The sequence below is a fragment of the Phascolarctobacterium succinatutens YIT 12067 genome, from assembly GCF_000188175.1.
Lineage (GTDB): Bacteria > Bacillota > Negativicutes > Acidaminococcales > Acidaminococcaceae > Phascolarctobacterium_A > Phascolarctobacterium_A succinatutens.
Window position 1 is genome coordinate 1 of sequence record NZ_GL830930.1, and the last position, 57,671, is coordinate 57,671.

Here is a 57,671-nt window from a genome sequence, read left to right on the forward strand (position 1 = left end):
CCCTCTGTGTCTAAAATAAGTTTACCACTTCATATGGATATACCGTTGGGATTACAAGCTGACTACGTATACCCCAGACGCATAATGTAATATTATTTCAGAGATGATATAATGAAGAGAGCCTCTCCTCGGGGAGAGGTGCCGAGCTTGTCGAGGCGGAGAGGGGTGACATCATGCAAGCTCTTCTCTTCTCCTATAGCTAATTCACCTTGCCTCCCCTCAAAGGGGAGGTGGCTGCGAGCATAGCGAGCAGACGGAAGGGTGTTATATGTATTTATGAAAGAAGGTCTTTGAAAATGTCTTTGCAAGAACGTTTGACTGAACGCTTTTTACGTTACGCTGCCGTACCATCCCAAAGTAAGGAGGGCTGTGATGTTGTCCCAAGTACTCCCGGCCAATGGGATATGGCTAAGCTGCTGAAGGAGGATTTGGCTGAGCTTGGTCTGGTGGACCTGGAAATCAGTGAATTCTGCGTGCTGACCGGCCGTCTGCCGGCTAACCTGCCTGCAGGTCACGCTCCCGTGCCGAATGTAGGCTGGGTTGCGCATATGGATACCGTTGACGTAAACCTTTCTCCCGAGGTACATCCGCAGATTGTGAAAAACTATCAGGGCGGCGATGTACTGCTGAACGCTGAAAAGCAAATCTACATTAAGGTAAGCGAGCATCCTGAGCTTAACAAATATATCGGCAGCGACCTTATCACCACCGACGGTACCTCCGTACTGGGCGCAGATAACAAGGCTGCTGTTGCCAACCTGATGGTAGCACTGGAAACCATCATTAAGGAAAACCGTCCGCACGGCGAAATTTATGTAGCCTTTGTTCCGGATGAAGAGGTTGGCCTCTGCGGTTCCAAGAAGATGGATTTCAGCAAGTTCCCGGTTGAATTTGCTTATACCATTGACTGCTGCGAGCTGGGCGAGGTTGTATACCAAACCTTTAATGCAGGCAGCGCACACATCAAAATCAAGGGCGTAACCGCACATCCGATGTCCGCTAAGAACACTTTGGTCAACCCGGCGCTGGTTGCTGTAGATATCATCAACTGCTTCGACAGAATGCAGACTCCGGAGCACACCGAGGGCACCGAAGGCTTTATCTGGGTGCAGGCTATTAAATCCAACGCTGCGGAAGCAACTTTGGATATCAAAATCCGCGACCATAATAAAAAGATGTATGAAGCACGCAAGGAGTTCATCCGTCATTCTGTGGAATATGTACAGGCCAAGAATCCGAAGGCCGGCATTGAGCTGAACATCACCGACGTATACGGCAACATTGCCGATGCGCTGAACGATGACAACAGAAAATGCGTTGAGTACATTTTCGAGGCTATGAAGGAGTTGGATATCGAGCCGAAGGATATCGCTATGCGCGGCGGCACCGACGGTTCCTTTATTTCCACCAAGGGCATCCCGACGCCGAACTATTTCACCGGCGCGCTCAACTTCCACTCCAACTGCGAGTTTATGCCGATGGCTGCAGTGGAAAAATCCTGCCTGATGACTTTGAAGCTGGTTGAGCTGATTACCAAATAAAAAATGCTTGACAAATGCGTCGCTTTCCTGTAAAATCTTACTTGTTTCCGACGCAAATGCGCGCGAAGCCTTTTGGGGGCGTAGCTCAGCTGGGAGAGCACCTGCCTTGCAAGCAGGGGGTCAGGAGTTCGATTCTCCTCGTCTCCACCAATCGTTAATTAGCGGTCTTACTTTGGTAGGACCGCTTTTTTGTGCGCAAAAAAAGACGCCCATGTGTATGAGCGTCTGAGTAAATTGTTTAATGGCTCAGCAGCCTTCGTTTTCTTCCCATTCCTCGCTGTTTTCGTTGATGTACCATTTGCTGTTGATATAGATCTTTTCTTCGATAGTACGCGGTCCCCAGATAACGCTGCCTTCAGGGCCATAGTCCTCGCCGTCGTCGGGGCAGGTATCGTCATAGGTGATAAGGGGAACGTAAGCATCGGCGCTGTCTGCTTCTATATTATTCATATTATTATTGTATTGCTGTTCTTCCTCCTGCGGATGCAGCATCCTATTGTATTTGTACAAAAGCTTTGCGGCATAGACAACGGCGGAAAGCAATACTCCCTCCTTCGGCAGTCCACAGAGAACTAAAATAAAAGCCAGAACGGCTAAAACTACGCTGTGGAAGAAGCTTTCTTGTTCATCCAGCTCTTTTATCTTATGTAAAAGGTAAATAATCAGCAGTGTTATGGGCAGCAGCACAAGAAAATAGCCTAATGATGTATGCGTAAAAATTAAAATAACGAGCGTTAAAAGGAGTATTAAAGCTATAAGGGCAATTACCTTTTTTATGTTACTGCAAAAGCTGTCGATAAAATTCATGGCACGCACCTCACTTTTATCTGTATTATAGCATGCCGGTGAATTTTCTACAAAAAATCTAAAAAAACTGCAGAAATCGCTTGAATATGCCCTTTAAATGTGATATAGTATACACTATATTAAGGATTTCCCCAGAAAAAAGTATAGTATTTTAAAAGGAGCAAATTATTATGGAGAAAGAAAAAGCATTCCTGCTGTGGTTTGACCAGCTGGAGAGAAAAGACGTAGCAATCGCCGGTGGTAAGTCTTCTTCCTTGGGCGAGCTGACCTCTCATGTTGACGTACCTGTACCGTATGGCTTCGCAACTACTGCCTGCGCTTACAGATACTTCTTTGAAAAGACCGGTCTGTACGAAAAGATCAAAGCTTTAATTGCCGGTCTGGACGTAGACAACAGCGCTCAGCTGCGCGAGGTTTGCGCTAAGGTCCGCCAGGCAATTATGGACGAAGAAATGCCGCAGGATCTGCAGGACATGATTGCCCAAGCTTACAAAGAGCTGGGTGAAAAGGTTGGCCAGGCTGATCCGTTCGTTGCTGTTCGCAGCAGCGCTACCGCAGAGGATTTGCCGGATGCAAGCTTTGCAGGCCAGCAGGACACCTACCTGAACGTAAAGGGTGCAGAAACCATCGTTGCTAAGGTTAAGGAATGCTATGCTTCCTGCTTTACCGACCGTGCGGTTTACTACCGTGAAAAACAAGGCTTTGATCATCTGGATGTAGCACTGAGCGCTGCAGTACAGATGATGGTATTCTCCAAGGCTGCAGGCGTTATGTTCACTGTTAACGTTGCTACCGGCGACGACAAGAACATCCTCATCGAAGGCGCATGGGGCTTGGGCGAATATGTTGTTCAAGGCACCGTAACTCCGGATAACTATACTGTAAATAAAGCTACCTGCGAGATTGTTGAAAAGAACGTTAACGCGCAGGACATTAAGCTGATCCGTAAAGCTGACGGCGACTGCGAAGAAGTTGTTGTTCCGCTGGATGAGCAAAACGAGCAGAAGCTGACTGATGAGCAAATAAAACAATTGGCTGAATGCGCTAAGAAAATTGAAGCACACTATGGCTGCTACATGGACATGGAATGGGGCGTTGACGAGCGCGATAACAAGGTTTACATCCTGCAAGCCCGTCCTGAAACCGTATGGAGCCGTCGTAACAAAGAAAATGGTGCACCGAAAGAGGAGAAGAAAGTGACTACTGATCGCAAAGTTATCGTTAAAGGCTTGCCTGCCAGCCCTGGTAATGTAGCAGGCCGCGTACATGTAATTTTGGATCCGTCCCATATCGACGAGTTCAAGGAAGGCGAAATCCTCGTAACCGAAATGACCGCTCCTGACTGGGTACCGGCTATGAAGAAAGCGAAAGCAATCGTAACCGATAGCGGCGGAATGACCTGCCATGCTTCTATCGTATCCCGCGAGCTGGGCATTCCCTGTATCGTAGGTACCAAGAGCCGTGGCGAAGCTGCTACCACCACCATTCCCGATGGTATTGACGTAACCATTGATGCTACTCATGGTGTTGTTTATGAAGGCATCATCGAAGAGCCGAAGGCTGAACAGCCGGCACAACAAGTAGTTGCTGCTGCTGAATATTTCCCACCGACCGGCACCAAGATTTATATGAACCTGGGCGATCCTGAGCTGGCTGAAAAATATGCTACTCTGCCTTGCGACGGCATCGGTCTGATGCGCGAAGAGTTCATCTGGACTACTTATATCCATGAACATCCGCTGTATCTGATCAAAATCGGTCAACCGGAAAAGGTTGTAGACCAACTGGCTGAAGGCATCCGCCAAGTTTGCCAGGCTATGGCTCCGAGACCGGTAACCATGCGCTTCTCCGACTTCAAGTCCAGCGAATACCGCGACCTGAAGGGCGGCGACGAATTCGAGCCGAACGAGCCTTCCGCTCTGCTGGGCTGGCGCGGTGCTTCCCGTTACTATGATCCTAAATATATCGAAGCATTCAAGCTCGAATGCATGGCTGTTCGCAAAGTTCGCGAAGAGTTCGGCCTGAAGAACCTGAACGTTATGATTCCGTTCTGCCGTAACGTAGAGGAATGCGAAAAGGTTACCAAGATTATGGCTGACTACGGTCTGTCCCGTGGTAAGGACTTCAAGGTTTGGCTGATGGCTGAAATTCCGTCCAACATCATTCTGGCTGACCAGTTCAACAAATTTGTCGATGGCTATTCCATCGGTTCCAACGACCTGACCATGCTGGTTCTGGGCTGCGACCGTGATAACGATACTGTTTCCCATATCTATGACGAACGTAACCTGGCTGTACGCCGTGCAATTCGTCACCTGATCGAGGTTGCTCATAAGGATGGCAAGACCGTTTCTATCTGCGGTCAGGCTCCGAGCGTATATCCTGAGTTCTGCGAGTTCCTCATTAAGAGCGGTATCGACAGCATGTCCGTTAATCCGGATACTGTTAAGTTCACCAAGAAGCTGGCTGCTCAAATCGAGCAACGCATCATGATGGATGCTCTGACCGGCAAAGGCCGTCAAGAGGTTGAGGACCTGAACTGGTAATTAGCAAGCAAGACTTTCAGCTCTGTAGTCAAGCGCATTGGCTTTATCTGGAAGCAGAAAAAGTAAATATGCAGTAAAGAGTTTTAGGACTCCTGTATTGTAGTAATGCAATGCAGGGGTCCTATTTGCTTTTTTCTGGAAAAATTTAAGGAGGTATTCATGTTTTCCGTTATTTTTGTTCTTGGATTGCTTTATCATACCTATACCGATCTGAAATCTATGCTGCTTTATGACAAGACAACATTAATTTTAGCGGCGGTTGGCTTAGTACGCGCGTGGTATGAGAGGCAGCTTTTTGATGCTGCTTACGGCGCTGGAATTATTTTGGCAATAATGTTGGTGCTGTATTTTGCCAGCCGCGGCGGTATGGGCGAGGGCGATGTTAAGTTGGCGCCGGCGTTGGGTATCTGGCTCGGTTTAGAGCAGGGAGTATTGTGTTTGCTGCTTGCCTTTATCAGCGGTGGCATTGTGGGAGCATTACTGTTGCTGTGCAGGCGTGGGAAGCTGAAACAGGCGATTCCCTTCGGACCGTTTTTGTGTGCGGCGGCAGTCACTGCATATTTTTGGGGTAGAGAAATCATTACATGGTATTGGAGGATGTTCTTATGATGAAGTATGGTAAAAGTATTAGTGTTGAGGAGCTGTTTGAGCCTGTACTGTGCGCTTTGCGCTGCCGATGGCGCCTTAAGCAGGCGCTTTTGCTGCTGTCGCTGCAAACGGGGCAGGTGGCATATTGGCAGAATGGTGAGCATAGCTGGCAGGAGCAGCTAGATGAAGAGTGCCTGACAAATAAGCAAAGACTTGCCGATACTTTACGTGAAATGCTTTTGAAGCGTGAGGTGGAAGAAGGTGCGATGGTTTTATTGCTGCCTGCAGCAGCAATGATGCATTCTGAACAGATGGTGTTGCCTTCAATGCGGCGGCGTGAACTGCAGGCTGTCTTAAAATGGGAGATACAGCAGATTGTTCCTTGGCCTGAAGAGGACTATACTTATAGCTTTGAGGCAACAGAATTTAGTGAAGCAGGAGAACAGCAATATCAGGTAACTTTTACGGCCTTACAGGATACGTCACGCGCTGAGCTGGAGCATCTGTGCAGCAGCTTGCTTTTAAAGCTGCAGGGCATTTTGTTAAGCGACATGACGTTTGATGAAGCTGCAGAGAAGTGGTTTACCGGTAAGCAGCTGCCGACTGTATATAGACAGAAGCAAAAGTATTTGCATGGTGCAGCGGCCGCTTTTGGACGCTGGCTGCCTAAGGTCAGCGGCGCTGCCTTGGCTTTGGCACTGTTAGCTTATGGCGGGGCCTGGGGAGGCTGTTATCTGGCGCAACGCGATTTGCGGGAGGTGGAGCAGCGATTAGCGCAGTATGCGGAGTGGGAGCAGCGTATGCAGGAAAGCAAGGCTGTGGAACATAGATGTCAGCGTTTGGAAAAGCTGTTGGCTACAGCGTCTAAACCTTCGAAGGAGGCCGTTGGTGAGTTGGAACGCATCTGCCGCCAGATGATTCCCGGCTGTTGGCTGACTCTGCTGGAATACAACGGCAGCAAAAAGCCTTTAGTGCTGCAGGGTCAGGCGGTGGATAATTTGGCTTTAGAAAGCTTTGTGGAGCAACTGCAAAAATGTGGAAATTACAGCAGAGTAGAGCTTCTGCAATCGCAGCAGCAGGGTAACGTTCTTGTTTATAAACTGCAGCTGCAGATGAAGGAGGGCAAGCAATGAAAGCAGGAGAAAAAACAATTAATCTGCTTGCCTGCATAGCCTTCGTGTTGGTTGTAGGCTTGGGAATGCAGGCATGGGAGCTTTTGACTGAACGGCAACTGACGGTAGAGCAGATACAGAAGTTGCAGAGAAAACTGACACAGCAGATTCGCTTTGCTGATGAACACAGTGATTATAAAACATATAAAATCAAGCTATTGGATAAGCAAAAAAAATTAGAGCAGCAGGTAGAGCATAATCTGAATTTAAACAACCTCTTGCAGCGCCTGCAAAAGCAGGCACAAGCGCAAAGTATTCTGCTAAACAGCATGCAGATGGAGGGAAATCCTGTGCCTTTGCAGCAGGGCCTGCAGCTACAGACAGTGAAAATAAGTGTTGTCGGCAATTTTTATTCCCTGCTGCGTTGGCTACGGCAGGCAGAACGCGACGGCTGCAAGTTTAAAGAGCTGCGCTTGCAAAGCGACATGCAGGCAAAAGAAGTGCTGAAAATGGATATCTCACTGGAATTGCATACCATAAACTGATTCACCCAATTAGCCTACGCTAATTTTATCTTGACAAAACCCTCATCTTATAAGATAATGTCATAGTAAAGTTAGAGTAGGCTAATTAAATTTTAAAGATAGCATTGGCTAATATTGTAAAGGAAGTTGCGTATGAAAAAATATATCTTACTCGTATTTGTCGTAATCATAGCCCTGGCAGGCTACTTCCTGCTGGCAAGAGGCCAGCACAAGCTCGCAGCCAACGCCGCCGTCAGCGTAACCGACAGCACCGGCGCCAAGGTACACATCCCCGCGGAGCCCAAAAGAATCGTCTTTCTCAATGCCTACAATCTGGAAATCTTCGCCTCCATCGGTGGCAAGGCCGTCGGCAGACCTACCAGCACTTCATATCCCAACGACATCAAGGAAAGCATTAAGGACATCCCTGAAGTAGGCATGATCCACGCGCCGAATCTGGAAAAAATCATGAGCTTGAAGCCTGATCTGGTTGTAGGCACCAACGTACCCTTCCACGTAATGCTGCGCAAGCCTCTGGAAATGGCCGGCGTGCCGCTTTACCTGAACATGATAAACTCCTATGAGGATGTGCTGAAAAGCATAGACGATTTTGGCTGCTTTGCCGGCAGAGAAAAGGAAGCTGCCGTCAAGCGTGCGCAGATAGAAAAGGAATATGCTGCGCTGACGCAGGACGTACAGAAGGGCAGGGGTCCGAAGGTGCTGATTATCTTCGGCTCGCCGGACAGCTTCAACATGTCCACCAAAAAGAGCTTTGGCGGTGATCTGGCAGAGCGTCTGGGTGCCGTAAATATTGCGGACAAGGCCGAAAACGTGAAGGACAGCAGCTACATTCCGCTGAGCATGGAATTCGTAGCCAAGGAAAATCCCGACATCGTGATGCTGATTACCATGGGCGGCAGCAAGCCAAGGCAGGCCGCTGTCAAGGGTGATTATGACCTGGTGCAGGGTGTGAGCACTTTCCTGGCGCAGGCAGGCATCACCGTGACGCATAAAATGTGCGCGCACAGCCTGAAGGCCATCACCGAACCGGCGGCAGATGTAGAAGCCTACGCCGAGGAGGGCGAATGGCTGCAGGAAATACTTGAGCTGCGCGACAAGTTGCTTTTCGCGGATGACGTGGCGCTCACGCAGGCAGATGCAAGCAACATGAAGGTGCTCATCAGCGCGCCGTTTATGAACGGTGTGGTGGCAACACACCTGCCGTTTATGGGCGAAAAGGGTGCTGATTTTCTGCTGGAACAAATCCAGGGTTATTATCAAAAGTAAAGTTTAAAGCAAAAGGAGGACATAATCATGAAACAAATTCCTGTAATTTTTTGGACCGGTACCGGTAACACACAAATGATGGCTGACGCTGTTGCAGAAGCAATTAACGCTGCCGGTGCGGAGGCTGTTGTAAAAAATATCAGCGAAATCACTGCTGACGAGGCTGCAGGCTATGACGCTCTGGCACTGGGCTGCCCGGCAATGGGCGCAGAGGTGCTGGAGGAATGCGAATTCGAGCCGTTTTTCACCGAGCTGGAAGGCAAGCTGGCAGGCAAAAAGGTAGCGATCTTCGGCTCCTATGGCTGGGGCGGAAGCTACATGCAGGACTGGGAAGCACGCGTTAAGGATGCTGGCGCAACACTTGTAGCTGACGGCGTGTTGGCGCTGGGTGCTCCCGACGACGAAGCAATGGCTAAGCTGACGGAAGCAGGCAAGCTGCTTGCCGAATAAGGCTGAAGCAACACAAAAAACTGCCTTTCGATTTTCAGAAGGGCAGTTTTTTAGTGAAGCGCTTGCGTTATAGCAGTTGGCAAATAACTCGCTTTATGATATTATTTAAGAACACATCCTATTGACTTTATACCTGCTATATAGTGTAGACTGTATCATCATAAAAGAAAGTATATAACGCCGCGGCAGCGTTTTGGCAAAAGCTGCTGCCCGCGCTTTAGAATATATATGAATAGAGGATAGGAAGCTTTATGTTCAAAACATTTCTCAGCTATTATAAACCGTATAAGGGTATTCTGCTCTTTCTCGTGATAGGCTCGCTGCTGCGTGCGCTGCTCGAGCTGTTCTTTCCCTATGTAGTGAAGCTGATGCTGGAACAGCAGCTGCCGCTTAAGAATCTGCCGCTGCTCCTTGAATGGTCGGCAGCACTGCTTGCCATGTATCTGTTAAACTTCGGCATGCATTTCAGCATCATCTACTGGGCGCAGTCCATGAGCTATTCCATGGAACGCGATATGCGCCGCGATTTATTCAGCCATCTGCAGAAGCTGTCCTTCGGCTTTTACGATAAAAACAAAAGCGGTCAGCTGCTTTCGCGCCTCACCAGCGATTTGAGCGAAATTAACGGCTTCGCAGGCAATGCGCCGATTGATCTTATCGTCTGTGGGCTGACGATGCTTGGCACGATGGTTATTCTGATTTACATGAATCCTATGCTGGGCAGCCTTATTGCCTTCCTGCTTCTGGTGAAGGCGGTGCATACCGTTTTCGTCAACCTGCGCATGAAAAAGGCCTTCTTCGCTAATCGTGTAGCGATGGGCGAGGTAACAGCCAAGGCTGCGGAAAGCATTAACGGCGTGCGTCTGATCAAGGCCTTTGCGGGCGAGCGCAGCGATATGACGCAGTTCATGGAAAAGGCGGATGCCTATCTGAAAGTATGCAAAAAATCCTTCAAAATAACATCTTATTTCGTCGGCAGTATGATTTTCTTCAGCAACTTTATCAATGTGGCGATATTAGTAGTGGGCGGCCTGCTGATAAATCAGGGGCTGATGAGCTTCGGCGAGCTGGTGGCCTTCTTCCTCTACGTGGGCCTGTTTATGAAACCGCTGATGCAGCTTTTAGGCTTCATTCAGGTATATCAGCGCGGTATGGCAGGCTTCAAGCGTTTTTATGAGCTGCTGCAGGAAAAGCCCGAGATTACTGATGCACCGGATGCTAAAATTTGCCCGCCCTGCAAGGGGAACATCACCTTTGATAACGTCAGCTTTGCCTATGCGGACGGCAGACCTGTTATCCGCAATCTTTCCCTGAATTTGGCAGCAGGTGAAACCGTGGCCTTTGTGGGCGCTACGGGAGCAGGCAAAACAACCATCGCCAGCCTTTTGCTGCGCTTTTACGAGCCGCAGAGCGGCAGAATTTTGCTGGATGGCTGCGATATCCGTGAATTTACGCAGGAGTCGCTGCGCAGGCAAATCGGCCTGGTGCAGCAGGATGTCTTTCTCTTCGGCGACAGCGTGCGCTACAACATAGCCTACGCCAAACCGGATGCGACAGTGGACGAGGTGCAGGCGGCAGCGAAGGCAGCGGCGGCGGATGAGTTTATCCGAAAGCTGCCTGCGGGCTACGATACCGAGGTGGGGGAGCGTGGCGTGAAGCTGAGCGGCGGCCAGAAGCAGCGTTTGGCGATTGCACGTGTCTTTCTCAAAAACCCTCCGGTAGTAGTGCTGGATGAGGCTACAAGTGCGCTCGACAATATTACGGAGCAGCAGATACAAAAGGAGCTCGACGAGCTGGCGGTAGGACGTACCACGCTGATTATTGCGCACCGTCTTTCCACCATCCGTCATGCGGACAAGATTGTGGTGCTTGACGAAGGCGCTGTTGCGGAATGCGGCAGCCATGAGGAGCTGCTGGCGCGCAAGGGGCATTATTATGATTTGTATCAGAAGGATTAAAGCAGAGGCTTGCGGATGCAGGCGTACTGCAGAAGATAATAAAATAGCGCACGCTGTTGCTAAAGCGTGCGCTGAGAATACAGAAAACCCATGTCTTGCCGATTTCGGCGGGACATGGGTTTTTGAGCTTTGGTTTAATTTTTTTCGTATTGAGTTTAGTCAGCTTTCAGCGCTTCAACCTGTTCAATTGGGAGAGAAGTAGCTTTGGCAATATCCTGCACAGTAAGTCCCATGCTTAACAGACGTTTAGCAGTAGCAATGTTGGCATTGATTTCGCCTTTGGCAATGCCTATGTCTTTGCCTTCAGCAATACCTTCACGCCGTTCGTCTAACAAACGAGCTTCCATAAGCATATATTCTCGCCTCACTTTCGTATCGAGTTTCAAATAGCTGATTTCATTATCAATCTGCTTGGTGAAATCAGTAGTTACAATGTGATTGTTTACATAATCATAAAAGCTTTTGAGATCCTTAGAGATTTCGCCATGCGTACCCTTAGTGTTCAAAATCATGGTGGTTGCTTTATCCGGAAGCTCCGGCTCCAAATCCTCCAGGCAGCGCTTTTTAAAAGTATAGACATAATTACCATTTTCAAAGAAATCAAAAATGCAGATGAAAATGATAAAGGTCGGCGGCAATAGGTCATAAGGCTGGCCTGCCTGCAGCAAATCAAAATCAAGCAGCGCCTGATAATAGCGCGAGCGTTTGGGCAGAACGAAGGCTTTGCTTTGGGGATTCTTTTTGTTTTTTACCTGCATTTCCAGATTATAGTGTGTGTTTTTATCGTCCGCTACGATGATATCAAGGCGGATGCCGCGACTGGTGTACTCAGGCTCAAGCGTCTTTTCTGCCTCAATGTAGTTAATGTCAGAAATTTCTATCTGCAGCAGTTCCTCCAGCAGATGCTTGCAGATGCGTTTGCGTGACATAACCTTTTTGAAGATGAAGTCGCTTTGAATCGTCATGTTTGCAAATTTTGTTGCCAGGTCTTGCATGGTTTTTCTCCTTTCATTTTAACACAGATAAAGTAAAAAATACATAAGCAGCGCAAAAACAAAAAAAGAGCAGTACCCTGACGATAAAAAAATCGTCAGTTTGTACTACTCTTAGAATGTACCAGATAAATGGCCTTGCTTAAGCTTCTGCAGAAAATGCATCTGCAGGATATACTGCTTATTTAATTGTCCGCAGGTAAATGAACTTGATGCGTAAGATTACTTGCGGTTTTGAAGAACTTAGTTTAAGTTTACTTGAAATACAGGGGAATGTCAAGGGAGAACAAGACTTGTGCCTGCTGAAATTTTCAGCAAGGCAGTTTTTTTATAAACACTATAATCTCAGCTCTATTCTGCTTTAACCTTAAACACAATTGCATACAGCACCGGCAGTACCACCAGCGTCAGCAGCGTTGCACCTGTCAGGCCGCAGGCAATAGCTACAGCCATTGCATTCCAGAACTGGCTGGCGAACATCGGAATCAATCCCAGTACCGTGGTGAAAGCCGCCAGCATAATCGGACGGAAACGCACAATCGCCGATTCCGTAATCGCCTTGGCAGGCTCCATCCCGGCATCAAGATGCTGCTGAATCTGGTCAACCAGCACCATACTGTTACGGATAATTGTACCGGTGAGCGCCAGAATACCCAGCTCCGCCATAAAGCCCAAAGCGGAATTGAACAGCAGCAGGCCGAAGATAACGCCGATTATACCCATCGGCGCCGTCAGCATAATAACCAGCAGCTTGCGGATATCCTGCATCTGCAGCATAATCAGAACGACAATCAGCAGCAGCATCAGCGGTATCGGCTTCATCAGATAATTCAAGGTATCGTTGCTGTCCTCCAGCGAACCGCCGACCTCGATGCTCATGCCGGCAGGCAGCTCCTTGCGCAGAGGCTCCAGCTCCTTATACACCTGCTTGGTAACATCGTTGCCGGTAACGCCGTCAACAATACCGCCGTTGACGGTAATTGTAGGACGCAGGTTGCGGCGCCAGATGATATTGTCCTCGCTGGTGTAATCAAGATGCGCGATTTGAGACAGAGGCACAGCACCCTGGCTCGTAGGAATGGAAATAGTTTCCAGCTGCGAAATATCTGCGCGCTGGTCAGGCTGCAGGCGGAAAACGATACCAATCTGCTGGTCGCCCTCCAGATAGGTTGCTACGGTATAACCGGATACCTGAGCCTGCAGAGCGTTGGCCACAGTCTGACGTGTGAGTCCCATTTGCAGCAGCTTGTCATTGTCGACCTTCAGCTTAACGGCGTTGGTCTGCTCCAGCCAGTCAAGACGTGTCATGTTGACGTAGGGATTAGCGGCCATCACCTTGCGCACCTTCTGCGCATATTCCTTAACCTGCGCATCGCTGTTGCCGCTGACGCGGATCATAACAGGATAGGGAGCAGGCGGACCGAGCGGAATCGAGCGGGAGTAAACTATAGCCTCCGGCAAATGCTCGGCAGCAAGCTCGCTGATGCGCTTCTCCAGTTTTTTGCGGTCTTCAACGCTTTTGGCAACAACTACGAGCTGTGCATAGTTATCACGCGGCTGTACCGGGTCGATTACCAGCACAAAGCGCGGTGCGCTTTCGCCTACGTAGGTGGAAACGTGGTCTAATTCCTTATCATCCTTAATCAGATTCGTCAGCTTGCGTGCCGCGGCATCAGTTGTTTTAATCGAGCTGCCCTCAGGCATATTAAGCTCTACCAACAGCTCCGGACGTACGGAGGCGGGGAAAAATTCCTGGCTGACGAAGCGCAGCATGAACATGGAAAGGCCCAGCATCGCCAAGGTAATGCCGATAACCGTGATGCGGTGTCCCAAGGCCCAGTGCAGCAGCTTGCGGAAGGCGCGGTAGAAGCTGTTGTCATAAGATTCCTGCTTGATAACTGTAGGACGTATCCATTCATAGCCCAATACCGGTGCCAAGGTTGCGGAAACAAGCCAGGACAGCATCAGTGTTACGGTCATAACCGGGAAAAGGCTGTAGGCAAATTCCGAAGCGCTGGCCTTGGAGAAGGCAATCGGCATGAAGCCCAGGCAGGTAATGGTGGTGCCTGTCAGCAGCGGCCAGGCGCAGGTTTTGAAGGCATAGGAGGCTGCTTCCTTACGAGGCATGCCTTCGGACATTTTTACTTCCATCAGCTCAACGACGACGATGGCGTCATCGACCAGCATACCAAGGGAAACAACCAGTGCGCCTAGGGATACCTTATGCAAATCAATGCCCAAAGCGAACATTGCGCAGAAGGAGCCTAACAAAATCAGCGGGATGCAGCAGGAAATTACGTAACCGCTGCGGCGTCCGAGCGTCATCAGGCTGACTACCAGCACGATGATAATTGCCTCGTAAAGGCTTTCGGAGAATTCGCTGATGGATTTTTTTACTACCTCAGGCTGATTGGCAACCTGATTAAGCTCCAATCCGAGCGGCAGCTCCTTTTGGATGCGGGCGATTTCCTTGGCCAGATTTTCACCGAGCTTGATGTTATCGCCGCCGTCCTCCATAGAAAGAGCAATGCCGACTGCGGGCTTGCCGTTATAGTACATCATTGTTTCCGGCGGGTCTGCATAACCGCGGGTGATGGTTGCGATATCGCCCAAGCGGAAGACACGGCCGTTGGCATTGATGGGGATGGCAGCAATATTTTCCACGCTGTCGGGGCTGCCGGTAATGCGCAGGTAGGAGTTGGCTGTGTCGGCCTCAATCATACCGCTGGCATTGACCGAGGTCTGTGCTTTGATAGTGTTGGCAATACTGTTGATATCCAGTCCCAGCTGTGCCAGCTTGGCAGTTTGCATCTGCACGAAGATTTTCTCCGGCTGTACGCCTACCAGCTCAACCTTTTTGACATCAGGCACGCTGAAGAAGTCGAGCTTAATTTTTTCGGCGTACTTACGCATATCCTCATAGGTGAAGCCGTCACCGGTAATTGCGTAGATATTGCCGTAAACATCATCAAAACGGTCGTTATAAAAGGGGCCTACGGTACCCGAAGGCAAGTCCTTTTTGCCGTCGTTTACGATGTTGCGCAGCTCCAGCCAGCGCTGACGTACCGTGTTGCCGGCAACTTCATCCTTGAGCGCTACCGTAATAACGCAGACGCCAGGACGCGAATAGCTGGTGATTTTCTTAACCTGCGGCAGACTTTGAATCTGCTTTTCCAAAGTATTTGTCAGATGCATTTCTACATCCTTGGCGCTGGCACCGGGCCAGGCTGCGGATACTACCATCTGCTTGACGGCAAAGCTGGGGTCCTCGCTGCGTCCGAGCGATTTAAAGGAAAACATACCCATAATCAGCACAAGCACAGCGAAGAAGTAAACTAACTGGCGATGGTTAATAGCCCATTCTGCCCAGTTGGCATGATGCTTTTCGTTGTTTGACATCAGATATCACCGCCTTTGGTCAGACGTACCTGTTGGTTATCGACAAGCTTGCTGAGGCCGGCGGTTATCAGAATATCACCCTTGTTTAAGCCGCCTGACAGACGCACGTTGTTGCCTACGTAGCCGGCAACCTTAACGTCCTGCAGCACAGCGCGGTTATTGCGCACCAGCCAGACCTGAGTCTTGCCGTTTACCTGATACAGTGCGGTAGCAGGAATAACAATCTCGTCCTCGGACGCCGCAGCGTCCTTAAAGCTGACCTTGGCAGTCATGCCGAGCTTGGCTGCTGCAGGCAGCTGCGGCACAGCAACGCGCACCTTATAGGTACGTGTAATGCTGTCGGCAATAGGCGAAATTTCGCGGACAGTGCCCTTCGCCGTAACATCTGGAAGCGCCCAGAAGCTGATTTCCGCCTGCTGGCCGACGCTCAGCTTGACGTTTTCCGGCACGTTAATCTGGATTTCACGTTCACCGCTGCGCACGATGGTGACCATCGGCGTACCGGCTGCCGTTACCTGGCCTGCTTCACCGGTGATGGCTGCCACAACGCCGTCGGCATCACTCGTCAGCTGCGTGTAGCTCAGCTGGTTGCCGCTGGCGTTGGCGTTGGCCTGTGCCTGACGCAGCGCAGCATTGGCTGCCTCCAGCTGGGTGTTGTACTGGTCGCGCGTTGCTTCGCTCACAGCACCGCCGGCATATAGCTTGTTAAAGCGTGCCGCATTGTCGGCCGCCAGCTTTTGGTTGGCAATGGCAGATGCCAGCTGTGCATTGGCTGCTTCTACGCTTTGGTTTACATCCTTCGGATCAATCGTCATCAGAATCTGGCCGGCGTGTACCCGGTCGCCTACGTTGACAAGACGGGAAGCGATTCTGCCGGCAGTCTGGAAGGCCAGCTGGCTTTCATAACGTCCGCGCACCTCGCCGGGATATACGGTGGAGGAATCGGCAATGCTTTCGCCAATCGTCATAGTCCGGACGATGGGGATGTAGTTTGCCTCCTGTGGCTTATGCATAATACTGCTGTAAAGCTGCCAGCCTGCGGCTGCCAGTACGACAACGGCAGCTCCGGCAACAAGTTTCTTTTTATCAGGAAGTTTGGGAAGTTTTTCCATAATAGACTGCATGATTTAACAGCTCCCTTGCAGAATAATGTTATTGTTGTAAAATTTTTAATCGTTCAATTAAATTATAGGTTCTAATGTAGAGAGCGTCAAGCAACAAAGTTGTAAACAAAAATAAAGCTGCTGGAAAGCAGCTTTATTTGAGGAATATATTTATTTTTTGCTAAGCGATGCAAGGTAGGTGTTGAGCGCCTGCAGCAGATAATCAAGCTCTGCGCCGTTTTTGAAATTGCCCAGCTCGCAAATGTGGCTGTGCATCAGAAAGAAGAACATGATAATACCTTCCAGTGTGAAGGCAACGTGGGTTGCTTTGATATCCGCAACGATTTCGCCGCAGGCAATCGCTTCCTCAACCAGCTCGGTCATGAACTGATGGATGCGGTACAGCTTGCTGCGCACATAATTTTCAAACATGGGCTGCGGAGTCAGCAGTTCACGGTAAATCAGGTGAATGTTATAGGGGTTCTGCTGCTGCATTTCGGCAATGCCGTCTACATAGGTACGCAGCTTGGTCAGCGGTGAACCTGGCTGCTGACGGATTTTGTCCTGCAGCTTCAGAAATTTTTCGGCCTCAGTATATAAAACCTCCTGATATAAATTCTTCTTGCCGCCGAAATAATAGGAAATCAACGCGCTGTTGACGCCGCTGGCAACAGAAATCTGCTTGATGGACACGGCAGCGAAGCTGTCCATGGCAAACAGCTTGGTTGCGGCCTCAAGAATTTTATCAGCAGAATTGATATTAGGACTTTCATCTATCATAATAACGTAATACCTCGTTGGAATAAATAATGTATGAATATATTATACACGATTTGGGCGCAGATGTAAGCTGATTTTGTTAAAAAAGTGATATTATGAAAATATCTTGTTAAATATAAAAATTTTGTTCGTTAATACGTTGGCTATGTACTGTTTTTCTGCTATAATAAAAAAATAACGGAGGTCAGTATAGAAAAAATGAATACATTGGCTATAGCTTTGATGATTGTCATAGCTCTGCTGCTGGCAGGTGTGATAATATTATTGATACAGGGACGCCCTAAGGCGGACATGACGGCGCAGCGGCTGGAGCTTTTGGAGCGCAGGCTTGCGGAAAGCATGTACGACCTGCGCGGCGAGCAGAGCACACTGGCGCGGGCGGCGCGCTTGGAAAACCAGGCGGCGAGCGACAGGCTGAGCGAACAGATTGACAAGCGCGTGGCGCGTCTGGCGGATATGACGGACCAGAACCTGGAGCGCATCCGCATGACTGTGGACGAGCGCCTTAATCAATCGCTGGAGCAGAAGTTCGCGCAGGTCAACAAATGCCTGGGCGAGGTACACCAGTCACTGGGACAGATGCAGAGCCTTTCCTGCGGGGTGGATGAGCTGCGGCGCGTTCTTTCGAACGTCAAGGTGCGCGGTACCTGGGGCGAAATGCAGCTTGGCAATATCCTCAAGGATATTCTTGACCGTGCAAGATATGTAGAAAATGCAGAGGTGCGTCCGCACAGCGGCCTGCGCGTGGAATATGCTTTGCGCTTGCCGGGGCAGCGGGAGCAGGAGGTGCTGTTGCCGATTGATGCCAAGTTTCCGCTGGAGGATTACCAGCGCCTGCAGCAGGCGCGTGAGGCCGGTGATACGCAGGCGGCGGATGCGGCGGCAAAGCAGCTGGAGCGACGCTTAAAGAGCGAAGCGAAGGATATCTGCGAAAAATATATCTGTCCGCCGTATTCGACGGATTTTGCCGTGATGTATCTGCCGAGCGAGGGCCTGTTTGCGGAGGCTTTGGCCTTGCCGGGAATGGCCGAGGAGCTTCAGCTGAAGTTCAGAGTGTGCGTGGCGGGGCCGACGACGCTGGCAGCGCTGGTGAACAGCCTGCAGCTGGGCTTCCGTACCTTGGCGGTGCAGCAGCGTACTACAGAGGTGTGGCAGCTGCTGAACAAGGTTAAGCAGGAGCTTGCCGGCCTGGAAACAGCCCTTGATAAAACAGCTAAAAAGCTGGAGGAGGGGCAGAACGCTCTGCATACCACCAAGCGCTATACAGCACGTTTGCAGAAGCAGCTGGATGCTGTGCAGCTGTTAGATGAGGAAGATAAGCATGACAAAGAATAATGAGCCTCATCACTATAAAAAGCCGCCGCTGTGGGTACAGATATTATTATGGGCCTACGGCTTTATGTGGCTGAATATGATTTTTGTTACGGGCTTAAACAGCCTGTATCTCGGTTATATAGATTATGACAGCGGCAGCATTGCCTTTGCCATGACCTGTGGCTTTTGGCTGATTTTCAAATATTTGCCGCGCTTGCTTTAAGAGGGGGAATTACAATGGAGCAATGGGATATTTATGACCGTGAACGCCGTCTTACCGGACGGACGATGAAGAAAAATGACTGGATACTGCAGGACGGCGAGTATCATCTGACGGTGCTTGGCGTTGTGCGCAACACAGACGGACGCTTTCTGATTACCAGACGCGTGCTGACGAAGGCCTGGGCTGCCGGCTGGTGGGAGGTTCCCGGCGGTGCGGTGCAGGCGGGTGAAAGCTCACGCGAGGCTGTGAACCGCGAGGTGTGGGAGGAAACCGGTCTTGATGTTTCTGCCTGCGCAGGCGGACCGGCGCTGACCTATCACCGTGAGAATCCGGGCGAGGGCGATAATTATTTCGTCGACTGCTATCTTTTTACGCTGCCCTTTGCACCGGAGCAGGTAAAAATCCGCCCTAATGAGGCACTGGAATACAAGCTGGCGACCTTGGAGGAAATTCAGGAGCTGGCGCAACAGGGAATCTTTTTGCATTATGACAGTATTAAGGATGTTTTTGCAAAATAAAGCTGTATGTCGGCGTTTGCTGTTGAAAAAACACAGCCGGCGTGGTAAAATATTATGGTAAATGCTTAAATAAATATGGCAAAGAGAAAGTTTGGAGGAATTTACAATGTCAGGACATTCTAAATGGGCGAACATTAAACATAAAAAAGGCAAGGCTGACGCTCTGCGCGGCAAAATCACTACTAAAATCAGCCGTGAAATCACTATTGCCGTTCGTATGGGCGGTGCAGATCCTACCGGTAACATGAAGCTGAAGCTGGCTCTGTCCAAGGCTAAGGCTAACAATATCCCTAAAGACAACATTCAACGTGCAATCCAAAAGGGTGCAGGTGCTCTGGAAGGCCAAAGCTTCGAAGAGATTACCTATGAAGGCTACGGTCCTGCAGGCGTTGCTATGATGGTCAGCTGCCTGACCGATAACCGTAACCGTACCGCTGCCGATGTACGTCACGTATTCTCTAAGCACGGCGGCAACCTGGGTGCCAGCGGCTGCGTAAGCTACATGTTCAAACAAAAAGGTATCTTCGCAGTTAGCGCCGAAACCGGTGTGAGCGAGGATGATCTGATGATGATCGCTCTGGATGCAGGTGCTGAGGATATCAAGAGCAGCGAAGACGGCTTCGAAATTATCACCGATCCGGCTGCTTATGACGATGTAGAAAAGGCTTTGGCTGATAACAATATTGAAGTTGCAATGTCCGAAATCACCATGGTTCCCGATACTATGGCTGAGCTGTCCGGTGAGGATGCCGAAAAGGTTCAGAAGATGCTGGACGCATTGGATGATTGCGATGATGTACAAGACGTTTACACCAACGCTGACTTGCCGGAAGACGACGAGGAATAATATTATTATTACGAAGTAACTGCAATGTGCGCGAAGCATAGTTGCAGAAAGGAAAGCAGGCAGTTGATGTCTGCTTTCTGTTTTTTGAGAGGTTTTTTATGCTGGTTTTAGGAATTGACCCCGGTACCGCCATCTGCGGTTATGGCTTGGTAGATATGACAGGAAACCGTCTGCGCCCCGTTTTTTACGGCTCGGTGCTGACGTATAAGGATATGCTGCCGGAGCTGAGGCTAAAGAAGATTTACGATGATATTTCGGATATTATCGATCACTTCAAGCCGGATCTGCTGAGCATCGAAAAGCTGTTTTTCAACCGCAACGTGACTACTGCGATTCCTGTAGGACAGGCACGCGGCGTTGTGCTTTTGGCTGCGGCCAACAAGGGACTGCCGGTGATGGAATTTACGCCGATGCAGATTAAGCTGTCGGTAGTAGGCACAGGCAGTGCGACGAAGGAGCAGGTTATCTATATGGTAATGCATCTGCTCAATATCCGCGAAAAAATTAAACCGGATGATACGGCCGATGCGCTGGCAGCGGCAATCTGCGGCATCAATACTGCGTCTACGCGCAGATGGCAGGAGGGCAGATAAATGATAGGTTCATTGAAGGGCACTGTTGACAGCCTGGGCATAGACAACTGCATAATCGAAACGGCAGGCGGCGTAGGCTACCGTGTTTTCATGCCGGCGGCACAGCTTGCTCAGCTGACGCAGGGTGCCTCTGTACGCCTGCACATCCACACCGCAGTACGCGAGGATGCCATTGTTCTTTACGGCTTTTTGAGCCGGGAATATTATGACCTCTTTGAACTGCTGCTGACTATCAGCGGCGTAGGTCCCAAGATGGCTTTGGGTATTTTATCCGCAGTTAAGCCTGATGCCTTTTATCTGGCGGTGCAGAGCCGTGATATCAAGGTGCTCACCAAGCTGCCCGGTATCGGCAAAAAGACGGCGGAGCGATTGCTGCTGGAATTGAAGGACAAGGTCGGACCCGTAGCCGCCGAAAGTGCTGACAGCTTCGGCGAAGCAGTAGCTGCCGGAGGCAGCGGTGCTGTAGCGGAGGCTATCGAAGCACTTGCTTCCCTTGGCTACAGCAACAGCGAGATTATGCCCGTAATCAAGAAAATCGAAGGCGCAGAAACCAAGACGAGCGAGGAAATTCTGAAGCAGGCCTTAAGGCTGATGATGAAGTAATTTCCCGCAGATAAATCGTCTGGCGGTATTTGAGCCTGTAGCAGTAGGCTGCAAAAGGCTTGCTAGGAGGAACTTATGGAATTTGATGATAGAATTATTGCCGGGGCGGAACAGGAAGCAGATGGCTGGCAGTACAGCCTGCGTCCGCGTCTGTTAAATGAATATATAGGTCAGACGCAGGTCAAGGATAATCTGTCTATTTTCATTAAGGCTGCCGCTGCCCGCCACGAAGCGCTGGACCATGTGCTGCTGTTCGGGCCTCCGGGCCTGGGCAAAACTACGCTGGCCAACATTATTGCCAATGAGCTTAATGTCAACATCCGCGTTACCAGCGGACCGGCGATTGAACGTCAGGGAGATTTGGCAGCAATCTTAACCAACCTTGGCGACAATGATGTACTTTTTATTGACGAAATCCACCGCTTGTCCAAGACCGTAGAGGAAATCCTGTATTCCGCTATGGAGGATTTTGCGTTAGATATTATTATCGGCAAAGGTCCTGCGGCACGCAGTGTGCGTCTGGACCTGCCGCATTTTACGCTTATCGGCGCTACCACGCGTCTGGGAGCGATAGCAGCGCCTTTGCGGGACCGCTTCGGCGTACAGTGCTGCCTGGAATTTTACAAGCCGGAGGAGCTGCAGTTTATTATTACGCGTGCAGCGGAAATCCTGAATGTAAAAATCGACAAGGAAGGCGCCATGGAAATTGCCCGCCGCAGCAGAGGCACGCCGCGTATCGCGAACCGTCTGCTGAAGCGTGTGCGCGATTTCGCTCAGGTGCTGGGCGTGGAGGTTATCGACCGTCAGCTGGCAGACGAAGCGCTGGCTAAGCTGGAGGTTGACCGCTACGGCTTCGACCGCAACGACCGCAAAATTTTGACGACCATCGTCAAAACCTTCGGCGGCGGTCCTGTCGGCATCGAAACAATTGCTGCAGCCGTAAGCGAGGAGTCCTCAACCATTGAGGATGTAATCGAGCCGTATCTGATGCAGCAGGGAATGCTGAACCGTACCTCGCGCGGACGTATGGCAACACGCGAAACCTATAGATATCTGGGAATACCGTTTCCCGAAAATCAGTAAAGCAGTTTAGCTGTTCAGGAGGAAAAATGAAATTATTATTACACGCCTGCTGCGGTCCCTGTGCCTGCTACCCTACGGAGCAGCTGACGGCGGCGGGAACAGATTTTGATATTTTGTTTTTTAATCCTAACATTCATCCGTACAAGGAGTTCAAGCACAGGCTGAGCACCCTGCGGGAGTTTTGTGAGAAGAAGCGCTACAATCTTATTATCGACAAAAGCTATCCGATAGAGGAATGCATCCGCGGTATGCTGTCAGAGCCTACCGTGCGCTGTGCCTTCTGCTACCGTATGCGCCTGCGCTACGCAGCGCAGTTTGCCAAAGAAAACGGCTACGATGCCTTTTCGACTACGTTGCTCGTCAGCCCCTATCAGCGCCATGAGCTGATAAAAAAGGAGGCGGAGGCGGCAGCGGCGGAGTTCGGTATTCCGTTCTATTACGAGGATTTCCGCGTCGGCTACCAGCGCGGCGTGGATATCAGCCTGGAGCTGGGGCTGTATCGCCAGCAGTACTGCGGCTGTGTCTTCAGCGAGCGTGACCGCTACGAAATCCGCAAAAAGCCCAAGGCGGAAGCAACGCAGGATAAGTTTGTGGTTGTAAGCAAAAATATTAAAATGGTGACCAGATAAAGGCTGCAAGCTATCGAGGAAAAGTATATGCTTAGAAAATTACTGATACTGTCTGTACTGTTATTTACTTTTATATTTGCCTCTGCTGCGGTAGCCGCCGAGCAAATCCGCATAGGAATTGTGGTGGGGCAGGCAACGGCAGAGCTGAGCTGTGAGGATGAATTCACAGTGCGTGATTCATCGGGCAAAACTACTACGATGCCCAAGGGAAAATATTTCATCCATGCGCAGCAGGGAAAGCTTTTCTTTGATGATAACAATGAATTTGGTAATGAAGCGTTTGTTGCTACGGCGGCAGGCAAAAGCTCACCGCAAATCAATAAACGCAGTTATAAAGGGGATTTTCAGCTGCAGGCCGAGCAGGGTAATAAGCTACTGGTAGTCAACAGACTGCCGCTGGAGGATTATCTGGCGAGCGTGCTGCCTGCCAAAACGATGTCCGTATGGCCTGATGAGGTTATCAAGGCACAGGCGGTTGCTGCCCGCAGCTATGCTATGTATAAAATGCAGCACAGCGACAAGGCTTATGCTTTGCTTGCAACCGACAGGGAGCTGCCTTACGGAGGTACCGGCAAGCGCATTGAAAAGTATGCTGTGACGAAGCTGATTCAGGCGACGAAAGGACAGTATCTTGCTGATGCTTACGGTCGGGCGATTGAAGCTGTCACTACTTCAAGCAGCGGCGGCAGAACCGAAAGCGCGCTGAATCTGCGCGGTACTGCCGTAAGCTATCTGCAGTCGGTAGAGGATTACGACAGCGACAGCCCGGAATATACCTGGGAAAGCCGCATTGCTCCGGTGCTTTTGGAAAGTCTGGCAGCACAGCGCGGTTATACCACCGGCAAGCTGACGAGCATACGTCTGTCCCCGCTTGATGATGCAGGTGTTGACAGAACGCCCACGGGACGGGTAAAATATATTATCCTTTCGGGTGAGGCCGGTGCTGCCAAAATCAGCGGCAGTGAGCTGCAGGACCTGTTAGGCTTGAACAGTACCTTATTTGATATCGAAACCGGTACGCCGGTACCGGAAACGCTCAAGGTGCCTATCGAAGATCATTACGGTATGGAAATAGGCAGCAAGGATATAGGCATCAAGGTCAATGAGTCGAAAAAGCCCGTCTGGAAAAATTTAGTACGCAGCTACCATTTGTTGGGCGGCGGCAAGGAAGAAAAAATTATTTTCCACGGCAAGGGGAAAGGCTCCGGCCTCGGTTTGAGTGCCTGGGGGGCGCGCGGTATGGCTAACGCCGATGCCAAGGCTACCTATAAAACGATTCTGGCACATTATTATCCCGGAACTCAGCTTGTCCGTTAGCAGGAAGCTATGTGTCCTGTAATATATAAGAAAAGAGAGAATTTTGCATGTTAGTAACTGATTTTGATTATGATTTGCCACAGGAGCTTATTGCTCAGCATCCTATGGAGCCGCGCGACCATTCGCGCCTGCTGGTTGTTGACAAAAAGACCGGTGAAATTGAGCATAAGCATTTTTATGATCTGGTAAATTATCTTAAGCCCGGCGATGTGCTGGTGTTTAACGATACCCGCGTTATTCCCGCGCGCCTGCACGGCACGAAGGATACCGGTGCCCATGTCGAGGTATTTCTGCTGACCCGCAGAGATGCAACCGACTGGGAGGTTCTGGTGCGCCCCGGTAAAAAGCTGCAGGTTGGTGCCAAGATTAACTTCAGCGATGAATTGAGCTGCGAGGTTATTGAGCACACCGACTTCGGCGGACGCGTAGTACGCTTTAAGTATGACGGTATCTTCGAAGAAATTCTTGATCGTCTGGGCGAAACTCCTCTGCCGCCGTATATCACGGCACCGCTGGAGGATAAGGAGCGTTATCAGACTGTTTATAACCGTGAGCGCGGCAGTGCTGCCGCTCCGACTGCAGGCCTGCACTTTACCAAGGAGCTGCTGCAGAAAATCAAGGAAATCGGCTGCGAAGAGGTTTTTGTAACGCTGCATGTAGGCCTTGGTACCTTCCGCCCCGTAAGCGAGGCGAAGATTGAGGACCACAAGATGCATAAGGAGTTCTACACCGTATCGCAGGAGGCTGCGGATGCAGTAAATAAGGCGAAGGCCGAAGGCCGCCGTATTATTGCGGTTGGCACTACGGCAGTACGCACTCTGGAGGCTGCGGGCGCTGACGGTCAGCTGCACGCTGGCAGCAGCTGGACGAATATCTTCATCTACCCCGGTTACAAATTCCGTCTGGTGGATGACCTCGTAACCAACTTCCATCTGCCGCAGAGCACGCTGCTGATGCTGGTAAGCACTCTGTCTACCCGTGAGATTATGCTGCAGACCTACAAGAAGGCGGTTGAAGAAAAATATCGCTTCTTCTCCTTTGGCGATGCCATGTTTATTACAGACCTCAATAAATAAGATTTTTTGCCTTCGACGCAAAGCCGAAGGCGCTGATAAATATTTTTAGGAGTTGCATATGACTAAACACGCAGTAACCTACGAACTAATTAAAGAATGTCCGCGCAGCGGTGCGCGTCTTGGCCGCTTGCATACGCCGCATGGTACCTTTGAAACTCCGATGTTTATGCCTGTAGGCACACAGGCAACGGTAAAAACTCTGGCACCGGAAGAGCTGTACGATATGGGTAGCCAGGTTATTTTGTCGAATACCTATCATCTGTTTTTGCGTCCCGGTCACGAGCTGGTGCGCAAGGCAGGCGGTCTGCACAAGTTTATGAATTATAAACGCGGTATGCTTACCGACAGCGGCGGCTTCCAGGTATTCAGCCTGGGCGCTATGCGCAAAATCACCGAAGAGGGCGTAATGTTCCGTTCGCATATCGACGGCAGCAAGCAGTTCCTTTCGCCGGAGGTTTCTACTCAGGTGCAGGAGGCATTGGGCGCTGATATCGCGATGGCCTTTGATGAATGCATCCCGTATCCCGCCGATTTTGATTATGCCAAGCGTTCTACCGAGCGTACCACACGCTGGGCCAAGCGTTGTCTGGAAACTCATACGCGTGAGGATCAGTCCATGTTCGGTATCGTGCAGGGCGGTATGTATCCCGAGCTGCGCCGCATGAGCGTACAGCAGCTGACAGAGCTTGACTTCGCCGGCTACGGTATCGGCGGTCTGTCCGTAGGCGAGCCTAAGTCGATGATGTACGATATCCTTTCACATACCACCGAGCTGATGCCGAAGGATAAGGCACGCTATCTGATGGGCGTAGGCACTGCCGACTGCATTGTAGAGGCAGTAAACCTAGGCGTTGATATGTTTGACTGTGTATTCCCGACACGTGTGGCCAGAAACGGCACCGCTATGACGCACACCGGCCGTCTGGTAGTACGCAACGCAACCTACGCAGAGGATTTCCGTCCGATTGAGGAAGGCTGCGACTGCTATGCCTGCCGTAACTTCAGCCGTGCTTATATCCGTCATCTGTTCAAGGCAGAGGAGATTTTCGGTCTGAGACTCTTGTCTATTCACAATCTGCATTTCCTGCTGCATTTTGCCAAGGAAATACGTGAGGCTATCGCTAATGACTGCTTCCCTGAGTTCCGCGAAAGATTCTTAGAAAATTATCGTTGATAACAAGGATTTTTCCGATTTACAGAGAATATATAAAAATGGTATAAATAAACTGAACTATTGCATACTAAAATGTTTGCAAGAGGAACCTGCAAATATGTCCGAATTTGCGGGAAGTGATAAAATGTGGAGGTGTTCAATATGCAAGGTGGAGATACAATGGCTTTGCTCAATTCTCTCTGGCCCTTCTTTTTAATGGGCGGCATATTCTATTTCATGCTCTGGAAACCCCAGAAAAAAGAGCAGCAAAAAAGACAGGATTTGTTAAACAGCCTGAAGGAAGGCGACGAAATCATTACCATTGGCGGTATCTATGGTAAGATTACCGCTATTTCCGAAAAACGCGTTAAGGTAGAGGTTGCCGAAGGCGTAGTAATCGAAATGGCGCGCAATGCTGTCAGCGGTTTCCAAAACCCCGCTAAAAATTCCTGATGGTGATTGCAGAAGAAAAAGTTGAGCTGCGCAAGTATTTTAAAAGGCTGCGGTCGCAATTGACCGCAGAGCAGGCTGCTTCCGGCAGTCTGCTGACTGCCCGTCAGATACTGGCCTGTGATGCATATCGCAAAGCGAACTGCATCATGGGCTATTTGGCTTTCGGAAATGAGCTGTCTGTGGACCTGGTTCTGCAGCAGGCCTTGGCCGACGGCAAGACTGTTGCCGTGCCGCTGGTGCAGTCGGCAACGGAGATGGCTCCTGTTCAGCTGGAAAACATGCTGGAGTTTGAGCTTGACCGTTACGGCATCCGCAGCGTCCGCCAACCGGCGAAGCTGCTGCAGCCGCAGCAGCTTGACCTTGTACTGGTGCCCGGAGTGGCCTTCGGCCGCGACGGCAGCAGACTGGGGATGGGCGCGGGTTATTATGACCGTTTTCTGCCGCAGGCGGAAAACGCATTGCTCATGGGCATCGCTTACGATGCTTTTATTCAGCCGAATCTGCCGCGGGATGAATTTGACGTGCTTGTACAGCTTTTAGCAAGTGAAAGCGGGATTACCACTCTCAGTCCGCTTAGCTTATAAATTAAATCCAGTTAATCCAAAAAAATCTTAAGGAGGAAGTTATTTTGCGTTGGAATGAATTCGGGAAATTTCTGATTGTCGCTTTGGCGATTATCGGCGGTTTCTGCGTATACATCTCGCCTCTGGCTAATTCCATTAAACAGGGCTTGGATCTGCAAGGTGGTACTCATGTAGTTTTACAGGCTGTGGATACGCCGGAACTTAAGGTTGACGATGACGCTGTCAACCGCAGTGTAAAGGTTATTGAGCGTCGTGTAAATGAGTTGGGCCTGACCGAGCCTGTTATTCAGCGTCAGGGCAAGGACCGTATTATTGTTGAGCTGCCGGGCGTAAAGGATCCTGAAAAGGCTATTGCTATGCTGGGCCGTACCGCTATGCTGCAGTTCAAGGATGAAAGCGGCAAGGTTGTTCTCACAGGCAGTGACCTGAAGGACGCTAAGGCACAGGTTTCCCAAGGGAATCAGGCTGTAGTAGGTCTGGAATTTAATGATGAGGGCGGCAAAAAATTTGCTGACCTTACTGCCCGCAATGTAGGCAAAAAAATCGCTATCGAGCTTGACGGCCAGGTACTGACCGCTCCTGTAGTACAGGAAGCTATCACCGGCGGCCATGCACAGATTTCCGGCTCCCGTAACGTTGAGGAAGCCGAGCATCTGGCAATCCTGCTGCGCAGCGGCAGTTTGCCGGTTAAAATCGAAGTTATGGAAAACCGTACCGTTGGCCCTACCCTCGGTCAGGATTCCAAAGACAAGAGTGTTAAGGCCTTCAGCATCGGTATCATCGGCGTATTTGTATTTATGCTGCTGTTCTACCGTCTGGCAGGTGTAGTTGCGGACATTGCTCTGCTGCTGTACGTAATGCTGCTGCTTTTGGTAATGCGTTATCTGGGTGCAACACTGACACTGCCCGGTATCGCAGGTATTATCCTGTCTGTCGGCATGGCGGTTGACGCCAACGTACTGATTTTCGAACGCTTCAAGGAAGAAGTTAAGCGCGGCAAAACTCTGCGCAGTGCGATGGATTCTGGCTTTGGCCGCGCTATCGTAACCATCCTTGACTCCAACCTTACTACTATCATGGCTGCAGCCGTACTGTTCTACCTGGGCACCGGTCCTATCAAGGGTTTTGCTGTTACCCTGGCACTTGGTACCTTGCTGAGTATGTTTACCGCAGTAACCGTTACCAAATTCCTGCTGCGCTTCTTGATTTACAGTAACATCACCAAGAGTCCCTTCCTGTTTGGTGCAAGAGCACCGAAAGCAAAAGAGGAGGTGGCTAAATAATGAAGTTATCTATCGTTAAGCGTTATAAAATTTTCTTCGCTATTACCATCACCTTCCTGATTATCGGTATCGGCTCCATGCTCTTCAAGGGCTTCAACCTGGGCATTGACTTTACCGGTGGCAGTATCATGGATTTGGAATTCAAAAATCCTGTTACCGTTTCTCAGGTACGTGAGGTGCTTAAAGAAAAGGATCTGGGCAATGCTATTATCCAGCTGGAAAGCAGCGACAGCAATGCCAAAAGCTCTAAGGGCGTGCTGATTCGTACCGGCGTTATCAGCGACGAGCAGCGTCAGCAGGTAATGACCGACCTGAAGAGCAAGGTTGGCGACTTTGCTATCCAGCGTGTTGAAAACGTTGGTGCTACTGTCGGCGGCGAGCTGATTCAACAGGCTGTGATGGCGATTGTGCTTTCCTGGTTCCTGATGATTGCTTATATCACCATCCGCTTTGAATTCCGCTTTGCTCTGGCAGCGATTATTGCTTTGATTATCGACGTACTGGTAACCCTAAGCTATTTCTCCCTCTTCCATATGGAGCTTGATTCCTCCTTCGTTGCAGCTTTGCTGACGGTTGTTGGTTATTCTGTCAACGGTACCATCGTTATCTTCGACCGTATCCGTGAAAACCTGAAAATCCATCGCCGCAGCGAAAGCATGACGGAAATGGTAGACAACAGTATCTGGCAGACCATGGGACGCAGTATCTATACTGTAGGTACCTCTCTGTTCGCTGTTGTAGCTATCTTCATCTGGGGCGGTGAAACTATCCGCAACTTCTCCTTTGCTATGCTGGTAGGCTTCTCCAGTGGTGCTTATACCTCCACCTTCCTCGCAGGTCCGTTATGGATGATGCTGCGTAAGCTGAAACCCGGCAGAGATTAAAATTAAAACTATAGCCTGTGTGCATTAGGAAAAATGAATGCCGCAGGCTATTTTTCTTGTTTTTGACGGCTGAAAAAGCTACAATAATAGGTGATATTGCAAGAGAAGCTTTTGTTTTTATCGGTACTGTTAAGGAGAACTGGAATGATTTATATTTTGAAATTTATCGCAGCCTTTTTGCTACCTCCGGGTTTGTTTGTGCTGCTGGGAATCATACTGAGTGTTTATTTGTGGCGGCGGCGGCAAAACATCGGCCGTTTTGCTTTCAGCTTAAGCGCTTTTTTGACGCTGCTGTTATATTTCAGCTCTACCTTATTGGGAGCAAAGCTGCTGGGACAGCCGTTGGAGAACCGTTATATTCAGCAGCAGCCTGACGCTGCGCAAGTGATAGTTGTTCTTGGCGGCGGCAGCGTCGGTTCCGCACCGGACGGCACTGAGCGCGGAGGCCTGATGTCCGCCGGAGCGGCGCGCCTGCTGACGGCAGCACGCCTGGCAAAGCAGCATTCGCTGCCGGTGCTCATCAGCGGCGGGCAGGTGTTCAGGGACGGCGTGAGCGAGGCGCTTGTCGCCGAGCGTATTCTGCTGCAGCTGGGGCTGCCGCAGGAGCAGATTATTGTTGAAACGCAGGCCAGAACAACGAAGGAAAATGCTGCCTATACTGCCATGCACTGCCGTGAGCGTGGCTACCAAAGCGTGCTGCTGCTGACAAGTGCGCTGCATATGCCTCGCAGCATGCAGTTCTTTGAACGTTATTTAGGTGAGCAGGGCGTAAAGGTTGCCGCCTATCCCTGTGATTACACACTCAATCCGCAGGGCAAGTTTAACCCGCGTTGGCTGGTGCCTCAGCTGCAGGCCTTTGACGTTACCTGTATGGCTTTGCATGAATATGTGGGGATGGCCGGTGCCTTTTTACAGCGTTAATTTGCAGCGGCAAGCTGACTTCGACCGGCTAATTTGCATAATTTCCGCCTTTTTTGTATAATAAGTAACAGATAGAAACAAATATTATTTTTGGGTGGGTTATATTATGAAAAAAATTCTGTTCTTAGTTTGCCTGCTGCTTTGTCTGCTGCTTGCCGGCTGCGGACCGCAGGAGAAGAATACCTCTGGCAGCGGTAAGGTTTTGTACACAGTGACGGATGCAACTGGCACTAAGCTGAGCTTCAGCGAAAAGCCGCAGCGTATTGTGAGCCTGAACGTATCTGCCGACGAAATTTTGCTGGATATGGTTGACAGTAAGCGCTTGGCAGCCTTGTCGCTGCTGGCCGATGATCCCGGCATCTGCAGTGCCGGTGACAAGGTGAAATCCGTCAAGGGCAGAGCGCAGGGAAGCAACCTGGAAAGTGTGCTGGCCATGCAGCCTGATCTTGTTATTATCCCGGATTATACTGTGGAGCCGATTCAGGGACTGCGCAGCGCGGGACTCAAGGTTTATGTGTGCCATACGCCGAATAATGTGCAGGATATCTTTAAGTTTATCAGGGAAATCGGCTCTGCCGTAGGCGAAGAAGCCAAGGGTGAGGCGATGGCCAAAAACATGGAAGCGCAGCTGGAGGCTGTGCGTAAGCAGGCGCTGCAGGCTGCAGGCGATAAGCCGCTTAATGTGCTGGCACTTTCCTTTACCGGACCGCTGGGCATGAGGGGCACCTTCAGCGGCCTGTGCTATTATGCAGGCGTGCATAACGTGCTTGATGGCATGGATATTCCGTATCAGAGCAACCTGTCGGAGGAAAAAATGCTGGAGCTTAATCCGGAGCTGATTATTACGCCGAGCTGGGATTACAGTAAAAAAGGCGACCCGGAGCAATTCCGTCAGCGCATTTTACAAAATCCGGCCTATAAGAGCATTAAGGCTGTAAAGAACGGCCGCGTGCAAAGTTTGCATGATAATTATTTATACAGTACTTCGCAATATACAGTTAAGGCGGTGCAGGAATTGGCACATGCCGCTTATGGAATTTAGTTAGGAGATGCAGTGGCAATGAGACTAGTCAAAACAATTGGTCTGACACTTTTATTGGCAGCGGGAATGCAGCTGTGCGCTGCGGCCAAGGAGCAGGAAGCGTTTTATACAGGTGAAAAAATTAAGGGATATGATAAGGGCAGCTTTGTAGTTTTGGAGGCCGATGATATTAACTTCCGCAGTGCCGCTGAGGACGGCAATGTTTTAAAGGTACTGCCGCATCATTCGCTGCTGCGTGTTATCCGCCAAAGCGGTGACTGGCTGGAGGCCGAATCGGACGGTGTGGACGGCTTTATCTACGCGCCCTATACCGTTGCCGGAAGCAGGGACGAGCTGACGCAGGAGGATTTTGCTCTTGGCTATGCCGCACTCGGACAGAAGTTTGACGAGCAGAAGGCCGAGGAGCGCCTTGGTGCCGTCAAGCAGGAGAAAATAGATAAAAAGCGTAAGCAGATAAACTATACATTTGAGGGCGCCGTAATCAGTGTTGCCCGCAAAAAACAGGCAGTAGATGCAATCCGTGTTGTTGATCCCAAGTATATTACGATGCGCGGCGTAAGCATCGGGGACAGTGCCGGCAGAGCTGTAGGACAGTACGGCCTGCCTGATGCGGTTGTTTATGCTGCCGATAATACCACCTACGAATATTTTTGGGAGGACGACAAGGAGCAGCCGTTGCGTTTTGCGCTGGAGGTTGACAAGCAGAGCCGTGTGACAGCCTTTATTTTGGAGAAGCTGAAGAAAAAATAGCAGTCTGCTGTCAGTCTTTGTGAAATAGGTAAAATTAAGCCTTAAATGAGTATGTATACACTAAAAATCCTGCCGCATAAGCAGGATTTTTTTATATGCTGGCAGAATTATAACAGTTATAATATATTAAAATTTATACTAAAGGAGTTGAGCTGAATGCCGTTTTTAATCTTAGTTATAATTATTTGTATGATAGTAGCATTGTTTGCCGTGCAGAATGCGGTAGCAGTATCCTTGAACTTTGTTTTCTGGAGCTTCAGCGCCTCACTGGTGCTGGTAATTCTCGGTGCTTTTTTAATGGGCGTGCTGGTTGCCACCTGCTTTTTGCTGACGATGAAGGCCAAGCATTATCTGAAGGATAAAAAGATGCGTGAGGAAATGCAGCAGCTGCAGGCAGAAAACAAACGCCTGCAGGAGCGCGTTGCCATGCTGCAGCATACCCAGCTGCTGCACAACGAGGCAGCACAGGCCGAGGCTGTAAAAAAGGCAGAGCCGGCTGCAGCAGACAAGACTGCTGTCGAGAGCGGTAGCCGCCAATGATGCACAAGGAACGAATTTGGGATATAAAAGAATATAACAGTCAGAAGGCAGACTATTTGGCGGAGGAGCTGAATATTTCGCCGATGGTCACCGGTATTTTATTGGAGCGCGGTCTGCAGGATGCAGCTTCGATGCGTGATTTTCTCTACGGCAGCGCTGCTCCCTTTCATGATCCGTTTTTGCTGAAGGATATGCAGCGCTCGGTTGAGCGTATAGAGCGGGCCTTGGCGGCGGGAGAGCAGATTACGGTTTACGGCGACTATGATGTGGACGGAATCAGTGCTTCCTCCTTGCTGTACCTGTATCTGAAGCAGCGCGGCGGCAGGGTTGCCACCTACATCCCGCAGCGTAAAAGCGAAGGCTACGGCCTGAATGACGAAGCGTTGAAAAATATTGCGGAAAATGGTACAACGCTGGTGATTACCGTGGACTGCGGCATCAGCGGCCTGCACGAGGTAGCCAATGCGCCGAAGTCTCTGGATATTATTATTACGGACCACCATACGGTGCCTGAGGTTCTGCCTCCTGCCTACGCAATTATCAACGCCAAGCAGCGTGACTGCGGCTATCCGTTTAAGCATTTGAGCGGTGTAGGCATTGCCTTCAAGCTGTGTCAGGCGCTGGAGCAGCGCGAGCCGGGAAGGCTGCCGAAGTGGCAGGAACTTACAGAGCTGGCGGCACTGGGAACGGTAGCGGATATTGTGCCGCTAATAGGCGAAAACCGCGAGCTGGTGCGCCGTGGCCTGAAGGCTATGGAAACAACGAAGCTGGTTGGCCTGCGTGCTTTGATTAAGGCCAGCGGCTGTCCGGAAACGGGCATTGCTTCCGATAACATCGGCTTTGGCCTGGCGCCGCGCCTGAACGCCGTGGGCAGGCTGGAGCATGCGCAGCTGGCGGTGGAGCTTTTGGTAACCGACGATAGCGTGAAGGCGGAGAAGATTGCCGCCGAGCTTAATCGTGAAAACACACTGCGGCAGGAAATCAGCCGTCAGATTATGGAAGAGGCGGAAGCACAGCTGGCGCAGGAAAAGCATATCGATACGGCAATCGTGCTTGCTTCCGAAGGCTGGCATCAGGGCGTTATCGGTATCGTGGCTTCACGCCTGGTAGACAAGTACCATCTGCCGACGATTCTGATAAGCCTGAACAACGGCGTTGCCAAGGGCAGTTGCCGCAGTATTCCGGCGCTCAATCTTTACGAGGCGATAGATGCCGAACGTGATTTGCTGACGCAGTACGGCGGTCACCATCAGGCTGCGGGCCTGACGCTGCCGGCAGAGCTGTTGCCGGAATTCAAGCGCCGCTTCCACGAATACGTTGCGCAAAAGCTGAGTCCGGAGGATTATCTGCCGCATCAGGCAATTGACTGTGTTTTGAGCGGCAGCAGCGAAATCAGCATCAGGGATTTGGAGCAGCTGGCACTGCTGGAGCCCTGCGGCTGCGAAAATCAGGCACCTGTTTTTGCCTTCCGTCAGGCGCTGCTGCATAATCAGCGCGCTATGGGCAAGGAGCGCAATCATTTGCAGTTTGTGCTGGATAAGGGCTATAATTCTTATCGCGGCCTGATGTGGAACAATGCGGATTTGCTGCCGTATATGTTTGAAAATATGGTGGCTGATGTTGCCTTTCAACCGAAAATAAATGTCTGGAATAACGAAACGAGCGTGCAGCTGCAGGCCGTAAGCATTCATCAGCAGGTGACGCTGGGGGATATGCGTCAGGCTGCCGATGATAAATGGCGTCTGCTGCTGGGCTTGGTCAAGGTGCATAACAAGGTGCTTGCTTATACCGAAGATAAGCAGTCGCTGCCCGCCGAGGTGCTGCAGACTGCGGGGGATTATCTGGAGCTGGCTTCTTATGAGGAGGCTGCCGGGATGAGCCAGGAAAGGCTGCAGCAGGCCGAAGAAATAGTGCTGTTGGATTTGCCTGCTTATCCGCTGGCGGATATTATGCGCAGATTGCGGCAGCAGGGAGCAAAACATGTAACGCTGCTCTTTAATCAGCCGGATTTAGAGGAGCGCTTGCAGCGCCTGGCTTTAACGCATCCGGACAGGGATGCGATGATGCAGGCCTATAAGCTGGTGATGAATGCACTTAAAATGCGGACAACTGTGAGCGTCGAAGAGCTTTTGTCTGCTCATGCGGAACAAATAAGTGAACAAGCTGTAAAAATTATGGAAGAGCTTGGCTTTATCAGCTATAATAATGGTATAATAGAAAAAGCTGCTATTAAACGCTGCTCGCTGGAGGATGCACCCCTATATGTAACCCTGCAGCAGGAAAGAGAGCGTTTGGAGCACATTTATAAAGAAAATTACCGCCTGAGTCAGCACGAGTTGTTGCGCTGCTGATGAAGTGCAGATGGGAGTGGGGAGAATGCCCTCAACAAACGCAATAACTAATATTACTGATATAGATGAATTGTTTGCGCGTATAGAAGAATATCTTGCGCCGGAGCAGGTAGCTTTTGTCCGTAAGGCCTATGAGCTGGCAGCCAAGGCGCACGCTGCGCAGACACGTAAATCCGGTGAACCGTATATTATCCATCCGATTGGTGTTGTCAGCATCCTTGTGGGATTGCAGATGGATGACAAAACACTGGCTGCTGCCTTTCTGCATGATGTAGTAGAGGATACGGATTATAAGCTGGACTATATCAAAGAGCAGTTCGGCACCGTGGTAGCAAACCTGGTAGACGGTGTTACCAAGCTGGGTAAAATCGAATATATTTCCAAGGAAGACCGCCAGATTGAAAACTATCGCAAAATGTTTCTTGCGATGGCACGCGATATCCGCGTTGTACTGATTAAGCTGGCTGACCGTCTGCATAATATGCGCACGATGAAGTATATGCCTGTGCATAAGCAGCAGTCTATTTCTCGGGAAACATTGGAGATTTATGCGCCGCTCGCACATCGTCTTGGTATCTATACCATTAAATGGGAGCTGGAGGATCTGGCCTTCCGTTATATGGAGCCGGATATTTATTACGACCTGGTAGAGCAGGTAAAAATTAAACGCCGTGAGCGTGAGGATATGATTAACGAGGCTATGACAACGTTGAAGGACGCTGTCGAGAAGGCCGGTATCCGCTGCGAAATTCAGGGCAGACCGAAAAACTTTTACAGCATTCATAAGAAAATGCTGCGTGACCATAAGCAGCTGAGCGAGATTTATGATCTGCTGGCCATCCGTGTGCTGGTAGACACCGTTAAGGACTGCTATGGAACGCTGGGTATCGTACACAGCATGTGGCGTCCTATTCCGGGCCGCTTCAAGGACTATGTAGCGGTGCCGAAATCCAATATGTATCAGTCCTTGCATACGACAGTGCTTTCCAATGGCGGTCAGCCGCTGGAAATCCAAATCCGTACCTTTGAGATGCACCGCATCAGCGAATACGGTATCGCTGCGCACTGGCGCTATAAGGAAAGCGGCGGCAGCAAGCCTGCAGCCGGCGGTGACAAGGGCTTTGATGCCAAGCTGAGCTGGCTGCGTCAGCTGCTGGAATGGCACAAGGATATGAATGATTCGCGCGACTTTGTCAACACGGTCAAGATGGATATTTTTGCCGATGAGGTCTTTGTCTTTACGCCGCGCGGTGATGTTATCGACCTGCCTGTAGGCAGTGTGCCGATTGACTTCGCTTACCGCATCCATACGGACGTAGGCAACCGCTGCGTAGGTGCCAAGGTCAATGGACGCATCGTACCGCTTGACTACCAGCTGAAGAACGGCGATATCGTAGAGGTTATCACCTCCAAGCAGTCCAACGGCCCGAGCCGTGACTGGATTAATGTTGTCGGCTCTTCCGATACACGCAACAAAATCAAAAGCTGGTTCAAGAAGGAGCGCCGTGAGGAAAATATCGTCAAGGGCCGTGAAATGCTGGAGCGTGAGGTTAAACGCCTCGGCTACGAGCCTAAGGTGCTGATGTCTCCGGAAAAGCTGAAGGAAGCAGGCAGCAAAATCCGCATTGATACGGATGAAAATCTGCTGGCAACACTGGGCTACGGCGGTGTTACACTGAACACTGTTATGTCCAAGCTGGTGGAAATCTATAAAAAAGAGCAGAAGCTGGAAACCGCCAAGGACCTGGCGCAGGTACTGGCAGAGCTGAAGCCGCGAAAATCTAAGGCTAAGGCCAGCCACGGCATCCTCGTTAAGGGCGAGGAAGGCATCATGGTTAAGCTGGCGCGCTGCTGCAACCCGATTCCCGGTGACCCGGTAATCGGTTATATTACGCGCGGCAGCGGCATTTCCGTACACCGTGCGGACTGCCCCAATATCCTGACCAATAACCCCGAGGAGCAGCGTCGCTTAATTGAGGTTGCCTGGGATGTAGGCATTGATGATGTCTATAAGGTTAATATCGTGATTACGTCCGTAGACAGAACCGGACTGATGAGCGATATTATGAATGTGACGAGCGAAACGAAGATTAATATTTTCTCGCTTGCCTGTCACACAGATAAGAATAAAATTGCTACCATGCATATGGGACTTGATATCATGAGCCTGGAGCAGCTGGAATATTTTATGAACCGTATCCGCCGCATGAAGGGTGTTTATTCTGTTGAGCGCCTGATTTCTACGGCGAACGGCAGCGGAGGCAAGAAGAAATGAGAGCAGTTGTACAGCGTGTAGACCGCGCCAATGTTACTGTAGATGAAAAGATTACCGGCGAGGTACAGAAGGGCCTTCTGGTGCTCCTGGGGGTGGCCGAGGGTGACACCGATAAGGATCTGGCCTATATTATCGACAAGGTGTGCGGTATGCGCATTTTTGAGGATGAGGCAGGCAAGATGAACCTGTCGGTGAAGGATGTAGGCGGTGCGATTCTGGCGGTTTCTCAGTTTACCCTGTGCGGTGACTGCCGCCACGGCAAGCGTCCGTCCTTTACGGCGGCGGCAGCGCCTGATGTGGCCAACGCCTATTATGAGCGCTTTGTCGACGGCTGCCGCAAGGCAGGCCTGCCGGTAGAAACTGGCGTATTCCGCGCGCATATGCTGGTAGAGCTGGTGAACAACGGTCCGGTAACTATTTTGCTGGACAGCACGAAGCTGTTATAATTATATTGTGCATAGATTTATCAACGGAGGTTGAAGAATGAAGATTTATCATGTTGAAGCAGGTATGCTTGCTACCAACTGTTATTTTGCCGTAAACGAAGCTATCGGTGAAGGCGTTATTTTCGATCCGGGCGGAGATTGCCCGACCATTCTGAGAATGATTGAACAGGCTAAGGCTAAGGTTGTCGCTATCGTGCTGACTCACGGCCACAGCGATCACATCGGTGCGCTGGCAGAGCTGCGTAAGGCTACCGGTGCGCCGGTATATATCGGCGAGGATGATGCTGACTGCCTGACACAGCCGAACAGAAACCTTTCCTTCTTTATCGGTGAAGAATTGAAAAATGAGCCTGCGGACCACCTTGTACATGACGGTGATGTGCTGGAGCTGGCAGGCATGAAGTTTGAAGCTTTTGCTACGCCGGGACATACCAAAGGCGGCTTCTGTTATTACTACGCGCCGGGCAAGGTAGTTTTTGCCGGTGATACTATTTTCTGCGAATCTATCGGACGCACCGATTTGCCGGGAGGCAGCTATCGCGCACTAATCCAGTCCATCAAAACAAAGCTGATGGTGCTTGATGACGACGTTAAGCTGCTGCCGGGCCACGGACCTACTACTACCGTGGGCTGGGAGCGTCGCAGGAATCCTTTCCTGCAATAAAACATTATGCTGAAATATTGGCCTCAAATACGTAAAAGCACCTTCTTTAAGCTGGGTGTTGTTACAGCAATCTCTTATGTTTTATATTTAATGGCAGGCTTTTTACTGCCGCTGCTGCTGGCAGTAGGCCTGGCCTTCGCACTTTATCCGCTGGTTAATGCTATCGCGCAGGTGCGCATGGCGCATGGCATGATTAAGCTGTCGCGCGTGGTGGCGATTATCCTGGCATTAATGGCCTTTTGTATCTTTATTTTTATGATTATCGGCTTCATTATTCTGCCGCTCTTCGGGCAGATGAACGAGTTCCTGCAAAAGCTGCCGGCATTGGCCGTCAAATCCAATCTTCAGGATTTGGACAGCATGCTTAAGGACCCGTCTACCATTCCGCTCTTGCCGTCCGATTTCAATATGCTGGTCAACGGTCTGCTGAACTGGGCGATGGGCTTTGTAGGAACGGTGCTGCGTAATCTTGTCCAGTCCAGTCTGGGGATTGTGCAGAGCTTGATAGGACTGATTATCGTGCCCTTCCTTGCCTTTTATTTTCTTAAGGACTGGCGCGAGCTGCGCTTGATGGTGATTAATCTGTTCAACTACGACGCGCAGGAGAAGGCGGCGGAGGTTGTGGACGAAATCGGCAGAACCATGAGCGCCTATGTGCGCGGCATGGGCAAGCTGAGCCTGATTTCCGGCTTCGTGATTACCATCGGCACGGCTTTTTTGGGTATTGATTTTCCGCTGGTGCTTGGCTTTTGGGCCATCCTTGCCGAAACGGTACCTGTAGTCGGCCCGCTGATGGGCGCTGTGCCTGCTGTATTTATCGCTTACGGTCAGGCGCCGGAGGCTGCCTTTCATGTAGCGCTTTTTTATCTGGTATATTATCAGCTGGATGCCAATTTTATTATGCCTAAGCTCATGGGACAGAAGATTGATTTGCATCCTGTAGTTTTGATTATCAGTCTGCTCATCGGTGCTAAGCTGTTCGGTATTCTCGGTATGGTTTTTGCCGTACCTGTAGCAGCGGTTTACAGAGTGCTGTACAAGCAGTTGTGGCATGCCGGTGAAGGACGGGAGAATTAAATGTTTTTTTGCTTACGTAATACATTGGAGCTTGATGTTGCGCGGCCTGTGAGCGACATGGCCGCATTTTTTGGCTATCAGCCGGCGCCGTCCGCTGCGCTGACGCTGACGCTTGCGCGCGAGCACGGCTGTATCAGCGCCTGCCTGCAAGGTGCGGAGCAAAGCTTTACAGCGAGCGAGCCTTGCAGCGAAGCTGCGGCGAGCGGTGATATAACACGTTGCGTGAAGCTCGTCGTGCTGAAGGTTTTTGCCGAGCTTACCGGTCTGCAGCCTAAGCTGCCATGGGGTATTCTTACGGGCGTGCGGCCGACGAAGCTGGCGCATAAGCTGCTGGACGGCGGTGTAGAGGCTGCGGCCTTGCCGGAATATCTGAGCGAAAACTATTTGCTGCCAATGTCGCAGGGAAGGCTGCTTACGGACATTGCTCTTAAGCAGAATCATATCCTCAGCGACAGTACGCGCCTTACGGATACCGGTATTTATATCGGCGTGCCGTATTGTCCTTCGCGCTGCAGCTATTGCTCGTTCCCGGCGGGAATTGTGCCGCAGGATGAAGAATCTCAGCAAAACTTTGTAAATATGATTGAACAAGACCTGCAAAATGTGGTACAATTAATAGGTATGCATAGCTTGCGTGTAAAATCACTTTATATCGGCGGCGGTACGCCCACGAGCCTGAGTGATAAGGTATTTGCACGTTTGCTGCAGGCTGTGGAACGAAGACTGCTGCAAAGCAACTGCGAAGGCTTGCGGCATCTGCGCGAGTTCACGGTGGAGGCCGGTCGCCCGGACTGCTTCAGTGCGGCTAAATTGGCGGCGATGGAGGCGGCGGGAGTGAACCGCATCAGCGTCAATCCGCAAAGCTTCCATGACAAAACACTGCAGCTGATTGGCAGGCGTCATAGCGTTAAGGATTTCTACAATGCTTATGAGCTTGTGCGCAAAAGCAGGATTCCTGTTGTGAATGTGGATCTGATTATCGGTCTGCCGCAGGAAACGGAGCAGGAGATTGCATATTCTTTGGAGCAGGCAGTAAAGCTGGCGCCGGAGAATCTTACTGTGCATACGCTTACGCTGAAGCGCAGCGCACCGCTCTTTCAAAAGCAGGAGCAGGCAGTGCTGACTACGCAGGCAGCGGAAAAAATGGTGCAGCGGGCCGCTGAGATGGCTGCTGCGATTGGGTTAGAGCCTTACTATCTGTACCGCCAGCATTATATGCTGGGGCATCTGGCCAACATCGGTTATGCCAAGCCGGGTACGGAAAGTATCTATAATATCCAGATGATGGAGGAACGTCATCCGGTGATTGGTGTGGGACCTGCATCTGCCAGCAAGGTGCCTTTGCCTGACGGACACCATCTGCATAAACTGAATATGCCGAAAAATGTGGCAGTGTATGGAGCGCGCTTGCAGGAACTGGCAGAGCGTCGCCGTGATTTGTTTAATATAGAAGGCACAGACCTGTAATAGGCATGAGTGCCGTTAGGAGAGGATAGACTATGCTGACAACAGCACCCAGAGGTACGAAGGATATTATGCCTTCCGACGTTAACGCATGGCGTTATCTGGAAGAAACCATGCGCAAAATTTGCGCACAATATGGCTACAAAGAAATCAGAACTCCTGTGTTTGAGCATACAGAGCTGTTCCAACGCGGTATCGGTGATACCACCGACGTTGTTGAAAAGGAAATGTATACCTTTACCGACCGCGGCAACCGCAGCATTACCCTGCGTCCGGAAAACACCGCCAGTGCTGTCCGCGCTTACGTTGAGCATAAGCTGAGCAAGGATGACGCTGCCACGAAGTTCTATTACATCGGACCTATGTTCCGTTATGACCGTCCGCAGGCAGGCCGTCTGCGTGAGTTCCACCAGTTCGGTGTAGAAGCTCTGGGCGTAACCGGTCCGAATGTCGATGCGGAAATCATTCTGCTGGCTGTGCAGGTACTGCAGAGTCTGGGCCTGAAGGATTTGAAGCTGAAAATCAATTCCGTAGGCTGCCCCAAATGTCGTCCGCAGCACAGAGAAAAGCTGCAGGCTTTCTTCAAGCCTAACTTCGACGAGCTGTGCAAGGATTGCCAAGGCCGCTTCGACCGCAATCCGCTGCGTCTTTTGGACTGCAAAAATCCGCACTGTCATGAGCTGGGCGAGGGCGCACCGAGCCTGGAGGAATGCCTGTGCGATGAGTGCAAGGAACACTTTGAGGGCCTGAAACAGCTGCTGACCGCTGCTGGTGTTGAATATGAGGTTGACCACAATCTTGTGCGTGGCCTTGATTATTATACAAAAACTGCTTTTGAAATCCAATACGCTCCGCTGGGCGCACAAAGCGCTGTTTGCGGCGGCGGCCGTTACGACGGACTGGTACAGGAAATCAGCGGTGACGAAGCCCGCCCCGGCATCGGCTTTGCTATGGGTATGGAGCGCGTGCTGCTGGCTCTGGAGAAGCAGAATCTGCTGCCCGAATTTGATGAAAGCATTGACGCATATGTTGTCTGCCCCAAGCAGGAAAACTTTGCGCTGGCTTTCAAAACCGCCATCGAGCTGCGTCGTGCAGGCTTTAAGGTTGAATATGACTTTAACGGCCGCAGCATGAAGTCCCAGATGAAGCAGGCCAACAAATTCCAAGCTAAGCAAGTGTTAATATTTGGCGAGGATGAGCTCAGCCGTAATGCCGTTACTGTGCGTAACATGGCAACAAGCGAGCAACATGAAATCGCTGTTAATGATATTATTAGTTATTTCAATACTTTATAAGTAGAGGTGCTAAAGATGATTAATGAAAAACGCAGCCATCATTGTGGTGTGCTGACCAAGGAGCAAGCCGGCGAACAGGTTGTACTGTGTGGCTGGGTTGCTAAACGACGTGACCACGGCGGATTGATTTTTATCGATTTGCGTGACCGCAGCGGTATCGTGCAGGTTGTTGCCGATCCTGAAAGCGCCGGCAGCAGCTTCAAAACTGCCGAGGACATCCGTAACGAATATGTTATCAAAGTAATTGGTAATGTACGTCTGCGTGATGAGGACACCATCAACGAAAACATTCCTACCGGTACTATCGAAGTACTGGCACATGATATCGAAGTGCTGAACGGTGCAAAAACTCCTCCGTTCTACATCAAAGACGGCATTGATACCGATGAAAACCTGCGTCTGAAATACCGTTATCTGGACCTGCGCCGTCCGGAAATGCAACGCAATCTGATTCTGCGTCACAAAGTTGCTAAACTGATGCGCGACTATCTTGATGATAACCATTTCCTCGAGATTGAAACTCCGATGCTGTGCAAATCCACTCCGGAGGGTGCTCGTGACTACCTCGTTCCGAGCCGTGTAAACCCCGGCAAGTTCTATGCACTGCCGCAATCTCCGCAAATCTTCAAACAGCTGCTGATGGTAGCCGGTATGGAGCGTTATTTCCAAATCGCCCGCTGCTTCCGTGATGAGGACCTGCGTGCAGACCGTCAGCCGGAATTCACCCAGCTGGATATGGAAATGTCCTTCATGGAAGTTGACGAAATCCTGGAGCTGATGGAAGGCTTAATTCACCACATCTTCAAGGGTGCTCTGGGCAAGGATATCCAGATTCCTTTCCAACGTCTGACCTGGGACGATGCTATGGATCGTTTCGGCAGCGATAAACCGGACCTGCGCTTCGGCATGGAGCTGAAAAATGTCAGCGAAGCTGTTCAAGGCTGCACCTTCCAGGTATTCAACAATGTTATCGCTAACGGCGGTCAGGTAAAATGCATTAACGTAAAAGGATATGCAGATATTCCGCGTCGTCAGCTGGATGAGCTCGTTAAATTCTGCGGCATCTACGGTGCTAAGGGTATGGCTTGGCTGCAATTCCCGGCAGAAGGCGGCGTAAAATCCTCCATCGCTAAATTCTTCAGCGATGAAAACATCGAAGCAATCAAAAAAGCTGCTGAAGTTGAAGCAGGTGACCTGCTGCTCTTCGTTGCCGATAAACCGTCTGTAGTTGCTGCTTCTCTGGGCGCACTGCGTATCGAAATGGCTAAACGCCGTGGTCTGATTGATCCGGATAAGCTGGCCTTCACCTGGGTAGTTGACTTCCCGATGTTCGAGTACAATGAGGAAGAAAAACGTTATGTTGCAATGCACCATCCGTTCACCGCTCCGCGTGACGAGGACCTGCCGCTGCTGCTGACCAACCCCGGCAAGGTATATGCTAAGGCTTATGATATGGTTCTGAACGGCACCGAAATCGGCGGCGGTTCCATCCGTATCCATCGCCGCGACGTACAGAAGAAGGTATTCGAAGCTATCGGCCTGTCCGATGAGGAAGCACAAGAGAAGTTTGGCTTCATGATGAACGCATTCGAATACGGTGCTCCGCCACACGGTGGTCTGGCATTCGGTCTTGACCGTCTGATCATGATTATGGCTCAGCGCGATTCTATCCGCGACGTAATTGCTTTCCCGAAAACTCAGAGCGCATCCGACCTGATGACTCAGGCTCCTAACGATGTTGATGAAAAACAGCTGCGTGAGCTGCACATCAAGACCAGCCTGCTGATGAAGAAGGACAAAGAAGACAAATAAGCACTTTAGCCTGCTTCTGTCAAGTGGATAAAGCGAAATAAATATTCAAAAATTTTTAATGGAAGCGTTGAAAAACGCTTCCATTTTTGGTATTATATGTATGTCGATAGAAGTTAAAGACAATTGAAGAATAGTTGTTAATTATACCCCTGCGATGTTCGTTACATTGCTCCAAAGGTTTTGAGCCAACACTCTAACCTAGGGAGCCTGATACTCCTTCTTTCAAAAACATGCCTCCTTTGAGTGGACGTTTGCGATTGGTAGGGAAGGCACCCACCTGCACATGCAGGTTCAAAACACGGAGCTGGACGGCATTGTGGGGATTAATTTTTTTATGAGATAATTTTCGTCACAGAAAGATACAGGTAAAGAGCGATGGAAAATCTATTCGGTAATTTATTTGAAACTGAAAAGCGACAGACGAAGCCTTTGGCTGACCGCATGCGTCCAGAACGCCTCAGCGATTTTGTGGGGCAGGAGAGCGCCGTGGGCGCAGGCAGTCCGCTGCGCCGTATGATTGAGCGTGATGTACTGCAGTCCGTACTATTTTACGGACCTCCTGGAACCGGCAAAACAACACTGGCGAAGGTCATCGCGCATGTCACCGGCGAAAAGTTTGAGGCCATTAACGCCGTTTCCAGCGGTGTGCCCGAGCTGCGCAAGCTCATCGCCAAGGCGCAGGAGGACAGGCGTAGCGGACGCGGCCGTACTATCGTGTTTATCGACGAGATTCATCGCTTCAACAAGGCGCAGCAGGATGTACTGCTTCCTTACGTGGAAAACGGCACGATAGTGCTCATCGGTGCTACTACCGAAAACCCTTTCTTCGAAATCAATTCGCCGCTGCTTTCGCGCATGAAGGTGGTGCGCCTGGAAAAACTGCAGGCACCGCAGATTCAGCAGATTCTGGAGCGTGCGATTGCCGACCCGGAGCGTGGTTTTGGCAACAGCTTTAAGGCGGAGCCTGAGGCGCTGAGGATTATTGCCGATTTTGCGGCAGGTGATGCTCGCAGTGCGCTGAACATTCTGGAGCAGGCCGAGTTCATGCTGCCGGAGGAGGGCGAGCGTGTGCTGACGGTAGCAACGCTGCGCAGTGTTATCGGTACGGCGCTGCAGCGTTATGATAAGAAGGGCGACCAGCATTACGATATCATCAGCGCCTTTATCAAGAGCATGCGCGGCGGCGATGCGGATGCTGCGCTGCATTATCTGGCGCGCATGATTGAGGGTGGCGAGGACGTGCGCTTTGTGGCACGTCGCGTCGTTATCTGTGCGGCGGAAGATGTAGGCCTGGCTGACCCGCAGGCGCTGGTGGTAGCCAATGCTGCGGCGCAGGCTGCGGATTTTGTAGGCTGGCCTGAGGCGCAGATACCGTTGGCGGAGGCAGTATGCTATATTGCCAACGCACCCAAGAGCAACACAGCCTATATGGGCATTGCCAAGGCGCGTGCGGATGTGCGCAGCCGTAACTGCGGTAGTGTGCCCAAGCATTTGCGTGATGCGCATTATCCCGGTGCTGCCAAGCTGGGGCACGGCATAGATTACAAATATCCGCACAACTTCCCCGGAGGCTGGGTGGAGCAGCAGTACCTGCCGGATGAGCTGGTGGGAACGCGCTATTACATTCCCAGCGGTCACGGTCAGGACAAGGGGCGCAGATAAAAATAACACAATTAGAAATTTAAGCTATACAGCTAAAATTTGCAGAAATTATTTGTGTCGCAATCTAGCATTTTTTCTGTTAATAGTGTATACTATACCTATATTATAGACTATTGTATTAGACAGAAAGGGTGTGAAGATCATAGCTTTAAGCAACAGGCAGAAGCAAATTGCTGAAATTGTACGTCTGGACGGACCTATTACCGGCGAGCATATAGCCGAAAGGCTGAATGTAACCCGCGCTGCCTTACGCAGTGATCTGGCAATCCTTGTTATGGGCGGTATTCTTGATGCGAGACCGAAGGTTGGTTATTTTTATACCGGTAAAAATACTTTGGGTATGCTGATGGAAGAAATTTCTGCTATTACTGTGCAGGATCTGCAGTCGGTACCGGTAGCGATTAAACATGACAAGAGCGCCTACGAAGCAGTTGTTACCATGTTCCTTGAGGATGTCGGAACGGTGTTCGTGCTGGATGAGGAAGGCATGCTGAACGGCATTTTGTCGCGAAAGGATTTACTGAAGGCTGCTATCAATAATAATGATTTGCGTGATATTCCCGTGGTCATGGTAATGACGCCGATTTCCAAAATCATCGTAGCTACTCCGGATGAGCCTGCCGCTTCGGCAGCTCGCAGACTGATTGATAATGAAATCGACTGTCTGCCGGTAGTAAAAATCATTGATGAAAAGAAGCGCATGTATCAGGTTCTGGGACGTATCACAAAAACTAATTTTACTCGTCTGCTGGTAGATCTGGCTGAGGGTAAGGGGGGTAATTATCATAATAACGAAGCTTAATCCGGTTATTTATGCTGTATCTGACTCTATTGGTGAAACTGCGGAGTCCGTAGTTAAGGCAACAACCAGTCAGTTCGTAGAAGAAAAATTTGATGTTATCCGTGTTCCTTACGTAAAGGACAAGGAACAGATTGATAAAATTGTAGAAGAGGCTGCAACAAATCATGCGGTTATCTGCTATACAATCGTATCGCCGGAGCTGCGCGAGCATATGGCGGACAAGGCTATGAGCAGTGATGTTGAGGTAGTTGACGTTTTGGGACCGATGCTGAAATCCATCGAAAAGTCTACCGGTCTGCTGCCGAAGAATCAGGCCGGCCTGATTCACTCTCTGGACCACGAATACTTTAAGCGTGTTGAGGCTGTGGAATTTGCTGTTAAATACGATGACGGTAAAAATCCTCTGGGTCTGTTGAAGGCGGACGTTGTCATTATCGGCGTTTCCCGTACCTCCAAAACTCCGCTGAGTATGTATCTGGCGCATAAGCAGATTAAGGTTGCCAACGTGCCGCTGGTACCGGAGCTGGCTCCGCCCGAGGAGCTTTTCAAGGTGCCGCCGTATAAGATTATCGGCCTGTTGATTGACCCGTTCAAGCTGAACGAAATCCGCAGCGAGCGCCTGAAAACCATGGGCCTGTCCGATACTGCGACCTATGCCGATATGAAGCGTATCGATGACGAGCTGGCTTATGCTAAAGGCATTATGCGCCGTCTGCACTGCCAGATTATCAACGTTTCCAACCGCGCGATTGAAGAAACCGCCGGTATTATCATGGAGTATGTTCGTAAGAACAAGGAACGCCATCACGAAAACTAAATTAGTGTAGCTCTGAGCTGCTGTTGCAGTGAGTCAGAAAAATAAACGGCCATTGGCAGCAAAACGTCTGTCGGTGGCCGTTTTTGGATAAAGAGGGTTGAAGGAGGTTGCCTTAGTGCACAGATATGTTTTTCATATTCCCTGCGCTGTTTATGATAACGGTGCTTTGAAGCCTGCTCCGTGGCAGCAGGTGACAGACGATTTCGCCGAGGTGCTGTATAAGCATACGGACGGCTTTTTCGTGCAGGATGCCGTGGGCTATTATAAGGGACGCAGCTATGCGGAAAAGATGCTGGTGGCTTATACTGATGCCGATATAACAGATGATTTTGTGCGTATTGCCCGCATTTTGCAGCAGGAATGCTATGCCTACGAGCGTGACGGCGAGCTTTTTATCGCCAAGTGATGCCTGCGCTTTCAACGGATTACGTTTTTATGCAGCCTCGGTAAGAGGGAATAGCTGTTGCAGGCAGTAGCACAAAGCTTTGCAAATATGCTATAATAATATATTATGATTTAGATTTAGAGGTGCAAAAAACTATGGCACGCTTTGCTGTAAAGACATTAGAATTTGATAAAGTAAAAAATATGCTGGCCTCCAAGGCCGCAACCTTTTTAGGCAAGCAGGCAATAATTTCCCTGCAGATTGAAAGTGAATTCAGTAAGGTTAAGCGCCTGCAGGAGGAAACTGCGGAAGCGCTGCGCATTCTGGATGAAGGCAGACGTTTTCCCTTCGGCGGTGCTTTCAATATTACCGCTGACGTGAAGCGCGCGGAGCTTGGCAGCGTATTGGAGCCGGAGGAGCTGCAGCATATCCAGACAACGGTGCAGGCCTTTGCTTCGATGAAGGATTTTACTGCGGAAAATGTGGAAACTGCGCCTAATCTGGCTGAATACGGAGCGGAGCTGACGCAATTTAGTCGTCTGGAAAAGCAGATTGGCAGTGCGATTGATGAGTATGGCGAAATCAAGGACAACGCTTCGCCGAAGCTCGGCGGATTGCGTGCAGCGATTCAGATTGCCAAAAATCGCGTGAAGGAAAAGCTCGACAGCATCCTGCATGACCCCAATAACCAGAAGTACTTCATGGATAACATTGTGACGATGCGCGGCGACCGTTACGTTATCCCTGTAAAGCAGGAATATAAGATGAATTTCCCCGGTATTGTGCATGACCAGAGCGGTACGGGTGCAACGCTGTTTATCGAGCCGCTGGCTGTTGTCAACCTGAACAATGATATCAAGCGTTATGTTGCAGAGGAGCACGAGGAAATGGAGCGTATTCTGCGTCAGCTCACGCAGAACGTGGGCGCGGAGGCGAAGGCGTTGCTGGCTTCGTTGGAAATCTTTACTACGCTGGACGTTATCTGCGCCAGAGCTTTGCTGGCGCAGGAGCAGCATGCGGTACGCCCGATGCTGGTGCTGTCCGGCGGCGTAGAAATTGCGCAGGGACGTCATCCGCTGCTGCCGAAGGATACGGTAGTGCCTTTGAATGTACAGCTGGGCGATAAATTTACCATGCTGCTGATTACCGGCCCTAACACAGGTGGTAAAACGGTAGCGCTGAAGGCTGTAGGCCTCTTTGCGCTGATGGCGCAGATTGGTCTGTTTATCCCCGCAAGCAGTGCAAAAATGCCGGTGTTCCGCGCAGTTTATGCGGATATCGGCGATGAGCAGAGCATTGAGCAGAGCCTGTCAACCTTCTCTGCCCATATGACGAATTTAATCAGAATTTTAAACGAGGTCAAGGCAGGAGATTTGGTGCTGATTGACGAAATCTGTGCCGGTACGGACCCGAACGAGGGCGCTGCGCTAGCTATGGCGATGCTGGAGCACCTGCATGAGCAGGGCGTGCTGACGATGGTAACAACCCACTACAGTGAGCTGAAAACCTTTGCCTACGGTCACGAGGGCATGGAAAATGCCAGCGTGGAGTTTGACCCTGTATCACTGCGTCCTACCTATCGCTTGCTGATGGGCGTACCGGGAAGCAGTAATGCCTTCAACATCAGTCGCCGTCTGGGTTTGGCTGAGGATATTATCAAAAATGCCGGTGAGCTGCTGAACCAGGAGCATGTGCATATGGAAAATGTACTGCAGGAGTTGGACAGCGAACGTCGACGTTATGAAAGCGGCAGTAAGGAGATTGAGGACCTGCGCCGCGAAAGCGAGCAGCTGCGCAACGCGCTTGCTTATTCCAAGAGCGAGTTTGAGCGCCGTAAGAATGAAATGCTGCGCAAGGCGCGTGAGCAGGCGGATGAAATCTACCGCCGCAGCCGCCGTGAATCCGAAGCCGTACTGAAGGAGTTGCGCTCCATGAAGGCTGACTTCGATACGAAGCGCCTGGAGCAGGCGGCAGAGGAAGCGCGCAAGAAGCTCAACAAAACATTGAGCGAGGACGCACCGCTGCCGGAGGGCGCACCGTTATCTGCCAAGACGGCCAAGAAGGGCCTGAATGTCTTTGTTGTTTCCTTAGGGAAGAACGGTATTATCACCGATGTCAACGGCAACGATGTAACAGTGCAGGTTGGTATTCTGAAAATGACGGTGCCGGCAAAAAAATGCCTGCTGACCAAGGCACAGCCTGCGCATACCGATGCTGCGCCTAAAAAGCGTAAGGGCTTCAGCAAGAATGCTGCTGCCAATTACGCACACCAGATGTTCATTGCCAAATCAGGCAGTGCCAAACAGGAAATTGATTTGCGCGGGATGACGCTGGATGAAGCAATTCCCGTTGTAGATAAAGCTATTGATGATGCGCTGATTGCCGGTATCGGCCAGCTGCGCCTCATCCATGGCAAGGGAACCGGTGCCTTGCGCGCCGGCCTGACAGCATATCTGTCGACCAACCGCTTTGTCAAAAAGCTGGAAACGGCGGCGCTGGAGGCCGGTGGCAGCGGCGCTACGGTTATTGATTTGTAATTTTGAAAGGAGTATTTAACTATGACTATGAGTATTGCTGCAAAACACGCTAAGGGTAAATCTGCCCAAGATAAAATTTTCGGTGCTAACGCTGCTGCAGTGGCAGCTGCTGCCAAATACGGCAAGGATGCCGTTACCAACGCTACTATCGGCGCTATTTTGGACGAGGATGAAAAGCTCGTCTGCCTGCCGACTGTAGAAGAGGTTTTTCGCGGTCTTTCCACTAACGAAATGATTGCTTACGCACCTATCAGCGGTCTGCCTGAATATCTGGACTGCGTACTGACTGCTGCCTTCGGCAACTCCCGTCCGGAAGGCTACATTGCCGCAGTTGCAACCGCAGGCGGCACCGGTGCTATCCACCATGCTATCTGGAACTACACCGACAACGGTGATACCGTGCTCTGCTCCGACTGGTACTGGGGTGCTTACAAGGTGCTGTGCCAGGATATGGGCCGCAATTTCACCACCTATAAAATGCTGGACGAAAACAACAAATTCAACCTGCCTGCTTTAAAGGAAAAGGTTGACGAGCTGCTTGCTAAGCAGGATAACCTGCTGTATCTGCTGAACACTCCGGCGCACAATCCTACCGGCTACAGCCTGAGCGGCGAGGATATGGACGGCGTGCTGGCAATTCTGAAGGAAGCTGCCGTACCGGGCAAAAACATCGTTTTCTTCCTGGACGTTGCATACATTGATTATGCCGGCGAAAAAGAAGAAGTACGCAAAATCTTTAAAAAGCTTTCCGGCTTGCCTGCCAACATTCTCTGTATTGTAGGCTACAGCATGTCCAAAGGCTTCACTATGTACGGTCAGCGTACCGGCGCTATGATCGGCGTTTCCTCCGACAAGAGCGTTATTGACGAGTTCGCCGCTATCAACCAATACACCAGCCGTGCAACCTGGTCCAACATCAACCGTCCGGCTATGCGCACTCTGGCAACCATTTACAGCGATCCCGAGCTGCTGGCAAAGGTTTGCGCTGAGCGTGATTACTATTATCAGATGATTAAGGCACGTGCCGATCTGTTCGCTAAGGAAGCGGAAGAATGCGGTTTGCCGATGCTGCCGTATGTAGCAGGCTTCTTCCTGTCTATCCCCGCTAAAAACCCGGATGCAATCTGCGAAAAGCTGCATGAGGACAACATTTTTGCAGTTCCTCTGGCTGCAGGCGTGCGTATCGCTGTCTGCGCCGTACCTCTGAAGAAAATCAAGGGTATGGCTGTCAAGGTCAACGCTGCAATGCAAGCCGTTGGCGAATAAAATGCTTAAGCTGCAGTTGTCCAATGGACAAATTATCGAAGTAGAGGAGGGCAGCACTCTGCTGCCTTTAGCTCAAAGATTGAGCGATAAATATGCTTCTCCCATCGTTATGGGACTTTATAACGGTGAGGAATGTGACCTGCAGCGTCCGCTTACTGCCGACGGCACTGTTGATTTCGTGGAAGTCAACAATTCCGTAGGCATGCGTGTTTATGTGCGCACGCTGCTGTTTATGCTGATTGCGGCAACCAAAAAGCTTTATCCCGATGTACATCTGGAGGTGCGCAACTCTCTGGGAAGCGCACTCTACTGTAAGGATAACAGCGAGCGTAAGCTTACCGCTGAGGATATCCGCAGCATTGAAGAATATATGCACAAAATGGCAGAACGCAAAGAGTCTATTAAGCTGCTGCGTCTGCCTAAATCCGAGGCTATTGATATGGCCTGCGCCATCTGCAGCGATGATAACCTGGCGCTGCTGGCTCAGGTGCCGGATGACACCGTGCTGACGATTAACCTTCTGGAGGGCGTACCCGGTTATCTTTTCGGCCCCATGTGCCCGGATGCCGGTTATGTGCCTTGCTTTGAGCTGCTGCCGTATGCTGACGGCGTGATTATCAATTACCCTGACAACGGTAACTGGCAGGTGCTGCCGCCCTTTGTAGACCAGCCGCGCCTTAACGATGCCTATCAGGAGGCAGAAGAATGGTCGGCCATGATTCACTGCAATACTGTGGGCAAGCTCAATAAAATTATTGATTTAGGCTATGCCGAAAAGATTATTCAGGTAGCGGAAGCGCTGCATGAAAAGAAGCTGGCTAATATTGCCGATATTTTGGCAAGTCACCATGAGCTGAAGCTGGTGCTGATTGCAGGTCCGTCCTCCTCCGGCAAGACCTCTACGGCACAGCGTTTGAGCATTCAGATGGCAGTTAACGGCCTGCGTCCGATTGCCGTTTCTATGGATGACTATTATAAAAACCGTGTCGATTCGCCGCGTAAGGCTGACGGCAGCTATGACTTTGAATGTCTGGAGGCTATCGACCTGGAGCTGTTCAACGATCATCTGCAGCGTCTGCTGGCTGGTGAAAAGGTCAAAATGCCCAAGTACAATTTCCGCACCGGCTGCCGTGAATATCGCGGTAACGAGCTGCAGCTGCAGGAAAATTCCGTGCTGGTTATCGAAGGCATCCACGGCCTGAATGAGAAGCTGACACCGTCCGTACCGGCGGAACATAAAATAAAAATTTATGTCAGTGCGCTCACACCGATGTCCTTTGACGAGTATAACCGTATCCGTACTACCGATATGCGTCTGCTGCGCCGTATGGTGCGCGACAGCCAGTTCCGTTCGCATGATGCGGAAACTACGCTGAGAACCTGGTCCGACGTGCGTGATGGTGAAGAAAAATACATCTTCCCGTATCAGAGCAGTGCCGATATCATTTTCAACACCACGCTGATTTACGAATTAGCTGTGCTGAAAAAATATGCGGAGCCGCTGCTGCGTGCTGTACCGCAGTCCGCAGGCATGGCCTACACTACTGCGCACCGTCTGCTGAACATTTTAAGCTACGTTAAGCCGTTGGAGGATAATGTTATTCCTAATAACTCTATCCTGCGCGAATTTATCGGCGGCAGTGTGTTTAAGGACGCACTGTAATTGTAAAAAAATAATGTTGTCATAGACCTGCTGCCCAAGCCGTGGCAGCAGACAGACGCAAATAAAAAAGCTGTTGTACGTGTGCTTGCGTACAACAGCTTTTGTGTTATGTGGTAAAAATTATTTGCGGACCATTTTGTCGAAGCGCTCCAGCAGGCCTGCCTTGAAGCAAAGCACCAGGCCGCCGACAGCGCCGACTGCTGCCTGCAGAATCTGGTAGGGCAGCTTGATGTAAGCGTAGTGCGGTGTGCTGTAAATAAAAGCACGTCCCAGAGAATAGCCTACAACCATAATAACAGCGCCAAGAATTACGCCGAGAGCAGCGCCCTTGAAGCTGACCTTGCCGCCGCGGTGTGCCAAGAGGCAGATAACAACAGCCTGAATGCCGTGAGTAACCAGAGAAACGAACATCGGTGTCGGGTAGAAGAATAAATCGCCCAAGAAAGCACCCACGCCGCCAACGATGAAGGCTGCTTTAGGATCGTCCAGCAGAATTGCTGCCGTGCAGATGATAACATCATTGAGATATAAATGACCGCCCGGTACCGGCAGACCGAAGGAGCTCATCATAATATTGAGCGACATAAACAGTGCGGTGATACAGATTGCCAGGGTGGCATTGCTTTTTTGCGCTTTGTGTTCTATATGTTCCATATAAACATTCCCCTCTTTATAAGATGATAAAGACTATTATATCGCTGTTTGGTTATAATAATATTGCCAGAACAGAAAAATTATCTATGGTCAGATTAGCCGGGGAATTTCTTTCGCTAATTCTTCATAAAATTTTTGGTAGAATAAAGCAGGTATTTTTGGTATAATTATTGAATAGAGTATAGGAATAAGTAAAAAAATGGGAGGTCGCTATCGTGACAGAACTTAAGAAATTCAAACGTGTAGTTTTAAAGCTTAGTGGTGAAGCCCTGGCCGGTGAAAAAGGCTTTGGCATTGATCCGACAGTAGTATATGCTATGGCCAAGCAAATCAAGGCTGTAGTTGAGACAGGGGTAGAGGTTGCTATCGTTAACGGCGGCGGTAACTTCTGGCGCGGACTCAGCGGCAGCAACAAAGGCATGGACCGTGCTACTGCTGACTACATGGGAATGCTGGCAACCGTTATCAACTCTTTGGCGTTGCAGGATGCTTTGGAAAACTTAGAGGTTCCGACCCGTGTGCAGACCGCTATTGAAATGCGTCAGATTGCAGAACCCTACATTCGTCGCCGTGCTATCCGCCATATGGAAAAAGCAAGAGTCGTTATTTTTGCCGCAGGTACCGGTAACCCCTATTTCTCCACCGATACCACCGCTGCTCTGCGTGCTGCGGAAATCGAAGCAGATGCTATCCTGATGGCTAAAAAAGGCGTAGATGGTGTTTATGACAGCGACCCGGCAGTTAATCCGGATGCGAAGAAATTTGATGAGCTGCCTTACATCGAGGTTATCAAACGTCATCTCAGCGTAATGGATTCCACTGCAATCAGCCTGTGCATGGATAACAACATTCCTATTGTAGTATTTAATATTGATGAACCGGGTAACATTCTGCGTGCTGCTGCAGGCGAAAAAATTGGTACCCTGGTAGGAGGTAAGGAATAATGGCAACAGTTAATGAAATTATCAGCGGTATCGAGAGCAAGATGGAAAAATCCGTTGCTGCTCTGCGTGTGGATCTGGCAAGCCTGCGTGCTGGCCGTGCAACTCCCTCTCTGCTGGAGAAGGTTATGGTTGATTATTACGGTTCCCCGACACCTGTAACTCAGGTGGCAAGCGTAACCGTACCGGAACCGCGTATGATTGTTATTCAACCTTGGGAGAAAAACATTCTGAAGGATATCGAAAAAGCAATTATGAAATCCGACCTCGGTCTGAACCCGAACAGCGACGGTATCTGCATTCGTCTGAACCTGCCGCAGCTGACCGAAGAGCGTCGTAAGGACCTGGTTAAGGTTGTACATAAAAAAGCTGAGGAATACCGTGTTGTAGTCCGCAACCTGCGCCGTGATGCCAACGATGCTATCAAAAAGACCGAAAAGGCTAAGGAAATCACTGAGGACGAGGCTAAGAAGGGTACTGAAAAGGTACAGAAGCTGACAGATAAGGTTATGAAAGAAATCGACGCTGCAGCTGCTAACAAAGAAAAAGAAGTAATGGAAGTATAATGGAAATTCCACAGGTTTTGGCACTGCCTCTCAAGGAGGCTGCCCGTCGCCTGGAGGCCGCAGGCTGCAGCTATGAGGTGCAGTCTCTGCTGCCGCCGCGTGCAAGCGAGGCAGACTTTGAAGGTCGCGAGGTGCGCAGATATGTAGTAAGACAACAGCAGTTGTCTGCTAATAGATTAGCTCTTACCATTGTGTATAGATAAGGAAGGAGGTGCGACGAATGGCTCTGAAAATTGATAAGGATTCTTGCGTAGGCTGCGGTACTTGTGCTGCTACCTGCCCCGTTGGCGCTATTACTGAAGTTGACGGTAAATACGAAATCGGTGAAGACTGCGTAGAATGCGGCGCTTGCGCTGCTAGCTGCCCGGTTGGCGCTATTGAGTAATTCAAGACTGCAATGCAAAATCAGGAAGGCGGCCTCCCGCAAGAGGGAGGCACGCCTCTTCTTTAATCAGGGGAAAAGTAAAGAAAACTAAAAGCAAGTTACAAATTTTAGCGAAAGGCTTGATGCTTGTGTTTAGAGGCTTGTTTCAAACAAAAAATAAGACTAAGAATAATATCGTAATGCATACTGAGGATCTGGATATGCAGAATATTCCTCAGCATATTGCTATTATTATGGACGGTAACGGTCGCTGGGCTAAGGCTCAAGGCAAGGTGCGCACCTTTGGCCATCAGGCCGGAGCGGAAACACTGAAAACTATTGTCCGTGCAGCTGATAAGCTGGGAGTTAAGGTTATCAGTGCTTATGCATTTTCGACAGAAAACTGGAAGCGTCCGGTGACGGAAGTAAACTTCATCATGGAGCTTTTAAGCCGTTATCTGACCAATGAGATTGACGAATTTAACGAAAATAACGTACAGGTGCGTTTTATCGGCTCGCGTAAAGGTCTGCCAGAGATTGTGCAGCAGAAGATGGAGCACGCAATAGAGGCAACGAAAAACAACACCGGTATTATTTTGAATTTGGCTATAAACTACGGCGGACAAGCAGAAATCCTGCATGCTGTGCGTACTATTGCGGCGGAAGCTGCCAACGGTACTCTGGCCGTAGACGATATAGATAATAATGTAATTGAAAACCATTTGTATACCAAGGGCCTGCCTGCGCCGGATCTGCTTATCCGTCCGGGTGGTGATTTGCGTATCAGCAACTTTTTGCTCTGGCAGATTGCTTATGCGGAAATCTGGACGACCAAGGTGTTCTGGCCGGAGTTTACACCGGATCATCTGGTGGAGGCGATTTTGGCTTATCAGGGGCGCGAGCGCCGTTTCGGCGGCCTAATCAGCCGGTAAGACACCATATACGTCGTCAGTTCTCCTAGCAGTACGAGTATGTACGGCGTCGTCGCCCTTCCTCGTCTCCGGCATCTTCCCGGCTGCCTAGAGAAAGGTGAAAATAGGTAAGACGCCATATACTTCGTCAGGGCTCCAATTAATTTTATAATTCAAAGAAGGATGTATTTTAACTATGTTAACACGTATTATTACCGGTGTAATCGGTATTATTGCGGCAGTCGGCATTATCACCAAGGGTGGTATGCTTTTTAATGCTGCTGTTGCTGTTTTGGCTGCTGTGGCCTGGTACGAATACCACAAGATGGTGGAGAACAAGGGCTGTCATGCCTACACGCTGACCGGTGGCGTGGGCGCACTGCTGATGGTGCTGGTTGCCGGCGCAGGCTATTATTTTGAGCTGGAGGGCGTTTATACGTTGGCATTTATTGTGATGCTCACAGCGCTGTTCTTCATTTTCAGTACGATTGAGGGCCTGTGGCTGCATTGCAACAGAGGCGAGCAGCATTGGGCAGAAAACAGTGCGCTTACTGCCTGGGGCATGCTGTACTGCGGTCTTTTGTTTGCGCACATTATTTTGCTGCGCACCTTTGACGGCGGTCCGCATATCGATTTGGGCTTCCGTGTATTTGAGTACGGCGAAATCTGCCTGTGGATTGTGCTTTTGGGCACCTGGGCAAGCGATACCTTTGCTTATTTCTTCGGTCGTGCCTTCGGTAAGACACCGTTCTGCAGCGTCAGCCCGAAGAAATCCTTTGAGGGCGCTGTTTGCGGCTTTGTAGGCTGCTTTGTGACCGT

The 57,671-nt window shown here is 50.4% G+C and carries 54 protein-coding genes, 1 tRNA gene and 1 other RNA gene (1 of these 56 running past the window's edge); 50 read left to right on the forward strand and 6 right to left on the reverse strand.

From position 1 onward, the window contains the following. Positions 1-296 precede the first annotated feature (296 nt). Together pepT and HMPREF9443_RS08740 are read left to right on the forward strand one after the other, a co-directional pair. A complete protein-coding gene (gene pepT / locus HMPREF9443_RS08735) occupies positions 297-1,541 on the forward strand; it encodes a peptidase T (RefSeq protein ID WP_009146235.1) in 1,245 nt (414 codons plus the stop codon). A 74-nt stretch (positions 1,542-1,615) separates the two neighbouring features. Continuing rightward, a tRNA-Ala gene (locus HMPREF9443_RS08740) sits at positions 1,616-1,691 on the forward strand. Between the two features lie 96 nt (positions 1,692-1,787). On the opposite strand, the gene HMPREF9443_RS10415 is transcribed toward HMPREF9443_RS08740, so the two are convergent. Further along, entirely contained in the window at positions 1,788-2,348 is a 561-nt protein-coding gene (locus HMPREF9443_RS10415; protein ID WP_009146236.1) for a hypothetical protein, read from the reverse strand. 170 nt (positions 2,349-2,518) lie between these two features. On the opposite strand from HMPREF9443_RS10415, the gene ppsA reads away from it, so the two are divergent. From ppsA to HMPREF9443_RS08780, 7 genes are all read left to right on the forward strand, one after another. Continuing rightward, entirely contained in the window at positions 2,519-4,894 is a 2,376-nt protein-coding gene (gene ppsA, locus HMPREF9443_RS08750) for a phosphoenolpyruvate synthase (RefSeq protein WP_009146237.1), read from the forward strand. A gap of 159 nt (positions 4,895-5,053) precedes the next feature. Continuing rightward, positions 5,054-5,503, forward strand: a complete 450-nt coding sequence (locus HMPREF9443_RS08755) for a prepilin peptidase (RefSeq protein ID WP_050787130.1) — start codon at positions 5,054-5,056, stop codon at positions 5,501-5,503. Further along, entirely contained in the window at positions 5,500-6,615 is a 1,116-nt protein-coding gene (locus HMPREF9443_RS08760; protein WP_040565406.1) for a PilN domain-containing protein, read from the forward strand. Before HMPREF9443_RS08755 ends, HMPREF9443_RS08760 begins: the two co-directional genes overlap by 4 nt. After that, a complete protein-coding gene (locus HMPREF9443_RS08765; RefSeq protein WP_009146241.1) occupies positions 6,612-7,139 on the forward strand; it encodes a hypothetical protein in 528 nt (175 codons plus the stop codon). Before HMPREF9443_RS08760 ends, HMPREF9443_RS08765 begins: the two co-directional genes overlap by 4 nt. A gap of 132 nt (positions 7,140-7,271) precedes the next feature. Beyond that, complete coding sequence (locus HMPREF9443_RS08770; protein ID WP_009146242.1) at positions 7,272-8,405, forward strand: ABC transporter substrate-binding protein; 1,134 nt, start codon at positions 7,272-7,274, stop codon at positions 8,403-8,405. Positions 8,406-8,432: 27 nt separating this feature from the next. Continuing rightward, a complete protein-coding gene (locus HMPREF9443_RS08775; RefSeq protein WP_009146243.1) occupies positions 8,433-8,855 on the forward strand; it encodes a flavodoxin in 423 nt (140 codons plus the stop codon). A gap of 251 nt (positions 8,856-9,106) precedes the next feature. Next, positions 9,107-10,813 (forward strand): ABC transporter ATP-binding protein, encoded by a 1,707-nt coding sequence (locus tag HMPREF9443_RS08780; RefSeq protein ID WP_009146244.1) that lies wholly within the window; start codon positions 9,107-9,109, stop codon positions 10,811-10,813. 155 nt (positions 10,814-10,968) lie between these two features. Here the strand turns inward: HMPREF9443_RS08780 and HMPREF9443_RS08785 are convergent, their stop codons facing one another. From HMPREF9443_RS08785 to HMPREF9443_RS10420, 4 genes are all read right to left on the reverse strand, one after another. Continuing rightward, positions 10,969-11,808, reverse strand: coding sequence for an Rpn family recombination-promoting nuclease/putative transposase (locus tag HMPREF9443_RS08785; RefSeq protein WP_009146245.1), 840 nt, complete (start codon positions 11,806-11,808; stop codon positions 10,969-10,971). Positions 11,809-12,156: 348 nt separating this feature from the next. Next, positions 12,157-15,204 (reverse strand): efflux RND transporter permease subunit, encoded by a 3,048-nt coding sequence (locus HMPREF9443_RS08790; RefSeq protein WP_009146247.1) that lies wholly within the window; start codon positions 15,202-15,204, stop codon positions 12,157-12,159. Further along, entirely contained in the window at positions 15,204-16,328 is a 1,125-nt protein-coding gene (locus HMPREF9443_RS08795; RefSeq protein ID WP_009146248.1) for an efflux RND transporter periplasmic adaptor subunit, read from the reverse strand. Before HMPREF9443_RS08795 ends, HMPREF9443_RS08790 begins: the two co-directional genes overlap by 1 nt. A gap of 150 nt (positions 16,329-16,478) precedes the next feature. After that, positions 16,479-17,087 (reverse strand): TetR/AcrR family transcriptional regulator, encoded by a 609-nt coding sequence (locus tag HMPREF9443_RS10420; RefSeq protein WP_009146249.1) that lies wholly within the window; start codon positions 17,085-17,087, stop codon positions 16,479-16,481. A gap of 198 nt (positions 17,088-17,285) precedes the next feature. Here HMPREF9443_RS10420 and HMPREF9443_RS08805 point away from each other — a divergent pair, with 198 nt between their 5' ends. The 35 genes from HMPREF9443_RS08805 to HMPREF9443_RS08970 all read left to right on the forward strand — a co-directional run bounded on the left by HMPREF9443_RS08805 (position 17,286) and on the right by HMPREF9443_RS08970 (position 53,416). Beyond that, on the forward strand, positions 17,286-18,422 hold the full coding sequence (locus HMPREF9443_RS08805) for a DNA recombination protein RmuC (RefSeq protein WP_009146250.1): 1,137 nt from the start codon (positions 17,286-17,288) through the stop codon (positions 18,420-18,422). After that, positions 18,409-18,624, forward strand: coding sequence for a hypothetical protein (locus HMPREF9443_RS08810; RefSeq protein ID WP_009146251.1), 216 nt, complete (start codon positions 18,409-18,411; stop codon positions 18,622-18,624). The genes HMPREF9443_RS08805 and HMPREF9443_RS08810 overlap by 14 nt, the downstream gene beginning before the upstream one ends. 14 nt (positions 18,625-18,638) lie before the next feature. Further along, positions 18,639-19,142 (forward strand): NUDIX hydrolase, encoded by a 504-nt coding sequence (locus tag HMPREF9443_RS08815; protein ID WP_009146252.1) that lies wholly within the window; start codon positions 18,639-18,641, stop codon positions 19,140-19,142. Between the two features lie 106 nt (positions 19,143-19,248). Continuing rightward, positions 19,249-19,989: a YebC/PmpR family DNA-binding transcriptional regulator gene (locus tag HMPREF9443_RS08820; protein WP_009146253.1), complete on the forward strand. Its 741-nt coding sequence runs from the start codon at positions 19,249-19,251 to the stop codon at positions 19,987-19,989. Between the two features lie 98 nt (positions 19,990-20,087). Then, the gene (gene ruvC, locus HMPREF9443_RS08825; RefSeq protein ID WP_040565408.1) at positions 20,088-20,582 is read left to right on the forward strand and encodes a crossover junction endodeoxyribonuclease RuvC; all 495 of its coding nucleotides are present in this window, start codon (positions 20,088-20,090) and stop codon (positions 20,580-20,582) included. After that, a complete protein-coding gene (gene ruvA, locus HMPREF9443_RS08830; protein ID WP_009146255.1) occupies positions 20,583-21,185 on the forward strand; it encodes a Holliday junction branch migration protein RuvA in 603 nt (200 codons plus the stop codon). A 75-nt stretch (positions 21,186-21,260) separates the two neighbouring features. Beyond that, a complete protein-coding gene (gene ruvB, locus HMPREF9443_RS08835; protein ID WP_009146256.1) occupies positions 21,261-22,268 on the forward strand; it encodes a Holliday junction branch migration DNA helicase RuvB in 1,008 nt (335 codons plus the stop codon). A 26-nt stretch (positions 22,269-22,294) separates the two neighbouring features. Beyond that, positions 22,295-22,897 (forward strand): epoxyqueuosine reductase QueH, encoded by a 603-nt coding sequence (locus HMPREF9443_RS08840; protein ID WP_009146257.1) that lies wholly within the window; start codon positions 22,295-22,297, stop codon positions 22,895-22,897. 27 nt (positions 22,898-22,924) lie between these two features. Further along, positions 22,925-24,214 (forward strand): SpoIID/LytB domain-containing protein, encoded by a 1,290-nt coding sequence (locus HMPREF9443_RS08845; RefSeq protein WP_009146258.1) that lies wholly within the window; start codon positions 22,925-22,927, stop codon positions 24,212-24,214. A 47-nt stretch (positions 24,215-24,261) separates the two neighbouring features. Continuing rightward, complete coding sequence (gene queA / locus HMPREF9443_RS08850; protein WP_009146259.1) at positions 24,262-25,290, forward strand: tRNA preQ1(34) S-adenosylmethionine ribosyltransferase-isomerase QueA; 1,029 nt, start codon at positions 24,262-24,264, stop codon at positions 25,288-25,290. 58 nt (positions 25,291-25,348) lie between these two features. Continuing rightward, the gene (gene tgt / locus HMPREF9443_RS08855; RefSeq protein WP_009146260.1) at positions 25,349-26,464 is read left to right on the forward strand and encodes a tRNA guanosine(34) transglycosylase Tgt; all 1,116 of its coding nucleotides are present in this window, start codon (positions 25,349-25,351) and stop codon (positions 26,462-26,464) included. 159 nt (positions 26,465-26,623) lie between these two features. Then, positions 26,624-26,896, forward strand: coding sequence for a preprotein translocase subunit YajC (yajC, locus tag HMPREF9443_RS08860; protein WP_148495370.1), 273 nt, complete (start codon positions 26,624-26,626; stop codon positions 26,894-26,896). Beyond that, on the forward strand, positions 26,896-27,480 hold the full coding sequence (locus HMPREF9443_RS08865; RefSeq protein ID WP_009146262.1) for a 5-formyltetrahydrofolate cyclo-ligase: 585 nt from the start codon (positions 26,896-26,898) through the stop codon (positions 27,478-27,480). The genes yajC and HMPREF9443_RS08865 overlap by 1 nt, the downstream gene beginning before the upstream one ends. Positions 27,481-27,524: 44 nt before the next feature. Next, positions 27,525-28,763, forward strand: coding sequence for a protein translocase subunit SecD (gene secD / locus HMPREF9443_RS08870; protein WP_009146263.1), 1,239 nt, complete (start codon positions 27,525-27,527; stop codon positions 28,761-28,763). After that, on the forward strand, positions 28,763-29,647 hold the full coding sequence (gene secF, locus HMPREF9443_RS08875) for a protein translocase subunit SecF (protein ID WP_009146264.1): 885 nt from the start codon (positions 28,763-28,765) through the stop codon (positions 29,645-29,647). Before secD ends, secF begins: the two co-directional genes overlap by 1 nt. A gap of 144 nt (positions 29,648-29,791) precedes the next feature. Next, complete coding sequence (locus tag HMPREF9443_RS08880; protein ID WP_009146265.1) at positions 29,792-30,568, forward strand: YdcF family protein; 777 nt, start codon at positions 29,792-29,794, stop codon at positions 30,566-30,568. A gap of 106 nt (positions 30,569-30,674) precedes the next feature. Beyond that, positions 30,675-31,610 (forward strand): ABC transporter substrate-binding protein, encoded by a 936-nt coding sequence (locus tag HMPREF9443_RS08885; RefSeq protein WP_009146266.1) that lies wholly within the window; start codon positions 30,675-30,677, stop codon positions 31,608-31,610. Positions 31,611-31,628: 18 nt separating this feature from the next. After that, on the forward strand, positions 31,629-32,360 hold the full coding sequence (locus tag HMPREF9443_RS08890) for a hypothetical protein (protein ID WP_009146267.1): 732 nt from the start codon (positions 31,629-31,631) through the stop codon (positions 32,358-32,360). Positions 32,361-32,549: 189 nt separating this feature from the next. After that, entirely contained in the window at positions 32,550-32,900 is a 351-nt protein-coding gene (locus HMPREF9443_RS08895) for a LapA family protein (protein WP_187363723.1), read from the forward strand. Beyond that, positions 32,897-35,251, forward strand: coding sequence for a single-stranded-DNA-specific exonuclease RecJ (gene recJ / locus HMPREF9443_RS10425; RefSeq protein ID WP_009146269.1), 2,355 nt, complete (start codon positions 32,897-32,899; stop codon positions 35,249-35,251). Before HMPREF9443_RS08895 ends, recJ begins: the two co-directional genes overlap by 4 nt. A gap of 25 nt (positions 35,252-35,276) precedes the next feature. Next, the gene (locus HMPREF9443_RS08905) at positions 35,277-37,526 is read left to right on the forward strand and encodes a RelA/SpoT family protein (protein ID WP_050787131.1); all 2,250 of its coding nucleotides are present in this window, start codon (positions 35,277-35,279) and stop codon (positions 37,524-37,526) included. Next, the gene (gene dtd, locus HMPREF9443_RS08910) at positions 37,523-37,972 is read left to right on the forward strand and encodes a D-aminoacyl-tRNA deacylase (RefSeq protein ID WP_009146271.1); all 450 of its coding nucleotides are present in this window, start codon (positions 37,523-37,525) and stop codon (positions 37,970-37,972) included. Before HMPREF9443_RS08905 ends, dtd begins: the two co-directional genes overlap by 4 nt. Positions 37,973-38,009: 37 nt before the next feature. Beyond that, positions 38,010-38,636 carry an MBL fold metallo-hydrolase gene (locus HMPREF9443_RS08915; RefSeq protein WP_009146272.1) on the forward strand — a complete coding sequence of 209 codons (627 nt, stop codon included), beginning with the start codon at positions 38,010-38,012 and terminating at the stop codon, positions 38,634-38,636. A gap of 6 nt (positions 38,637-38,642) precedes the next feature. Then, complete coding sequence (locus HMPREF9443_RS08920; RefSeq protein WP_009146273.1) at positions 38,643-39,713, forward strand: AI-2E family transporter; 1,071 nt, start codon at positions 38,643-38,645, stop codon at positions 39,711-39,713. Continuing rightward, positions 39,714-41,180 (forward strand): coproporphyrinogen dehydrogenase HemZ, encoded by a 1,467-nt coding sequence (hemZ, locus tag HMPREF9443_RS08925; RefSeq protein WP_009146274.1) that lies wholly within the window; start codon positions 39,714-39,716, stop codon positions 41,178-41,180. Between the two features lie 32 nt (positions 41,181-41,212). Continuing rightward, positions 41,213-42,472, forward strand: coding sequence for a histidine--tRNA ligase (gene hisS, locus HMPREF9443_RS08930; RefSeq protein ID WP_009146275.1), 1,260 nt, complete (start codon positions 41,213-41,215; stop codon positions 42,470-42,472). A gap of 15 nt (positions 42,473-42,487) precedes the next feature. After that, a complete protein-coding gene (gene aspS / locus HMPREF9443_RS08935) occupies positions 42,488-44,284 on the forward strand; it encodes an aspartate--tRNA ligase (RefSeq protein ID WP_009146276.1) in 1,797 nt (598 codons plus the stop codon). Positions 44,285-44,427: 143 nt separating this feature from the next. Then, a non-coding RNA gene (gene ssrS, locus HMPREF9443_RS10615) (6S RNA) lies at positions 44,428-44,611 on the forward strand. 48 nt (positions 44,612-44,659) lie between these two features. Further along, complete coding sequence (locus HMPREF9443_RS08940) at positions 44,660-45,946, forward strand: replication-associated recombination protein A (RefSeq protein WP_009146277.1); 1,287 nt, start codon at positions 44,660-44,662, stop codon at positions 45,944-45,946. A gap of 133 nt (positions 45,947-46,079) precedes the next feature. Continuing rightward, on the forward strand, positions 46,080-46,748 hold the full coding sequence (locus tag HMPREF9443_RS08945; RefSeq protein ID WP_009146278.1) for a helix-turn-helix transcriptional regulator: 669 nt from the start codon (positions 46,080-46,082) through the stop codon (positions 46,746-46,748). Beyond that, on the forward strand, positions 46,729-47,565 hold the full coding sequence (locus HMPREF9443_RS08950; RefSeq protein ID WP_040565411.1) for a pyruvate, phosphate dikinase/phosphoenolpyruvate synthase regulator: 837 nt from the start codon (positions 46,729-46,731) through the stop codon (positions 47,563-47,565). The genes HMPREF9443_RS08945 and HMPREF9443_RS08950 overlap by 20 nt, the downstream gene beginning before the upstream one ends. A gap of 115 nt (positions 47,566-47,680) precedes the next feature. Then, on the forward strand, positions 47,681-47,971 hold the full coding sequence (locus HMPREF9443_RS08955; RefSeq protein WP_040565412.1) for a hypothetical protein: 291 nt from the start codon (positions 47,681-47,683) through the stop codon (positions 47,969-47,971). A 134-nt stretch (positions 47,972-48,105) separates the two neighbouring features. Beyond that, positions 48,106-50,487, forward strand: a complete 2,382-nt coding sequence (locus tag HMPREF9443_RS08960; RefSeq protein WP_009146281.1) for an endonuclease MutS2 — start codon at positions 48,106-48,108, stop codon at positions 50,485-50,487. Between the two features lie 21 nt (positions 50,488-50,508). Further along, positions 50,509-51,753: a pyridoxal phosphate-dependent aminotransferase gene (locus HMPREF9443_RS08965; protein WP_009146282.1), complete on the forward strand. Its 1,245-nt coding sequence runs from the start codon at positions 50,509-50,511 to the stop codon at positions 51,751-51,753. 1 nt (position 51,754) lies between these two features. Then, positions 51,755-53,416, forward strand: coding sequence for a nucleoside kinase (locus tag HMPREF9443_RS08970; protein ID WP_009146283.1), 1,662 nt, complete (start codon positions 51,755-51,757; stop codon positions 53,414-53,416). 120 nt (positions 53,417-53,536) lie between these two features. Here the strand turns inward: HMPREF9443_RS08970 and HMPREF9443_RS08975 are convergent, their stop codons facing one another. Beyond that, positions 53,537-54,070, reverse strand: coding sequence for an ECF transporter S component (locus tag HMPREF9443_RS08975; RefSeq protein ID WP_009146284.1), 534 nt, complete (start codon positions 54,068-54,070; stop codon positions 53,537-53,539). Positions 54,071-54,285: 215 nt separating this feature from the next. Here HMPREF9443_RS08975 and pyrH point away from each other — a divergent pair, with 215 nt between their 5' ends. The 6 genes from pyrH to HMPREF9443_RS09005 all read left to right on the forward strand — a co-directional run. Beyond that, positions 54,286-55,014, forward strand: coding sequence for a UMP kinase (gene pyrH / locus HMPREF9443_RS08980; RefSeq protein WP_009146286.1), 729 nt, complete (start codon positions 54,286-54,288; stop codon positions 55,012-55,014). Then, complete coding sequence (frr, locus tag HMPREF9443_RS08985) at positions 55,014-55,577, forward strand: ribosome recycling factor (RefSeq protein WP_009146287.1); 564 nt, start codon at positions 55,014-55,016, stop codon at positions 55,575-55,577. Before pyrH ends, frr begins: the two co-directional genes overlap by 1 nt. Next, positions 55,577-55,780, forward strand: a complete 204-nt coding sequence (locus HMPREF9443_RS08990; RefSeq protein ID WP_009146288.1) for a hypothetical protein — start codon at positions 55,577-55,579, stop codon at positions 55,778-55,780. The genes frr and HMPREF9443_RS08990 overlap by 1 nt, the downstream gene beginning before the upstream one ends. Positions 55,781-55,797: 17 nt before the next feature. Beyond that, complete coding sequence (locus HMPREF9443_RS08995) at positions 55,798-55,962, forward strand: 4Fe-4S binding protein (RefSeq protein WP_009146289.1); 165 nt, start codon at positions 55,798-55,800, stop codon at positions 55,960-55,962. A gap of 122 nt (positions 55,963-56,084) precedes the next feature. After that, positions 56,085-56,873 carry an isoprenyl transferase gene (locus tag HMPREF9443_RS09000; RefSeq protein WP_009146290.1) on the forward strand — a complete coding sequence of 263 codons (789 nt, stop codon included), beginning with the start codon at positions 56,085-56,087 and terminating at the stop codon, positions 56,871-56,873. Positions 56,874-57,048: 175 nt separating this feature from the next. Beyond that, a protein-coding gene (locus HMPREF9443_RS09005) for a phosphatidate cytidylyltransferase (protein ID WP_009146291.1) crosses the window boundary here: on the forward strand, positions 57,049-57,671 show its 5' portion. It continues 256 nt past the right edge of the window; only the first 623 of its 879 coding nucleotides appear in the window; it begins with the start codon at positions 57,049-57,051; the stop codon falls past the right edge of the window.

Coding starts and splice junctions, on each gene's coding strand:
- HMPREF9443_RS08890 (WP_009146267.1), top strand. CDS start 31,629: ATGAGACTAGTCAAAACAATTGGTCTGACACTTTTATTGGCAGCGGGA.
- dtd (WP_009146271.1), top strand. CDS start 37,523: ATGAGAGCAGTTGTACAGCGTGTAGACCGCGCCAATGTTACTGTAGAT.
- HMPREF9443_RS08965 (WP_009146282.1), top strand. CDS start 50,509: ATGACTATGAGTATTGCTGCAAAACACGCTAAGGGTAAATCTGCCCAA.
- ruvB (WP_009146256.1), top strand. CDS start 21,261: ATGGAATTTGATGATAGAATTATTGCCGGGGCGGAACAGGAAGCAGAT.
- secF (WP_009146264.1), top strand. CDS start 28,763: ATGAAGTTATCTATCGTTAAGCGTTATAAAATTTTCTTCGCTATTACC.
- yajC (WP_148495370.1), top strand. CDS start 26,624: ATGGCTTTGCTCAATTCTCTCTGGCCCTTCTTTTTAATGGGCGGCATA.
- HMPREF9443_RS08970 (WP_009146283.1), top strand. CDS start 51,755: ATGCTTAAGCTGCAGTTGTCCAATGGACAAATTATCGAAGTAGAGGAG.
- HMPREF9443_RS08765 (WP_009146241.1), top strand. CDS start 6,612: ATGAAAGCAGGAGAAAAAACAATTAATCTGCTTGCCTGCATAGCCTTC.
- HMPREF9443_RS08990 (WP_009146288.1), top strand. CDS start 55,577: ATGGAAATTCCACAGGTTTTGGCACTGCCTCTCAAGGAGGCTGCCCGT.
- HMPREF9443_RS08820 (WP_009146253.1), top strand. CDS start 19,249: ATGTCAGGACATTCTAAATGGGCGAACATTAAACATAAAAAAGGCAAG.
- HMPREF9443_RS08920 (WP_009146273.1), top strand. CDS start 38,643: ATGCTGAAATATTGGCCTCAAATACGTAAAAGCACCTTCTTTAAGCTG.
- ppsA (WP_009146237.1), top strand. CDS start 2,519: ATGGAGAAAGAAAAAGCATTCCTGCTGTGGTTTGACCAGCTGGAGAGA.
- HMPREF9443_RS08805 (WP_009146250.1), top strand. CDS start 17,286: ATGAATACATTGGCTATAGCTTTGATGATTGTCATAGCTCTGCTGCTG.
- queA (WP_009146259.1), top strand. CDS start 24,262: ATGTTAGTAACTGATTTTGATTATGATTTGCCACAGGAGCTTATTGCT.
- HMPREF9443_RS08840 (WP_009146257.1), top strand. CDS start 22,295: ATGAAATTATTATTACACGCCTGCTGCGGTCCCTGTGCCTGCTACCCT.
- HMPREF9443_RS08815 (WP_009146252.1), top strand. CDS start 18,639: ATGGAGCAATGGGATATTTATGACCGTGAACGCCGTCTTACCGGACGG.
- HMPREF9443_RS08960 (WP_009146281.1), top strand. CDS start 48,106: ATGGCACGCTTTGCTGTAAAGACATTAGAATTTGATAAAGTAAAAAAT.
- ruvA (WP_009146255.1), top strand. CDS start 20,583: ATGATAGGTTCATTGAAGGGCACTGTTGACAGCCTGGGCATAGACAAC.
- HMPREF9443_RS08865 (WP_009146262.1), top strand. CDS start 26,896: ATGGTGATTGCAGAAGAAAAAGTTGAGCTGCGCAAGTATTTTAAAAGG.
- HMPREF9443_RS08975 (WP_009146284.1), bottom strand. CDS start 54,070: ATGGAACATATAGAACACAAAGCGCAAAAAAGCAATGCCACCCTGGCA.
- HMPREF9443_RS08845 (WP_009146258.1), top strand. CDS start 22,925: ATGCTTAGAAAATTACTGATACTGTCTGTACTGTTATTTACTTTTATA.
- HMPREF9443_RS08790 (WP_009146247.1), bottom strand. CDS start 15,204: ATGTCAAACAACGAAAAGCATCATGCCAACTGGGCAGAATGGGCTATT.
- HMPREF9443_RS08995 (WP_009146289.1), top strand. CDS start 55,798: ATGGCTCTGAAAATTGATAAGGATTCTTGCGTAGGCTGCGGTACTTGT.
- pepT (WP_009146235.1), top strand. CDS start 297: ATGTCTTTGCAAGAACGTTTGACTGAACGCTTTTTACGTTACGCTGCC.
- HMPREF9443_RS10415 (WP_009146236.1), bottom strand. CDS start 2,348: ATGAATTTTATCGACAGCTTTTGCAGTAACATAAAAAAGGTAATTGCC.
- tgt (WP_009146260.1), top strand. CDS start 25,349: ATGACTAAACACGCAGTAACCTACGAACTAATTAAAGAATGTCCGCGC.
- HMPREF9443_RS09000 (WP_009146290.1), top strand. CDS start 56,085: ATGCTTGTGTTTAGAGGCTTGTTTCAAACAAAAAATAAGACTAAGAAT.
- HMPREF9443_RS10420 (WP_009146249.1), bottom strand. CDS start 17,087: ATGATAGATGAAAGTCCTAATATCAATTCTGCTGATAAAATTCTTGAG.
- HMPREF9443_RS08795 (WP_009146248.1), bottom strand. CDS start 16,328: ATGCAGTCTATTATGGAAAAACTTCCCAAACTTCCTGATAAAAAGAAA.
- HMPREF9443_RS08915 (WP_009146272.1), top strand. CDS start 38,010: ATGAAGATTTATCATGTTGAAGCAGGTATGCTTGCTACCAACTGTTAT.
- frr (WP_009146287.1), top strand. CDS start 55,014: ATGGCAACAGTTAATGAAATTATCAGCGGTATCGAGAGCAAGATGGAA.
- HMPREF9443_RS08775 (WP_009146243.1), top strand. CDS start 8,433: ATGAAACAAATTCCTGTAATTTTTTGGACCGGTACCGGTAACACACAA.
- HMPREF9443_RS08785 (WP_009146245.1), bottom strand. CDS start 11,808: ATGCAAGACCTGGCAACAAAATTTGCAAACATGACGATTCAAAGCGAC.
- recJ (WP_009146269.1), top strand. CDS start 32,897: ATGATGCACAAGGAACGAATTTGGGATATAAAAGAATATAACAGTCAG.
- hemZ (WP_009146274.1), top strand. CDS start 39,714: ATGTTTTTTTGCTTACGTAATACATTGGAGCTTGATGTTGCGCGGCCT.
- HMPREF9443_RS08940 (WP_009146277.1), top strand. CDS start 44,660: ATGGAAAATCTATTCGGTAATTTATTTGAAACTGAAAAGCGACAGACG.
- HMPREF9443_RS08880 (WP_009146265.1), top strand. CDS start 29,792: ATGATTTATATTTTGAAATTTATCGCAGCCTTTTTGCTACCTCCGGGT.
- HMPREF9443_RS08905 (WP_050787131.1), top strand. CDS start 35,277: ATGCCCTCAACAAACGCAATAACTAATATTACTGATATAGATGAATTG.
- hisS (WP_009146275.1), top strand. CDS start 41,213: ATGCTGACAACAGCACCCAGAGGTACGAAGGATATTATGCCTTCCGAC.
- HMPREF9443_RS08810 (WP_009146251.1), top strand. CDS start 18,409: ATGACAAAGAATAATGAGCCTCATCACTATAAAAAGCCGCCGCTGTGG.
- HMPREF9443_RS08885 (WP_009146266.1), top strand. CDS start 30,675: ATGAAAAAAATTCTGTTCTTAGTTTGCCTGCTGCTTTGTCTGCTGCTT.
- HMPREF9443_RS08770 (WP_009146242.1), top strand. CDS start 7,272: ATGAAAAAATATATCTTACTCGTATTTGTCGTAATCATAGCCCTGGCA.
- ruvC (WP_040565408.1), top strand. CDS start 20,088: ATGCTGGTTTTAGGAATTGACCCCGGTACCGCCATCTGCGGTTATGGC.
- HMPREF9443_RS08755 (WP_050787130.1), top strand. CDS start 5,054: ATGTTTTCCGTTATTTTTGTTCTTGGATTGCTTTATCATACCTATACC.
- HMPREF9443_RS08895 (WP_187363723.1), top strand. CDS start 32,550: ATGATAGTAGCATTGTTTGCCGTGCAGAATGCGGTAGCAGTATCCTTG.
- HMPREF9443_RS08780 (WP_009146244.1), top strand. CDS start 9,107: ATGTTCAAAACATTTCTCAGCTATTATAAACCGTATAAGGGTATTCTG.
- aspS (WP_009146276.1), top strand. CDS start 42,488: ATGATTAATGAAAAACGCAGCCATCATTGTGGTGTGCTGACCAAGGAG.
- HMPREF9443_RS08760 (WP_040565406.1), top strand. CDS start 5,500: ATGATGAAGTATGGTAAAAGTATTAGTGTTGAGGAGCTGTTTGAGCCT.